This window comes from Lacrimispora sp. (genome assembly GCF_036758025.1).
Taxonomy (GTDB): domain Bacteria; phylum Bacillota; class Clostridia; order Lachnospirales; family Lachnospiraceae; genus Lacrimispora.
In genome coordinates this window covers 210809-268479 of sequence record NZ_DAIOXM010000002.1, presented here as the reverse complement: position 1 = coordinate 268479, position 57671 = coordinate 210809, and the positions used below count along the sequence as shown (strand labels likewise).

Sequence of the window (57671 nt, the reverse complement as noted above, 5' to 3'; positions counted from 1 at the left end):
TAAGTTATTGTAAAACATTAGTAAAGTGCATATAGTTATCTAAAAATTGACCGATATACACATTGAACTGCTGTAAATTACAACAGTATAGGCACAAACACGATATCGGAGGATAACGAAAAATGAAAAGGAAACGCAAGGGCATAAGAAAAGAACTGGTGACATTTACGATGGCGTGTATCATTTCTATTGTATTCGTACTGTCCGCAGGTTCCATTTACCTGACTTATGAAACTACAAGAAAGTCCCTGGAAAAGAGTTTAAAGGAGACTTCGGAGCTGGTATCAGAAAAGATAACCCAGCAGCTAAAGGAGTATTCCATCATATCTGAGTCCATCGCTCTTTATATGAAGGGAAATGTACAAAAAGATGGTAACATCAACATATTTTTAAGAATCTTATGCTCTCAGTATGGCCTGAAAAATATTGATATCATTTCCTCCGATGGACTGTCTATTGTAAATGGAAAATCTTACGAAGAAAGCAGCCCATATCTTCAGGCAAAAAGCGGAACCCCTTCTCTGTCAGATCCTTTGATTCACAAAGACTCCATAACCTTTGAATACGCATATCCCTATGACGAACTGGTCATTATGCTGGAGTTCCCTTATTCTGTTTTTGAAACCATGATTGCGGATACCAAGATCGGAGATACGGGAAGCACCTACATCCTGAACCGTGAAGGCATAAAAGTGGCTCATGAAGATTTTTCTCTGGTGTTGTCACAGCAAAATAACATAGAAGCTGCAAAGACCGATCAGGCTGCATATGGGGAAATTGCAAAGCTGGAGTCCGCCATGATTAGTGGTGAAACAGGCTTTGAATTTTACCAGTGGAAAGGGGAAAGCAAGTTCGGTTCCTATGCTCCTGTAAAAGATACCAATGGCTGGTCAGTAAATGTAACGGCTTCTGAATCAGAATTTATGACCGGTGTCAACCAGTCCATATTAAATGCCGTCATTTTAGGACTTGTTTCCATGACCCTTGCAGTTTTAGCCATGCTTCGGATCACCAACCGGATCACAAAGCCCATCGGTCAGGTAGTTGAGGCCATTGACAAGCTGTCTGCCGGAAATCTGGACATTGAGCTTAAAATGAAGCGCAGGGATGAAATAGGGGGAATCGGAGAAAAGGTCAATGAAATGGCAGGAAAATACAGGGATATCATTTATGACATTTCCTTCTTTTTGCAGGAGATATCCAGCGGTAATCTTACGGTTCAAAGCGATTGTGAATACCCCGGTGAATTTAACGGCATACGCAGTTCTATGGAAATGATTGCTTCCCGCCTAAATGATATCATTTTAAATATTCATTCCTCCGCCCAGGAGGTCAGCTACGGAGCAGGCCAGGTTTCCGGTGTTGCCCAGACTCTTGCCTCCGGCTCAGCCATGCAGGCGGAAACCGTAGACCGGTTAAATGGTTCCATTGAACGCGTTTCTGAAAAAGCCATGAAAAACACAGAGTATGTGAAGGTTGCTTCTAATTATGTAAATCAGTCCGTGGAAAGGGTCAGTGACGGCAATAAGCACATGGAAAGCCTGAATACAGCTATGAAGGAAGTGAGCCGGTTTTCTGAAAAGATATCAGGAATTACAAAAATCATCGAGGATATTGCATTTCAGACCAATATTCTTGCTTTAAATGCGGCGGTTGAGGCTGCCCGTGCCGGAGATGCAGGCCAGGGTTTTGCAGTGGTGGCCGGAGAAGTACGCAGTTTATCAGCCAAATCTGCCGAGGCAGCAAAAGAGACTGCCCTGCTTATCGGGCATACGGCAGAGGCGGTTTCAGAGGGGAGAAAGCAGACCGATGAGACGGCAGAAATCCTGAAAGAGATAGCTGAAAAGTCCATCCTTTTGGAGCAAGTGATCGGAGAAATCCAAGCCGCTTCCCTGGAGCAGGCTCAGGCAATGGAGCAGATCAGGGAAGGAGTGTCCCGGGTGTCGGATGTGGTTCAATCCAATGCCGCAACAGCCCAGGAAAGCTCATCCTCCAGCGAGGAACTATCCGCCCAGGCCCAGATATTAAATCAGGAAGTTTTAAAGTTTAAATTATTGGAAAACTACGATCAAATGGAAATGCAATCAACTGACAATTGAAACAACCCCACTGGAAAAAGTGAGTTCTGGATAGGATTTACAGATTATTAAAATAGAAAAAAGACCATCATATCAATAAAGCGCCAACGGAAGGAACAGACTTTCCGCTGGTGCTTTTTCTACCTCTGGCTATAAGTTGCTTTTATGACCAGTTGTATTTTTTATCTATTATACAAAAACCTATAGGAATGGTATGCTAATATACAGCAAAACGTTTTTCGCACAAGCAGGAGGAATAAAACATGATAAATTTAACTGGCTCATGGGTTGCTATGCCAACGCCATTTACAGAGGATAATAAGATTGATTACAAAGCATTTGAAACGTTGATTGAACGTCAGATCAAGTACGGAACCTCCCAGCTTTTCGTTCTCGGCTCTGCCGGTGAGGTGACTCTTTTATCACTGGAAGAGAAAAAAGAAATCGTTCATGAGGTCATAAAGATGACAAAGGGCAGAATTCCGGTATTTTTCTCTGCTTCCGCCCTGACAACCGAGGCCAGCGTGGACTTTGCAAAATACTGTCAGGCAGAGGGAGCAGACGGTGTCATTTTCACGGTACCGCCTTATGTACTGGTTCCCCAGTCAGCCGCCCTTGCCCACTTAGATGAATGTATGAGCGCTGTTGATATTCCCTGCGGAATTTATAATAACCCGTCAAGACTTGGAGTTTTAGTAACTCCTGAAACCATAAAAACCCTATCCGATAAACATCCTCACTTCGTAGTAGATAAAGAGGCCACCTCCAGCGTGGAACAATTGGTTCAGGTTCAAAGGCTTTGTGAAGGAAAAATAAAGATCATGTGCTGCGACTTCCCTAAATACTCCATTGTCATTCCAACTCTTGGAGTAGGAGGAACAGGAACCGCCAATATCGGAGGCAATATCATACCGGAAGAAGCGGCGCTTTACTCCAGACCATGGACTTCCTTCGATATTATAGAAGAAGGCAGAGCGGAATATTTTAAATGGTTCCCCCTTCTTCAGGCTCTTTACACATTTTCCAACCCCATTGTCATTAAGGCTGCATTAAACATCCTGGGGCTTCCGGGCGGCCATCTGCGCAAACCCTACCAGGATTTTGGCGGAAGCAAACTGCTGGAGCTGGAAAAGCTTATGGGAGAGCTGGGAGTTATTGACAAATACGGCGTAAAACGCTGAATCTACCTATGAAGGGCGACGATCCGATGATCATTCAATTTGAAAACGTAGAGAAAACCTTTAACAGCAAAAAAATGCAGGTACATGCCTGTAAGGACATAAACTTAGCCGTGGACAAAGGGGACATTTTCGGAGTAGTTGGCTACAGCGGCGCAGGAAAATCCACCCTGATCCGGATGGTGAACGCCCTGGAGCGGCCCACCTCCGGCCGGGTGACCGTAAACGGCGTTGTGATCAATGAATTAAAGGGAAAAAACCTGCGAAAAGCCAGAAAGGACATTTCCATGATCTTCCAGCAGTTCAATCTGCTGGAGGCCAAAACCGTCTTTGAAAATGTAGCAATGCCCCTGATCCTTAACCACACTCCAAAGGACGAAATCAAAAGACGGGTCAATGAAATCCTGAAATTCGTTGAACTGTCCGATAAGACAGATACATATCCCGGGAAGTTGTCGGGAGGCCAGAAGCAGAGAGTTGGCATTGCCAGGGCCTTAACCACAAATCCCAGCATTTTGCTCTGCGATGAGCCTACCAGCGCCCTGGACCCGAAGACAACGGATTCCATCTTAAACCTTTTGCAGAAGGTCAACCGGGAGCTGAATATTACCATTATGATCATTACCCACCAGATCAATATTGTACAGAAGATATGCAACAAGGTGGCGGTGATGGAAGACGGCTATGTGGTTGAAATGGGAAATGTAAAGGAGGTTTTTGCAAGACCGGTACAGCCCATTACAAAGGCATTTGTGGACACGGTTGTGGATCAGACCATTCCAGAATCCATTTTCGCGGCAGCGGCGGCAGAGAAGCAAAATTCCAGAATTTTCAGGGTCCGGTGCCTCAATGGAAATGTCTGTGATACCTTTACCCCTGACTTGAGAAAACGGTTTACGGCTGAAATCAACACCTTATTTATGTCAGTCAATGAAATGCAGGGCTCTGTGTTAACCATTATCGGGCTTCAGGTAAAGGGAAGCAAAGAGCAGATCAGAGAAGTGGAACAATACTTAAAAGAGAATTTTGAGTCTGAGGAGGTAGCAGTATGATTGAAAGTTATTTAAGAGTGCCGGGATCCACCCTAGCCCTTGCGGCTTCCCAGACCTTATATATGGTGGGCTGGTCTTTGGTGGCAGGAGCCCTTTTGGGAATGCTTCTTGCCATTGTCCTGGTCCTTACAAGACCTGACGGTCTGCTGGAAAACAATGCTGTATTTTTCATTACCAGCACAACCGTCAACATCGTGCGGAGCGTGCCTTTTATCATCATGATGGTTGCGATCATGCCTTTCACAAAGGCGGTGGTAGGCACCAGGGTGGGAACGGTGGCGGCTCTGATTCCATTAATCGTCCACGTAGCCCCTTATCTGGCCCGGCTTTTTGAAGGCTCCCTGTTAGAGGTGAACACGGGAATCATTGAGGCTGCCCAGACCATGGGAGCCAGCACAGTTCAGGTAATCTGGTATTTCTTGATACCAGAAGCAAGGGCCTCCCTGGTGCTGGCCCTGACAACAGGCACCATCGGACTTTTGGGAGCCACGGCAATGGCCGGAGCCATCGGCGCCGGAGGCGTGGGAAATCTGGCCCTTGTTTATGGTTATGAAAGGCTTAACATGCCCTTGATGGCGGTGACCGTCATTATTCTGGTGGTTCTGGTTCAGCTGATTCAGTCCCTGGGTAACGTTGCAGCCCGCAAATTGAGGCACATATAAATCTAAAATCAAGGTTCAAAATGAGGAGAAAACATATGAAAAGAATACAAAAAACAATACTTACTATTACCGCAGGAGCCATTTTTGCAGCTGCCTTAACCGGCTGCTCTGCTGACAGCGGAAAATCCACGGCCGCAGAAACCACCACAGCAGGAACTACAACAGCAGAAGGCACCACAGCAGCCCAGGCTGCTGAAACAGACGGTACCTCAGGGGCCACAAGCGGGGCCAAGGATCATCCGGAAATCAAATACAGACGCATGCCTACCGCCACCAGCGACCTTTTTGAAGCAGGAATTATCCCGATTCTGGAAAAGATAGGATATACCTTTACCCCTGTGGAGATTACAGACTCCATTCAGAGAGAAATAGCCTTAAGCGAGGATGAAATTGATATGCACATAGATTCCCACACCGCTTTTGTGGAAAGCTTTAACAAGGACCAGGGAACAGAGCTGGCTCCGGTGCTGGCTATTCCTACGGTGCCTACAGGTATTTACAGCGGCACAAAGGATTCTCTTGAAGCCGTTGCCGATGGAGACAAGATCGCTTTTCCAAATGATGCTTCTAATGAAGCCCGTTCATTACAGCTTTTAAGCGAGATTGGATTTATTGTCATGAATGAAGGTGTTGAACCCACCCAGTACACCACTGCTGATGTTAAGGAAAATCCCCACAACCTGGAGTTTGTGGAAATGAAGGGCGGAACTATCGCTGGTGTGAGAACAGACTTTGCTTACATTATATTAAGAGGTTCTGACGCTTACAATGCAGGAATTGATTTCGGAACAGCTCTGGCAGCAGAGTCCCAGGAAGATATCCTTCCTGACAACCGTATGCAGTTTGTGGTAAATGGTCCCCACAAAGATGAGACCTGGGTTCAGGATGTTATTGCAGCATATAAATCAGAAGAGTTCAGGGAATTTATGAAGGGTGAAAGCTCCTTCTGGATCCTGCCGGACTATTTACAATAAGAAACTTTAGTGAAGGGCGGATTCTTTATGAGTCCGCTTTTCTTGCACGTGAGGATAGGAAATGAATATAACAACATTAATATCAGAAATTGAAGAGTCCATTTATCAGGTGTATAAACAGATCCATGAAAACCCGGAACTGGGGATGGAGGAGCATGATACCAGCCGTCTCATCAGAGAAGAGCTTTTGAAACATTCTGATTGTGATGAGATCAAATCCATCGGAAGTACAGGGATGGTGGCAATTTTAAAAGGGGAAAAAGAGGGATCGGAGCATCATTTTTTGTTAAGAGGAGACATGGATGCACTTCCTGTTCAGGAAGACATTTTCCATGCTCCCAGAAGTAAAAAAGACGGAACCATGCACGCCTGCGGCCACGATGCCCACACGGCTGTTTTGCTGGGAGCATTGCGGGTTCTGAAGAATTATAAAAGGGATTTTTCCGGAAATCTCTACTTCTTTTTCCAGCCTGCTGAGGAAACTTTAGGCGGGGCAAAGCTGCTTTTAGAAACAAAAGAAATTGATCTGGAGAAGATTGAAGGGGTGGCGGCCTGCCATGTGATGCCTGACCTTTATGCCGGAGATATTGGCTTGAAATCAGGGGTTATGCTTGCCAGCGCCGACCAGTTTGAGGTTATTGTAACAGGTAAGGGAGGACATGGAGCCCATCCTTATACCACTGTAGATCCCATTGTCATTGCTTCGGACATTGTAGTCCAGCTTCAGAACCTGGTGTCAAGAGAGGTCAGCGCTTTGGATTCAGCAGTCATTTCCATATGCAGCATTCACAGTGACGGAGATGCCTTTAACGTGATCCCGAATAAAGTCCGTATGAAGGGAACTTTAAGGGCCTTGAAAAAAGAAACCAGGCAGTATTTGATCGGAAGGATCACCGATGTATGCAGCCATGTGGCACGGGCTGGAAGGGGAGAGGCTGAGGTGGCACTTCTGGAGGGACCGCCGCCATTTTATAATGATGAAGACTGGGTGGAGCGGACCAGAAATGTGATGGAAAAGCTCATAGGAGAAGAACACGTAAAAATGCTGGATATCGTCACCATGGGAGCAGAGGACTTTGCATTTATTAAGGACCGGTATCCGGGAGTGTTTGTGAGAATCGGATGCAGAACGCCTGGAAAGGAATTCACTCCCATTCACAGCAGCAGATTTACGGTGGACCGGAAAGCTCTGACTACAGGAATGCAGACCTTGTGTGGGATCGCTCTGGACTTTTTGGGAATCAAAGAGAATATATATGACTGAAAAGGTGAAAAGTGAGATGAAATATAATTTATTTGAGGTTACAGTGGGAAAAGGAGAAGATATCAAAACCGTTATTACAGACTTCATCCTGGACCACAATTGGAAAAACGTTTATATCATGGGGGCGGTAGGAAGCGTCATTGATATGGTGTTTACCACTCCCATTCAGAATCACCTTCCCCTGCGCTGCGGAAAGACTCCTGTCAGCGGGGCAGCTGAAATTCTCAGTATGACTGGGGAAGTTATGCCCATTGAAGATATGGATTCGGATTTGGAGGACATTTACCCGGATAAAGACAGTCCTCTTTTTGTGCACATCCACGCTTCCTGTGCAGTTGCAGGAGGTTACGTTTATGGAGGGGGACTCAGCAGCGGCAAAGCATTCAGGGCTTTGCGGGTGTTCATGATCCCCTTAGATGGTGATAAAAATGAATAGTGTGATTCAGTTATTAAAGGATCGGGTGTCCCTGCGGCGTTTCGATAAACGGGCCATCCGTGAAGAAGATATGGAAGTGATCTTAAATGCGGCCATAAGCTCTCCCACCGCATGCAACCAGATGCTTTATTCCATTTTGAAGGTTGAGGATCAGGAGAGAAAAGAACAGATTGCAGAATTGTGCAATCATCAGAAATTTATTGCCAGTGCTCCGGTGCTCCTGATTTTCCTGGCGGATCAGTACAAGTGGGATAAGTACAGCCGGTTAAATGGAGTGGAGCAGTATGCGGAGGCGGAAGGCATTGGTTTTCGCCAGCTTGATCTGGCAGACCTTTTGCTTGCATTTGAGGATACTATGATTGCAGCTCACAGTGCGGTCATCGCAGCGGAAAGCCTTGGAATCGGAAGCTGCTACATCGGCTCAACCCTGGTCAGTGACGGGGAACTTTCCAAGCTTCTCAATCTGCCGCCTCAGGTGGTGCCTCTGATGGTTCTTCCCATGGGCTATTATCCGGAAAATTTCAAACGGGTCCATACTCCCCGGTTTGAGAAACGTTTTGTAGTCTTTGAAGAAACGTATCACCCTCTTAACGATGAAGAACTGGAGGAGATGTTTCAAAGCAGGGCGGAACGGTATTACCATCCGTTGGAAAAGGAACGGGCTGAAAATTATGCCCAGCTTTTTTACAAGCAAAAAAGGGGAAGTTCTTTTATGAGACTGATGACCCAGTCCCTGGAAGAGATTCTTTCCAGATGGCATAAGAAGTGGCAATGACCTGGTCTTAAAAGCACTTTACATAAAAGTGAAACTGAGGGGAAGCTGCCAGGGCGAAAGAACCGGAAAAAAGGCGCTGGAATACGAAAAGCAGTTTTTTCAGAGGAACAGTGGGATGAAGACAGATTACGGGAAGAAAAAGAAAGATTTCTGAAAACATTAGGATTATCCGTTTTTAGTTCTGAATAAGTTGACAAATAAAAGAGTTCCATGTACAATGTTCCCTAAATTAGCCGTTTAGAGTGCTTGCTGCTGTATTTTAAGATTGCTGAACAATCAGAAAACTATAAAAGTGCTTGGCGGTAATGGCATTTTTATAGATATGGGGTGTTTGATGCAGTTGACGAAAAACGGTATTTAGTAGGAGGGGACGAATGGATCTTTTGCAGCAAATTAAAGATGCGGGTATCATAGGGGCCGGGGGAGCGGGGTTTCCTACACACGTAAAGCTTAAAGCCAAAGCGGAATACATAATTTTAAATGGAGCGGAATGTGAGCCATTACTGCGTGTGGATCAACAGATTATGGATGTGTACTCCACCGAAATAATCAAAGGCTTAGAAACTGCCGGACGGCTGGTCGGTGCTTCTAAAGCCTATCTTGGCGTTAAACTTAAGCATAAAGCATTAATTACAAAGTTGAAAGATACGATTATTCAACTGGGACTTTCAGACTATATGGAGTTAGCAGAGCTGAAGGATATGTATCCTGCAGGAGATGAGCAAGTGCTTGTCTGCGAAGTTACCGGACGTATAGTACCGGAGAGAGGTCTGCCATTAGATGTGGGATGTGTGGTTATCAATTCAGAAACCGCATTAAATATCTATAACTCTATAAGCGGAAAAGCAGTCACTGAGACCTATATTACCGTTGCAGGTGATGTGCCGGAACGGTTTACCTGTAAAGTACCTGTAGGGATATCTATTCGCCAGGTTCTTGAAAAAAGCGGTGTTGCTAATCTGGACGATTACGCAGTCATAGACGGCGGTCCTATGATGGGAAATGTGCTCTCAGATATCAATGGATATGTAACAAAAAAGAGCAAAGGATATGTGCTTTTAAAGAAAACCCATTCGCTGATAAAGAAGAAATCAGCAACTGAGGATCAGATGAGGCGGATTAACCAGGCAACTTGTGAACAGTGCAGAATGTGTACCGACTTATGCCCAAGATACCTTTTAGGCCACAGCATAAAACCTCATATGACAATGAGAGGCATGCTGTACAGATGCAGTGATGTAACTCTGCAGGAAACGGCACAGCTTTGCTGCCAGTGCGGGGTATGTGAATTATTTGCATGTCCGGTAGGCCTTTACCCTAAATCAGCCAATGTGTACTTTATGGGCAGGCTCAATGAGATCAAACACCGCTATGAGAGAAAAACTGATGTTTTTACGCCTCGCAAGGTAAGAGAGTTCAGAGCCGTACCCAGCAAAAGACTGATAAACAAATTAGGACTTCATGCTTTTGATCAAAGTGCTTCTTTGGTTGACATGGAATGGGCACCGGAATACGTTCGGATTTCCATGGTACAGCATGTGGGAGCCCCATCAAAACCTATCGTTGCTGTCAATGACAGTGTTTTGGCAGGGCAAATGATTGCAGCAATCCCTGAAGGAGCCCTGGGAGCCAATGTGCATTCAAGTATTGATGGAACAATCGAAGAGATAACCCCAAATTATATTGCGATCAGGAGGAAATAAAATGGCAAATGCAATTGGTATGATAGAGTTTACCAGTATAGCACGTGGTATGTATGTAGCGGATCAAATGGTAAAAGCCTCTTCAGTGGAAATCGTAACTGCCAGTTCTGCCTGTCCTGGTAAGTATATTGCAATCATCCATGGTGATGTTGATGCGGTTGAAAATTCAATTGGGATTGGCGTGGAATTAGCGGATGACTTTTATGTGGATTCCATTGTAATCCCCAATGTTCACCCAGGTATTTTTCCTGCCATAAGCGGTGCAACTATGCCTGAAAGAATTCAGGCAATAGGGATAATAGAATCATTTGCCGCACCTGCAATTATAATAGCTGCTGACGCAATTCTGAAAGAAGCGGTATTAGAAGCTATTGAAATAAGATTGGGGAATGGTATAGGCGGTAAAGCTTATTTTGTTTTCACCGGTGATGTATCGGCTGTAAAAGCAGGAATGGAGTCAGGACAGGCAATAACTGTTGAGAAAGGGTTACTGGTCAACAGCGAGGTGATACCTTCTCCGTCTGAACTGCTGATAGAACATTTATTGTAACAGGCCCTATGGGAAGAAAACATGAGAATTCCATAACGTTTTGTAAAATCAAAAGCAAAAAGATATTGACAAATATAACTGTAACTTTTATAATAACAGTAAGGTTGTTATGAGATATCTAGATTGTGATAAAACTATAAAAGACAGATATACGAAAAGTCAGATTCAGAAGGAGGAATACAATATGGCAGTATTAGCATTAACAGCAGAGACTTTTGAAAAAGAAATCAGCAGCGGCATTACTTTAGTGGACTTCTGGGCAGCCTGGTGCGGTCCTTGTAAGATGTTTGCCCCTGTACTGGATGAAATCGCAGAAGCGAATCTTCCTGATGTAAAGGTGTGCAAGGTGAATGTGGATGAACAGCCTGAACTGGCAAGCCGGTTTAGGGTCATGACCATTCCTACTGTTGTCATTTTCAAGGATGGGGAAGCTAAGACCACTTCTGTAGGTGTTAAACCTAAGAAAGAAGTTCTGGAAATGATTGAACGTGTAAGATAATAATTGCATCATAAATCACAGGTCCTTCCGCCTAAAGGGAGGGCCTGTTTTTTTAGAGATTCTCCTGGTTCCCGTCAGGGTATTTTTTGTTTACAATAGATTGCATAAATTAATCTTGACATTCCCCTATACGGTAAGGGTTATACTGAACATACTAACGGGGCAGTGAAAAAGTTCTCGTGATAAAAAGGGTATAGGGAGCCATTTGGACATGTAATGTATTGATAAGGGGTTATCATGGAAGGGAAAAAATATTCAATTGGAGAAGTCAGTAAAATCTGCAATATTTCAACGAAAGCATTGCGTTTTTATGACAAGATCGGGCTTATACCTCCCGATACGATTTGCGAAGAGAATAATTACAGGTATTATGATGAGAAGACGCTTCTGACGGTTCCCATCGTCAAGTATTACAAGCAGATGGGGTTTAAGCTGGAGGAAATGCAGGGGCTGGTGGATGGGAATGCGTATTACTATGTGGAACAGAGCTTCCTCAGTAAGATTGACCAGCTTCGCATTCAGGAACAGCAGATTCACAACAGCTATGTGTCTGTTAAGGAGTGGTACGAGCTGATACAGGAAGCCAAGATGGTCCTTGAAAACGAGGTAAATGAGGTTTCCGTAAAATACGTTCAGCCGGTCAATTATTGTGGTATGGAGCAGGATTTTTCTTATAATTACATGGAATCCATTGTCAACATCGAATGGACCAATCATCTGGAATCAGCTGAAAATGAGATCACCGGAGCGGTTATTTTGCGGTTTGATTCCTTTAAGGAAAAGATGGAGGGAAAGTGCAAACGGGCCAAAATCATACAAAAACCCATTCATCCCTGTAAGGACAGCTTAAGCCGTCAGGAGTACGGAGGGTTTATGGCGGCTTCCGTGTATCACATCGGAGAGCATGAAACCATTGACGAAGAGTATGAAAAGATACTGGACTGGGTGGAAAAGAGAGGGTACCGCTGCGGAGAGGAAAGCTTTGAGCGCTACGTGGTGGATTACTGGACTACCAAGAATCCGGCTAAGTTCGTAACAGAGGTAATCGTACCCATATACAGAGAATAACAGAGAGCAGGGAAGGAAAAAACTTCCCTGTTTTTTTTGTAATTTTAAGGAAAAATAAAAGTTTAAATATGTATTGACATTCCCTATAAGGGGAGGGGCTATACTAAATGCATAGAAAAGCGCAGGCATCAAAATAAATTTAGTCAGATTTAAACAGACTCTGCGTCTTCTAAACGTTTCAGCTGAACGTAGAGAAAAAAATTAAGAAGCAAAAAACCTGAATTTTGTGCAGTATTCAATTAAGGAGGAAACAAAACATGAAGTATGACGCATTGGGAATGATTGAGACAAAGGGCCTGATTGGTTCTATCGAAGCTGCAGATGCAATGGTAAAAGCGGCCAACGTTACCCTCTTGGGAAAAGAGCTGGTAGGCGGCGGCCTTGTTACCGTTATGGTAAGAGGTGACGTAGGTGCGGTGAAGGCAGCTACTGACGCAGGCGCTGCTGCAGCTCAGAGAGTGGGTGAACTGGTTTCCGTTCACGTAATCCCGCGTCCTCACGGTGAGGTAGAGACTATTCTTCCAAAAGAGAAAAAAGGAGAATAAAGAATGAGTGCTCAGACAAACACTGTATCCCCAGGTGCAAATGCAGCGCCTGTATCCGCAAGTGTAAAAATGGCGGCTGTCAATAAAAAATTTCGCAAAATAGGAATTGCAATGGGTATTATTTCCGGCTTTACATACGGAGTATTTACCGTGCTTGCCATGGTGGCAGGAGGATATGAACCGCTGGCAGGTGCTGCTTTTGGCGGCATGGCGGGCATTCTTATTGTTCCTTATATCTCAACAGGTTTAAACGATCTGATAGCAGGAATCTGGCTGACGATCTATAACGCCAAAGACGGACGTCTCCCTGAACTGGGACGAAGCCTGAATGTTTTCCCCGGAAAGATCATCGTTTTAGGCTCTCTTCTGGGAGGTCCTATTGCAAATGGTGCTTATCTGGTTGGAATTTCACTGGCAGGAGCTTATGCCATTCCGATTTCAGCTTTGACAGCATTATTTGCTGCTGTTTTCGGAAGGATTTTCCTGAAACAGAAAATTACCCCAAGAGTTATGGTCGGTATGCTGGTGTGCGTGGCGGGAGCCATTATCATCAATATAACCAAGCCGGAAGGCGCCCAGAACTTCACCCTCGGTGTTATTTTTGCTTTGATTGCAGCAGTATGCTGGGCTCTTGAAGGAGTAGCTTCTGCTTACGGCGGTGCCATGCTTGAATCTGAAGTAACCGTTAATCTGCGTCAGCTGATTTCCGGTGTGGTTTGTTTATTTGTAATCCTTCCTATCGTAGGCGGAATGGGATTACTGGGAGAAACTCTTACGGCAGTGACCCCTGTTATCTGGCTGGCACTTTCCGGTCTGGGAGCAGCAGTATCCTTCCTCACCTGGTACAAGGCCAATGCTATGGTAGGTGTTGCTATCGGTATGTCCTTAAACGTAACCTATGCATTCTGGGGCGTGCTCTTTGCTATTTTGTTCCTGGGACAGCCAATGACCCTTACAATCATTGTCGGCTCCATCATTATCGTGGCAGGTGCAATCCTGGTAACCATGAATCCAATGGATTTATTTAGGAAAGGGGAATAAGGCCATGTTGTTACCTGCAAGAACGGCAGTTTTAAATTACTTATACGGTGTTAAAAATGCAGACATCGCTCAGATCATGGAGGCATTGAAGCCAATATATGGCGGAGAGCGTCCTTTTAACAAGACCTGCTATCTGGACCATGTTATGTCACTGGAAGCAAACGGGCTGGTATCCTTATGCAAGTATGACCTGGACGAAAACGGGGAGCTTCGCATGTACTTCGAAATCAGCGAAGATGGAAAAGCTACCGTGGATAAATATGTGGATAAGAGATACCGCGCTTAGTAAAAAATAAGGAGGTTTGCAAAGGTGAGATATTACGGAGAAGAAGCTTTAGGCCTGGTGGAAACTGTCGGCCTGGTTCCTGCCTTAGAAGCTGCAGACAAGATGCTTAAGGCGGCAGATGTAGAATTGATTTCCTATGAAAACGTAGGCTCCACCCTGGTTACTATTATGGTCAAGGGTGATGTGGCGGCAGTCCGCTCCTCGGTGGAGGCGGGTGCAGCAGCAGCGGCAGCCATCGGCAAGCTGACTGCAAAGAATGTAATGCCAAGACCTATCAAGGAAGTGGGCGACATTGTATCCGTTCACGATATTGACGCATAAAGAGAGGAAAACCATATATGGAAAGATATGAAGCCATAGGCGCAATCGAAACCTTCGGCCTGGTATTTGTTCTGGAAGCTGCTGATGCTATGTGCAAGGCGGCAGATGTGCAACTGATCGGCTATGAAAACGTAGCTTCAGGCTATATTTCCGTTCTGGTACAGGGCGATGTAGGAGCCTGCAAGACTGCAGTGGAAGCGGGAGTTAAGGCGGTAAATGATATGGGAGCTGAGGTTTACAGTTCCGTTGTCATTCCAAGACCTCATCCGGATTTGGAGAAGATTGCCAGACGCTACGCTTTATCAACTGCACCGTAACAGGAGCGGTAAAATCCCGAATGGAGGGAAAATTGTAAATGAGTTTTGTAGACAAAGACCTGCTCTCCATACAGGAGGCCAGGATTTTAATGGAGGAGGCCCGGGAAGCCAGAGATACCATGCTTACATTTTCCCAGGAAAGGCTGGATTCCGTGGTGGACGCTCTTGCAGCCGCCGCAGCCGAAATGGCAGACGGGCTGGCAGCCTTATCTGCAGAAGAGACCGGATATGGAAGGCAGCAGGATAAGGCCATCAAGAACCGGTTTATCTGCAGCACTCTGCCTAAACGGTTAAGGTCCATGAAGTGTGTGGGAATCCTGCATGAAGATACTGTGGAAAAGACCATGGACATCGGTGTTCCGGTGGGCGTACTTGTGTCCCTGACTCCGGCCTACAGTCCGGTTTCTACCGCCATTTATCAGGTGCTGACTGCTGTAAAGTCGGGAAATCCTATTGTCATTGCCTCTCATGAGAGAGCCTCTAAGGTGACGGCCCGTCTCATTGACAGGCTGGCAGAAGCGGGAAGGGAATGCGGCCTTCCGGAAGGAGCCATAAGCTGCCTGAAAACAGTGACAAAGTCCGGAGTCCTGGAGCTGATCCGCCATCCGGCAGCAGCTATGGTCATTAACACAGGAGTTTCTGAATTGCATCGGGAAGGCGCAGAAAGCGGAAAGCCCTATATCTACGGAGGAACGGGAAACAGCCCGGTCTTTATTGAACGGACAGCTGATGTAAGGCAGGCAGTTCAGGACATCATCGCCAGCAGAACCTTTGACCACGGAGTTGTAGCTGCGGCAGAGCAGTATGTGGTAGCTGACGGCCTGATTGCAGAGGAAGTGAGAGCCGAGATGATAAGAAATGGTGCTTACTTCATGAACGAAGAGGAAGAGAAAAAACTGGTGAATTTCCTTTGCCCGGAAAAGGGAAAAGCGGACATGGAGGTCATGGGAAAATCAGCAATGCAGCTGGCTCATCAGGCGGGATTTGACATTCCTGATTCTGCCAGGGTATTGGTTTCCCAACAGAAATACATTTCTGACCAGAATCCCTTTGCAACAGAGTTCCTCTGCCCTGTTCTGGCCTATTACATAGAAAGTGACTGGCTCCATGCCTGTGAAAAATGCATGGATCTGCTGGTGAAAAGCCATGGACACACCCTTGTCATCCATTCCGGAGATGAAGAAGTAATCCGTCAGTTCGCATTGAAAAAACCTGTAGGAAGGGTTCTGGTAAACACTCCCGCCACTCTTGGAAGCATGGGAGCTACCACCAATCTCTTTCCTGCCATGACCTTGGGAAGTATTACGGCAGGAGCAGGAATTACAGCGGACAACGTATCTCCTATGAACTTCATTTACCTGAGAAAAGCAGGATACGGAGTTCGGGGAGCCGGAGAATTCTTAAGGACTCCGGGAGAAGCTCTCGTCAGGGAAGATGACCAGGATGTAAAAGACCTTTTGAAACAGATTTTAGAAACCTTGTCCAGGGGACTGGACTGAGAATCATTGAAAGAGAGGGAAACTATATTGGATATTCGTGAATTTTCAAATAAATTTGCAGAAGCGACCAAGAACATGACACCAGAAGAGAGATCTGCCCTGATGAAGATGTTTGAGACTGTTTCTGATGAGATCAACAAAAAGGATGCAGCACCCTCAGCCACAGCTGTATGCAGTGAAGGCGGCACAGAAATCCCGGAGGGAATCACTCCAAGACTTCAGAAGCTGAAAGAAAAATATCTGACACACCAGCCTTCCATCACGACTTACCGTGCACGTGCCATTACCAAGATTGCCAAAGAAAATCCTGGTATGCCAAAGATCCTGCTTCGTGCAAAATGCTTCCGTTACTGCTGCGAGACAGCTCCCCTTGTAATCCAGGACAATGAGCTGATTGTAGGTGCTCCCTGCGGCGCACCCCGTGCAGGCGCATTTTCTCCGGATATCGCATGGAGATGGATGGTAGATGAAATCGATACCATTGGAAGCCGCCCTCAGGATCCTTTCTATATTTCAGATGAAGATAAGAAGATCATGAAGGAAGAGCTGTTCCCATACTGGTATGGCAAGTCTATTGATGAATACTGCGAGGACCAGTACCGTGAAGCCGGCGTGTGGGAATTGTCCGGTGAATCCTTTGTATCAGACTGCTCTTACCACGCATTAAACGGCGGCGGTGACTCCAACCCTGGTTATGACGTGATTCTCATGAAGAAGGGTATGCTGGATATTCAGCAGGAAGCCAGAGAGCATCTGGAAGAGTTAAAATATGAAAATCCTGATGATATCGAAAAGATCTACTTCTATAAGTCCATCATCGATACCACAGAAGGCGTTATGATCTATGCCAAAAGAATGTCTGAGTACGCAAAGGAACTGGCTGATAAAGAAACCAATCCAAAGCGTAAGGCAGAGCTGTTAAAGATTTCTGAAGTAAATGCTTACGTTCCTGCCCATAAGCCAAGAACCTTCTGGGAGGCTATCCAGGCTGTATGGACCATTGAATCCCTTCTGGTAGTGGAAGAAAACCAGACAGGTATGTCCATCGGACGTGTGGATCAGTATATGTATTCTTTCTACAAAGATGACATTGAATCAGGCCGTATGAACGATTATCAGGCATTTGAACTGGCAGGCTGTATGCTGATCAAGATGTCTGAAATGATGTGGATCACCAGTGAAGGCGGTTCCAAGTTCTTCGCAGGCTACCAGCCTTTCGTCAACATGTGCGTGGGCGGTGTGACCAGAAAGGGTCAGGATGCCACCAATGAACTGACTTACTTATTAATGGATGCAGTCCGCCACGTGAAGATCTATCAGCCTTCCCTTGCCTGCCGTATCCACAATAAGTCTCCGAAGAAATATTTAAAGAAAATCGTAGACGTAGTGCGTTCCGGTATGGGATTCCCTGCCTGCCACTTTGACGATGCCCACATTAAGATGATGTTGGCAAAGGGCGTTTCCATTGAAGATGCCCGGGATTACTGCCTCATGGGCTGCGTAGAGCCTCAGAAATCAGGCCGTCTCTATCAGTGGACTTCCACTGCTTATACCCAGTGGCCCATCTGTATTGAGCTTGTGTTAAACCACGGCGTTCCTCTTTCTTATGGCAAGCAGGTTTGCCCGGATATGGGTGACTTAAGCAGTTTTAAGACGTATGAAGAGTTTGAAGCAGCAGTAAAGGCACAGATCCAGTACATTACCAAATGGACCAGCGTAGCTACTGTTATTTCTCAGAGAGTACATAGAGAACTGGCTCCAAAGCCATTAATGTCCATTATGTACGAAGGCTGTATGGAAAAAGGAAAAGACGTATCCTCAGGCGGAGCCATGTATAACTTCGGACCTGGAGTAATCTGGTCTGGTCTTGCAACCTATGCAGACTCTATGGCAGCTATTAAAAAAGTAGTATTTGATGATAAAAAATACACTCTGGAGCAGCTGAACCAGGCATTAAAGGCTGACTTTATCGGATATGAGCAGATCAGAACTGACTGCCTCAACGCTCCTAAGTACGGAAATGATGATGATTACGCAGATTTAATTGCTGCTGATCTGGTTGATTTCACAGAGACTGAGCACAGACAGTACAAGACTCTGTATTCTGTATTGAGCCACGGAACTCTGTCCATTTCCAACAATACCCCATTCGGACAGCTGACAGGTGCTTCTGCCAACGGCCGTAATGCATGGCAGCCCCTTTCCGACGGTATCAGCCCATCTCAGGGTGCTGACTTTAAGGGCCCGACAGCCATTATCAAGTCTGTATCCAAGATGTCCAATGACAGCATGAACATCGGTATGGTCCACAACTTTAAGATCATGGCGGGAATGCTGGATACACCGGAAGGCGAGGAAAGCCTTATTACCCTTCTTCGGACTGCGTGCATGTTCGGAAACGGAGAAATGCAGTTCAACTACTTAGACAACGACACTCTGATTGAAGCTCAGAAAAATCCGGAGCAGTACCGTGACTTGATTGTCCGCGTGGCTGGTTACAGTGCATTCTTCGTAGAATTGTGCAAGGATGTACAGGATGAGATCATCAGTAGAACCATGCTGACCCATTTCTAAAGGGAAAGGAAGAACAATCACAATGGACCATGGAAATACAGGAGAGATCCAGCGCAAGGCGTTTATCTTCAACTTGCAGAAATACAATATGTATGATGGGCCGGGAATCAGAACCATGGTGTTCTTTAAAGGCTGTCCTCTCCGGTGCAAGTGGTGCTCCAACCCGGAAGGGCTGGAGCGGAAGTTCCAGGTGATGTATAAGAAAAATTCCTGTGTGAACTGCGGGGCCTGCCAGGAGGTGTGCCCCGTGGGAATCCACGTGATGTCCCCTGAGGGAAAACACGAAATCAGACGGGATAAAGACTGCATCGGCTGTATGAAATGTCAGAACATCTGTCCCAACAGCGCCCTGGCCATTGCCGGAGAGTTAAAGACCATTTCAGAACTGCTGAAGTTTGTGGAAGAGGATGCCGGATTTTATGATATTTCAGGCGGAGGGGTGACCCTTGGAGGCGGAGAAGTGACTGCCCAGCCTGAGGCGGCTTTAAACCTTTTGATGGCCTGTAAGAAGGAAGGAATCAATACGGCCATTGAAACCTGCGGTTATACGAAGACGGAGACCATTTTAAAGATTGGAGAATATGTGGATCTGTTCCTTTTTGATATCAAGCACATGGACCCTGTCCGTCACAATGAGCTGACAGGCGTTAACAATGAACGGATTCTCACCAACTTAAGGGAACTGCTTCACCGCCGGTTTAACGTCAAGGTCCGCATGCCCATGTTAAAGGGAATCAACGACAGCAGGGAAGAGATCGACCAGGTAATCCAGTTCCTGATGCCTTTTAAGGATCAGAAGAACTTTAAAGGAATTGACCTCCTTCCTTATCACAAGATGGGAGTTAATAAATACAACCAGCTGGAGATGGATTATCCCTTAGAAGGGGATCCCAGTTTAAGTGTCGAGGATTTAGACCGAATCGAAGGCTGGATGAAAGAGTATCAATTTCCTGTTACTGTAGTGAAACACTAAGAAGGGGGAGAAATCATGATGGAAATGCAGCGCGTCATTGAGGAGTCGGTACCGGGAAAACAGGTGACCATCGCCCATGTGATCGCATCACCCATACCGGAAGTGTATGAGTGCCTTGGCATTGATGAGCTGGGGGCTATCGGGATTCTCACCCTTTCTCCCTATGAAACCTCCATCATTGCTGCGGATATTGCGGCAAAGGCGGCCGACGTGGAGGTGGGCTTTTTAGACCGGTTCACCGGTTCGGTCATCATTGCAGGAGATGTGGACAGTGTGGAAACGGCCTTAAAGGCTGTCTGCGATATTTTGGGCCAGGGGCTTGGATATATGGTCCCAACGGTAACAAGGACATGAGAAAAAAGAGAATCATGATTATCGGCCCTTCCGGCAGCGGCAAGACCTTACTGGCCAATGCCATCAACGGCAAAAGCGGCCCGGCAAGGAAGACCCAGAACATGGTATACGGGGAAAAGACCCTGGATATACCGGGAGTTTATCTGGAAAGTCCATGGATGCACAAGCATATCATTGCGGCTGCTCAGGACGCCTCCCATGTACTGATGGTGACAGACCGGACCTTAAACCGGGAAACCTACCCTCCAGGCTTTGCAAAGGCTTTCCGGGTTCCTGTTATTGGCGTGATCACAGGCGGAGAGGACAGTCAGGAGAGGGATAACTGGTGTATCCGCCAGTTGAGAAAGACCGGAATCGAGGAGCCTTATTATCACATTGACCCGGTGTCGGGAACCGGCATGGCTGAGCTGATCAAGGCCCTTAGAACAGAAGGAAAGGAGGGAAATGATAAGTGGAGCAATTTGTAATGAAAACCAAGATATATATGGGGGAATCCTGCCTGGACAGACTGAAGGAACTGCCGGCAAAAAGGGTGTTTCTCATCTGTGACCCCTTTATGGTTCAGTCGGGAAAAGCGGACTGGATTACAGAGCTTTTAAAAGAGACAGGAAGCAGCTGGGAAGTATTTTCCGATGTGGTGCCGGACCCTTCCATTGAAGTGGTTTCAAAAGCAATCGGACAGATGCAGAAATTTAATCCTGACGGGATCATCGCCCTGGGCGGCGGCTCTGCCATTGATACGGCAAAGGCTGCAAGCTTTATTTATACCAAACTGGGAAATAAGCGCCTGTATCTGGCGGCAGTTCCCACCACCAGCGGAACGGGAAGTGAAGTGACCAACTTTTCCGTCATCTCGGATCCGGCAGCCCAGGCAAAATATCCTATGCGTTCTGATGACATGCTGCCTGATGCGGCCTTTCTGGACCCCCGGTTTACGGTTTCGGTTCCGCCGGGCATCACGGCTGATACGGGAATGGATGTGCTGACTCATGCATTGGAAGCCTATGTGTCGGCAACGCCTTGTGATTTTACTGATGCCTGCGGAGAAAAGGCCATCAGACTGGTGTGGAAATATCTGGCAAAGACGGTGGAAGACGGAAATGACATGGAAGCCAGAGCTCATATGCACAATGCTTCTTGCCTGGCAGGCCTGGCTTTTAACGGAGCGGGCCTGGGACTTTGTCACAGCATGGCACACGCCCTGGGAGCCAGGTTTCACATTCCCCACGGAAGAAGCAATGCCATTTTGCTGCCTCACATCATCAGCTACAATGCAGGCTTGTTAGACTTGACCGAACAGGAAGCCTGCAGAAAGTATGGGGAAATAGCGGCCATGGCAGGTATTGCAGCGGGAACGGATAAAGCCACAGTACACGGGCTGGTCCGCCACATCAGAAACATGATGAACCGGATCAAAATACCTCAGTACATTACGGATTTAGGGATAGATAAAGACGAATATGAAAAGGCTGTCAGAGAGATGGCTGAAAAGGCTTTGGCCGATAACTGTACGGCGACTAATCCAAGGCAGCCGAAGCTGGAAGAAATTGAAGCGATCTATGGTCAGCTGTGCAAGGGAGGCTGCCCATGAAGTTTATCACAGAAGACGATTTAAGGATTATATTCCGCAAAGAGCCATTTGATTCTTTTGATATTTTAGAAGGAATACGGCTGACCCCTGGAGCAAGGCAGTTTCTGGTGGATAACAAAGTGGTGATTCATGACGGCAATGAGCCGAAAAAGAAAAGGCTGCGGAACACCCCGGAAAGTGAAGCTGGAACTGAACATGAAGGCTGCCGGGAAATTAATCTTTCTTTGCTGAAACGAAAAACTCTTCAGGCAGAATTTTTAGAGGCAGGCTTAAAGCTGATGGAACGGAATGTGCTGCTGGCAGAGCAGGTGTTTGACTTGGAAAGAAGGCTTTCTGAACCGGGAGTACCATTTCAGGGCTGCACCGGATTTGACCAGGAAGGTTTTGAAAGCCACTCAGAAGACTGCTTTGAGATCACAGGCTTTCACGCCCAGTCCCCAAAGGGAAAGGAAATTCTGATTCTTCACCGCCTGCGCTGTAAGACAAGAGAGCTTCAGGCAGAGTGTTCAGGGGAGAATTTAAACCCTGTTATTAACCGTTTGTCACAGATGATATGTCTGGAATATGGAGGAACTGTATGTCAAAAGAAGAAATAACCTTTAACGGCTGCAATGAGCTGGTAAGCCGTTTTGAAGCGGTAATCAAAAAGCCGGTGACAAAAAAATCCTCTGTTTATTATACAGGTGTGGATCTGGGAACAGCGTGCGTGGTACTGGCGGTGCTGGATGAAGATTACCAGCCGGTGGCAGGAGCCTACCGGTATGCGGACGTGGTTCGTGACGGAATGGTGGTAGACTACATCGGAGCTATCCGGATTGTCCGGGAGTTAAAGGAGGAACTGGAGGAAAAGCTGGGAACAGAGCTTATTTATGCCTCGGCAGCAATCCCTCCGGGAACGGATTCCTTAGACGGCGGAGCCATTAAAAATGTGGTTCAGGGAGCCGGATTTGAAATCACTGCTCTTCTGGATGAGCCTACGGCAGCCAACGCTGTTTTGAAAATAAAAAATGGTGCAGTTGTAGACATCGGCGGCGGAACCACAGGAATTTCCATTTTAAAGGATGGAAAAGTGGTGTATGTAGCTGATGAACCTACAGGCGGAACTCATTTTTCCCTGGTAGTTTCAGGGGCTTACCAGATGCCTTTTGCCGAAGCGGAAGCCTATAAGAGAAACGAGAAAAACCACAGGGAACTGCTTCCGGTCTTAAAACCGGTGGTGGAAAAGGTGGCTTCCATTATAAGCCGGCACATCAAGGATTACGATGTGGATGAAATCTATCTGGTAGGCGGAACCTGCTGTCTGGACGGAATTGAGAAGATCATTGAAAAGCAGACGGGCATCAGAACCAGAAAGCCCTTAAATCCCATGTTTGTAACCCCTCTTGGAATCGCATTTTCCTGTAATCAGGAAGAGATGGCATAAAGGAAGTGGACGTATGGAATACCGGATTATTAAATCACCGTCAAAAGGAACTCTGGATATTTTAAACCGAAGAAAGGGTTCCGGAACCTCTTCTCCTATTAAAGATGCTGATGCCATAGGGCTGATCCAGGGCAGGATCATTGAAATGGTCTGCGCTGCTGATGTGGCGGAAAAGGCTGTGGGAGTGACCGTGGAAGATATCAGGGGAAGCTGTCCCCAGAATATGATCATGCTGGCAATCTTCGGAGACACAGCGTCTGTGGAGGCGGCCATGGAAGAAATCAGGCGGAGAGAAAAGGAAGGAGCAAAGGAATGGTAGCGGCAAAACTGATTGACAATATCTGGGCAACCAGAAAAGCAGAATCCTTAAACGGATACAAATTCATGCTTGCCGAGATCATCGGAGGCACACGGGAAGGAGAGCGTTTGATCGTGGCAGACATTATCAGCGCTGGAATCGGAGACCGTGTGATCGTTTCTACCGGCTCTTCTGCCAGACGGATGCTGGGAAGTGATGAGGTTCCCGTAGATGCAGTTGTAATCGGAATCATTGATGAAGACTGTGAGTTTATATAGAAGGGAGTGATAGCATGAAGCAGTTGGTTTGTGCAAAGGATATAGAGGCGCTGAACGCAGAAGGCAAAAAAGTATTTTATATAGAAGACGGAAGTATTATTACACCGTCTGCCAAGGATGCCGCAGAAGCGCTTGGAGTCAAGTTCTGTAAAAAAGAAGAGGAAGTCCTTCCGGCTGTTCCGGCTTTTGATGGCATGGACAGCGAAAAGATCTATGCTGTGTTAAAGGTCTTAATGGAAAGGGGCCTGTTAAATGATATCTTAAAGCCCTATGAAGCGGAAAGCCATGAAAACGGCTTAAAGGTAGTGCGGGGAGATTCCGTGAAAATGGATGTATTTGAAACGGGAAATCCTTCCGCAAAAGCTTATTATCAGGAGCTGATCAGTAAGGATGAATCCCATATCAGTGCCGGATTCCTGGTCATCGACCATTCCAGCTTTGAGTGGGAATTGACTTATGAAGAAATTGACTATGTAATAGAGGGAACTCTTACCGTTTCTATTGACGGAAGAACCTACACAGCCAAGGCCGGAGATGTGGTCTTTGTGCCTTCAGGCTCCAAGGTGGTATGGGGTTCTCCGGACAAAGCCAGGCTTTTTTATGCAACCTATCCGGCAAACTGGGCTGATCTGGTTTAAGGAGGTAGAACATGCAGGCACTTGGCTTTATAGAGACAAAAGGCGTGGTAGCAGCCATTGAAGCGGCGGATGCCATGTTAAAGGCAGCAGAAGTATCTCTGGTGGAAAAGACAAAAGTAGGCGGAGGTCTGATCACTGTCACAGTGACCGGCGATGTGGCGGCAGTCAAGGCGGCAGTTGATGCGGGAGCAGCGGCAGCAGGAAGAATCCATGAAACGGCTCTGGTGAGCTGTCATGTGATTGCCAGACCTCATGAGGAACTGACTGCAGTGGTTGGCGGAGGTCCTGAGGGACCGGATAGCCCGGAAGCCTCTGAGAAATCAGAAGAGGAACAGGAAGCAGAAGCATCTTTGGAATCTCTTCCAACCTCGGAAACCGGAGACCCTGTAAAAAGAGAAACTCTGGATCTGCGGCTGGAGCAGGAATGCCTGGAGGAAATTCTGAAAGCGCTGGAAGAAATGAAGGTGACGGAGCTTCGGACCCTTGCCCGTGAGTATCCGGAATTTGCCATAGCCGGACGGGAAATTTCAAAGGCCAACAAGACCCTGCTGCTGGAGGAGTTTAAGAAATATTACGGCTCCAATGATTGATATTGTTAGAAAAGGAGAACCAGAACATGGAAAATTTTGATTATGATTTGCGATCCATCCAGGAAGCAAGGGATCTGGCCCGAAGAGGTGAAGCTGCCGCAAAGAAGATGGCAGGATATACGTCTGAGCAGATCGATGTCATTTTAAAGGCCATGGCAAAGGCAGGAGAAGAACACGCTCTTTGTCTGGCAGAAATGGCTGTAGAAGAGACCGGATTCGGAAAGGTCATGGATAAGGCATATAAGAATCATGCCGCCTCCACTCTCTTATATGAAGAAATAAAAGATATGAAGACCAGAGGAATTCTTGATGAAGATCCAGTCAGCAGGACCATTGATGTGGCAGAGCCGGTAGGTCTGGTAATGGGAATCATCCCATCCACCAACCCCACCTCCACCGTATTTTTCAAGTCCATGATTGCTCTTAAATCAGGAAATGCCATTGTATTTTCCCCCCATCCTTCTGCTGCAAAATGCACCTTAACAGCAGCTGAAGTAATGCTGAATGCTGCAGTTGCAGCAGGAGCACCTGAGGGAGTGATCGGCTGTGTATCCATGCCTTCCATGGGCTCTACCAATGAGCTGATGAAGTGCAGGGAGGTTTCCGTTATCATTGCAACCGGAGGCCCGGGAATGGTAAAAGCCGCTTACAGCGCTGGAAAACCGGCCATCGGAGTAGGAGCAGGAAACTCCCCGGCTTACATAGAAAAGACAGCTGATGTGAAACAGGCAGTAAAGACCATTCTTGCCAGCAAGACTTTTGACTACGGAACCATCTGCGCTTCTGAGCAGGCTATTATCTGCGAGGAAAGCAATCACGCAGAGGTAGTGGCAGAGTTCAAGAGCCAGGGCGGATACTTTATGACAAAGGAAGAGACTGATAAGGTCTGCGCCCTGTTATTTAAGAACGGCCATAACATGAATGCCAAATTTGTAGGCCGTTCTCCGCAGATCATTGCCCAGGCAGCAGGAATCCAGATTCCTGAGGGAACAAAAGTCCTCATTGGAAAGCAGGAAGGCGTAGGGGAGGGTTATCCTCTGTCCTTTGAAAAACTGACAACTGTTCTCGGCTTTTACACTGTAAAAGACTGGGAGGAAGCCTGCGGCTTAAGTATTCGTCTGCTTCAGAACGGAATCGGCCACACCATGAGCATTCATACCCAGGACCGGGATAAGGTTGTTAAGTTCGCTGCAAAGCCTGCTTCCAGAATCCTTGTAAACACAGGAGGAAGCCAGGGAGGAACAGGAATCAGCACAGGTCTTCCCATTTCCTTTACACTGGGATGCGGAACCTGCGGCGGAAGCTCTGTTTCTGAAAATGTAAGTCCTAAGCACCTTCTCAACATTAAAAAGGTTGCTTTTGGAATAAAAGACTGTGCCACTCTTGCAGAAAACGACGATTCTTTCATCTGGAAAGAAAAATCAGGAAAAACCCCTTCTTTATCTTTCAGTCCGGCAGACCTTGTAGCCTCCTTTGATAAAAAGGTGTGCACTACTCCGGCTTCTTCCTGCCAGGAATGCAGCAGTGACAGCGATAATCTGGCTGCTCTTGTAAAGGAAATCGTGCTGGCAATGAAAGGCCAGTAAGTACAGGCGGAAAGGAGAAAGGAAATGGATAAATATGAAGCGGTCATGAAGCTTTTTCTGGAGATGGTCAATACAGAGCCTCAAAAGGAAGAGCAGAGAGTGCCAGTGGGCGTTTCCAACCGCCATGTGCATTTATCCCGGGAGGATTTAGAATCCCTTTTTGGAAAGGGATATGAACTTACCAGGATGAAGGACTTATCCCAGCCAGGCCAGTACGCATGCAAGGAAACGGTTACCTTATGCGGCCCTAAGGGAGCTATCGAAAAGGTCCGTATTCTGGGACCAGTCAGAAGCCAGACCCAGGTTGAGATCCTGGCGGCAGACTGTTTTAAGCTGGGAGCCAAGGCAGAGCCGAAAATGTCCGGAGAACTGTCCGGAACCCCTGGAATCACTTTGGTAGGGCCTAAGGGATCTGTTCAGACAAAAGAGGGCCTTATTATAGCTCAGAGACATATCCACATGACTCCGGCAGACGCCGGGAGATTCGGGGTATGTGACGGTCAGACCGTAAGCATTCAGGCAGATGGAATCAGAGGCGGAGTTTTTGGCCATGTGGCTATCCGCGTGACGGAAACCTCAGGTCTGGAATGCCATATTGACACAGAAGAAGCCAATGCTATGGGAATTACCTGTTCCTCATCTGTTGTCATTGTAAAATAAGTGAACTAATAAAAATTAATATATAATCAGGAGGATTAGAAAATGAAATATGATGCATTAGGAATGATTGAAACAAAAGGTTTAATTGGATCCATCGAAGCAGCAGACGCTATGGTAAAAGCAGCAAACGTTACCCTGGTAGGGAAAGAATTCGTAGGCGGAGGTCTTGTTACTGTTATGGTAAGAGGAGACGTAGGCGCTGTTAAGGCTGCTACAGATGCAGGTGCAGCAGCAGCTCAGAGAGTGGGCGAGCTGGTATCCGTTCATGTGATCCCACGTCCACATGCAGAGGTAGAGACCATTCTTCCGGCAACAAAGGCTTAATCCAACATCATGAATGGGGGCTGTCGCACTAGTTAAAATATCAGCTAGTTGATAGCCCTCTTTTAGCATTTTATTGAGTTTCTTCAGCTCAAAATAAGGGGAATTGCGATGAAAGTAAAAGAATTTTTTGAGGAATTGGATCGTAAATATATGTTGGGAAATCCTGAAGAGGTTCAGGAATTTTTAAAGCATACCATAGAAGAACACCAGATATATGGCGGCGGATATAATGAAATCTTACTGGCAGCAATTAATGAACTGGGGAGTTTTTACAGAGGAGCGGGCAAATACAAAGAGTCAAAAGATGCTTTCCAGGTCTCCGGCATTATGATCAAAGAGTTTATAGGAGAGGATACTGTGGAATATGCCACTAACAGGTCCAATCTGGCTGGAACTCTAAGACTGATGGGAGAATACGAACAGGCTTTGGAAATGTTTGGCAGGGCAAGGGAAGTATATGAAAAAAGTGTAGGACGTGTTCATTTTTACACAGCATCTACTCTTAATAATGAAGCTCTTATTTATATAGAAACAGGGGAAAAAGAAAAGGCGGAAAAATGTTTAAGGGAAGCCCTGTCCATTATTCAGACCCTGGGAGGACAGCCGGAGGTGGAGGCCATTACATTGGTCAATTTAGCCGCTGTTACAAAAGAAAAAGATTTTTTGATCCAGGCCCTTGATATTTATAAGGGACTTTCTCACAAGGGGGTCCACTATGGATCTGCTTTAAATATGCTTGGAACCTTCTATTATGAAGCGGAAGATTTTGATTCTGCTCAAAAGCTGTTTCAGCAGGCAAAGGAAGAAGTGGGGAAGGTCTACGGAGAGAGCAGGGAATATCACCAGGCATGCCGGAATCTAAATATGGTCATGGAGGCAAGGAATAAAGAAAGGAGGCTGAATGGGCTTACATTGTCCAGGCTGTATTATGAAGAATATGGAATTCCTATGATCCGCCGCCATTTTGCGGACTATGAGACCAGGATTGCCGCTGGTCTGGCTGGAGAGGGCTCAGAATGCCTGGGGTTTGACGATGATTTATCCAGGGATCACGACTGGGGGCCTTCTTTCTGCATGTGGCTGACTGATGAAGATTATGAAGAAATCGGGGGCCGCCTGCAGAAAATGTATGATCAGCTTCCAAAAGAGTACCGGGGCTTCCCCGCCAGATGGGAAACTGCTGGAGGGGCAGGAAGGACCGGGGTCATGAGGATTTCCGATTTTTATAGGAAGTATACGGGCCTGAGTCATGGTCCCAATACATTAAAAGAATGGGAGACTGTACCGGAAACGTTTCTTGCAACGGCTGTAAGCGGGGAAGTATTTCGTGATGACCTGAAAATTTTCTCACGTATCCGTGAAACATTAAACAGATTTTACCCGGAGGATGTCCGTATTAAGAAGATTGCAGCACGGGCCTCAACAATGGCCCAAAGCGGTCAGTATAACTATTCCAGATGTTTAAAGCGGGGAGAACAGGTGGCCGCAGCAATGGCTCTTAGTGAGTTTACGGAAGCTGTATGCTCCATGGTATATCTTTTGAACCGGAAGTATATGCCATTTTACAAATGGGCACACTATGGAATCCAATATCTTCCTATTCTTTCGTCTGTCCATTCCCAGCTTAATTCTCTTTATGCTGCCAGTGATTCGGATGAAAAGCAGGGTCTGATTGAAGATATCTGCAGTGCTGTCATAAAGGAATTAAAAAGTCAGGGTTTGACCCGGCAGGACAGCAGCTTTTTATTGGATCACTGCCAGGATGTGATCAGCTGCATAGAGGATAAAACTATTGGCATTGAAAATATTATGACGAAGAGGACTGCAATGGCAGAGCATTTTATAGACCAGATTATTGATATAGAATGGGGCATGTTTTCTAATGTAAATAATGAAGGCGGCCGTGCTTCCTGTCAGGAAGACAGGAAAACATTTGCAATTATGAGGCGCAGTCAGTTTAAATCCTGGAACCAGGAGACTTTGGGCAGTTATCTTGATGATTTAAAGGCTGCTTTGGATGAAGGCCGTAACCTGATGACTGAAAAGTATGCCAGAATGATGAAATATACAGCTCCTGTTGAGTATAATAAAATAAAAGGTGCATTGCCGGGCATCAGCCAGGAAAAGAAAGAAATTATTTCTCAGATCATGGGATATCATAAGGCGTGGATGAAGGAACTGGCAGAAAAATATCCCAATGTTATGAAACATGGACGTATGATGGAAAAGGAGGATGAGTCAGGAGGAAATACTTCTATTGAAACGTATTTGCTGGGAGAATTGTCTACCTATTCTGAAAAAACCTTAAAACTTTATCTTGATCATGCCGTATCACAAAGCAAAATGGGGATTAATCCGGATAGGGAAATTCTGGAATTTACAGTTAAATCTTACGGATATGAGTCTTTAGAGCGAGTTTAAAAGAAAAAAATCTGTTATATAAGGTTTAGTTACAAGAATTTTGTATACATGATACATAATGTTAAAAAAATATCTCTATTTAATGGACAAAGTCACAATTATTCGTTATAATGTCTTTCAGAAGGCAGGTGTTAAAAATACGTTACAAAAAAAGTGTAATGCGAAGTTTTATGATGGTGACCCAACTGGGGTTGAATGTCATGGTACCTGTGTTCGTCTGTATTTTTGCCGGTTACTACATTGATCGGTATGCAGGGACGAAACTGATCCTTCTCTTTCTGATTCTGGGATTTCTGGCAGGAGGCTTAAATGCCTACAGAATGGCGAAGGCCACAATTGCCATGAACGAGAAGGAGGAGAGAGAGGAGGAGGAGAGGGTGCGCATGGAGAGGCAGAAGAACGGCCAGGCAAACGTGCATAAACCAAAACAGCCCAGCCGTGTGAAACGAGATGACGACGGAAAAATTTTGTAGACAGGAGGATTTGTAGCATGGGGAAGGAAACAAAGAATCTACTGCTGGAGGTTTCCGCCGGTATCGCCGTCTTCACGGCTGCTGCTATGGCTGCGGCGTTTTTTATTTACCCGAAGGGGTCCGTTTTTGCAGGATTGCTTCTGGGAATGGTTCTGGCTCTTGTCATGTTTTTATCCATGGCTCTGGTGCTGGAAAACTCCATGGAAACCGAAGATCCAAAGACAGTTCAAAAGTGGACCATGATAAGTACGGTGGTCCGTTACCTGCTGCTCATTGCCACTATGGTGATTATTATTTCCCGGTTTTCGGGTCATATTAACCCTGTGGCCGTAGTAATCGGAGTCCTTGGACTCAAGGCTGGGGCATTTCTCCAGCCTGTTATACACAAAATCGCAGGCATTTGGAAAAAAGAAGCATAGCAATCCCTGCGGTTGTGTGAATTGCTTAAGAAAGGAGGCTTACCCATATGGTCGTTGCAAGTGCCAATAATGTAGACTTTATGATCAAGGGTGTTACAAAATTCCATGCCTTTGGACAGGAGTTATGGGTGACAACTACTAGTATAGGTCTTAGTATTGTGACCGTTGTCATTCTGCTCCTTGCAGTTGTTACCAGCCGGAAGATGAAGGCGGCCAGGGAAGTGCCCGGCACATTCCAGAACATTATGGAGTTTACGGTGGAATCACTGGACAACATGGTAAAAGGAACCATGAGTCACAATGCAGCAAAGTTTGTTAATTACATCGGGACTATATTTATTTTCATATTGTTCTGCAATATTGGCGGTTTATTTGGTCTTAAGACGCCGACGGCGGATTTTGGCGTAACGTTTATGCTCGGTGTTTTCACTTTTTGCATTGTGCAGTACCAGGGCATCAAGAATCACGGAATCGGTCATTTTACAGGTATGTTCAAGCCGTTTCCCGTTCTGTTTCCCATCAATCTGATCGGTGAGATAACAAACCCCTTATCCCAGGCGCTTCGTTTATTCGGCAATATTATGTCGGGCGGCGTCATTCTGGGCTTGTGGTATGGGATGATGCCGATTTTTGTAAAGATTGGTATTCCGGCATTTTTACATGTGTACTGTGATGTGTTTTCCGGTGCAATACAGACATATGTGTTCTGTATGCTGACCATGGTATACGTCAGTGACAAATTGGATTAGTTATAGTTTTATTTTAATAATATCAAATTCAGGAGGAAATTTTCTATGAACGGATTTTCAGGACAGGATTTTATTTTAGGCTGCTCCGCAATCGGTGCAGGTCTGGCAATGATCGCAGGTATTGGACCTGGTATTGGACAGGGTATTGCTGCAGGTCACGCTGCTGCTGCAGTTGGACGTAATCCAGGTGCAAGAGCTGACATCACTTCTACCATGCTTTTGGGTCAGGCCGTTGCAGAGACAACAGGTCTTTATGGTTTCGCTGTTGCCGCTATCCTCATGTTCTTAAAGCCATTCAGCTAAAGAATATACCGCAGGAGGCAAAGGCCGCCTGCAGAATGGGAAAGAATAAAGAGGAGAGGAGGCGAAATCTTGGAACGACTATTGGGATTTGATGCACAGCTGCTTTTCGATTCATTTGTGACAGCCATTAACGTCTTCATCCTGTTTTTTGGATTATCCTACATGCTGTTTAACCCGGTGCGTGAAGTTCTGGAAAAGAGAAAACAGAAGATCGCAGGAGAATTAAAAAACGCTGCTGATGATAAGCAAGCCGCACATGCCATGAAGGAAGAGTATGAGACAAGGCTCCGTGAAGTGAAGCTGGAGGCGGAGGCTATCCTGGAGGAAGCCAGAAAACAGGCGAGACAGAGGGAAGCAGAAATTCTTGCACAGGCCAAAGAGGAAGCGGACCGTATCGTTAAGAGAGGGAACCGGGAAGTAGAACTGGAGAGGAAGAAGGCTCTTGATGATATGAAAGAACAGATCATCTCCATTGCTTCTGCCATGGCCGGTAAGGTGGTGGCATCCTCTATAGATTTAACGGTACAGGATGCCCTGATTGATGAAACTTTAAGGGAAATGGGTGAGAGCACATGGCAAAGCTGATATCAAAAGTATATAGCGATGCATTGTTTGAGGAAGCCCTGGAAAAGCAGGAAATGGACGCTTTGTTCGAGGAAGTGAAGGCCCTTAAAGAGGTCTGGAATCAGAATCCGGCCTTAGGCCAGCTTCTCGATAATCCGAAGATCGGAAAAGAAGAGAAAACCGGCATGATCAGGAACATTTTCCAGGGACGTACATCAGAAGATCTGATGGGCTTTCTGGCAGTCATTGTGGACAAGGGCAGGCAGAAGGAGATTCCGGCAATCTGTGAATACTTCGTAAATGCTGTCAAGGAATATAAAAATATCGGCGTAGCTCATGTGACCAGTGCAGTGGAATTAAAAGAGGAGCAGAAGACTCAGCTTGTAAAAAAACTGCTGGATACTACAGGGTACGTGGATGTTGAGATGGATTATCAGGTAGATCCGGCGCTGATCGGCGGCATGGTAATCCGTATCAAGGACCGGGTGGTGGATTCCAGCATCCGGACACAGCTTCATGAACTGCGGCGTGATTTGTCAAAGCTGCAGTTGACACTATAACTTTAGAAAGAAGGTGCAAACCTTAATGAATTTAAGACCAGAAGAGATCAGTTCTGTCATCAGGGAACAGATTCAAAGATATTCCGTGAAATTAGAAGTCTCTGATGTCGGTACAGTCATTCAGGTAGCGGACGGAATCGCCCGTATTCACGGCCTCGAAAATGCTATGCAGGGTGAGCTTTTGGAGTTCCCAGGAGAAGTCTACGGCATGGTACTTAACCTGGAAGAGGATAACGTGGGTGCGGTTTTGCTGGGAACAGGTGTTATCAGCGAAGGCGATACTGTAAAAACCACCGGAAGGGTGGTGGAGGTACCTGTAGGCGATGCTCTAACAGGACGGGTCGTCAATGCCCTGGGCCAGCCGATTGATGGAAAAGGCCCTATCCAGACAGAAAAATTCCGCAAGATTGAACGAGTGGCTCACGGCGTTATTGACAGAAAATCAGTAGATACCCCTCTCCAGACAGGACTCAAGGCCATTGATGCCATGATCCCCATTGGAAGAGGACAGCGTGAATTAATCATCGGTGACCGGCAGACCGGTAAGACCGCCATTGCTCTGGACACCATCATTAACCAGAAGGGTCAGGGAGTTCACTGTATTTATGTAGCCATTGGACAGAAGGCTTCCACCGTTGCAAACATTGTAAAGACCCTGGAAGGGTATGGCGCAATGGATTACACCACCATTGTGGTATCAACAGCTTCTGACCTGGCTCCCCTCCAGTATATCGCACCTTATTCCGGCTGCGCTATGGGAGAGGAATGGATGGAGGAAGGAAAGGATGTACTGGTTGTTTACGACGATTTAAGTAAGCATGCCGCCGCATACCGTACCCTGTCCCTGCTGCTGAAGAGGCCCCCGGGCCGTGAGGCATATCCGGGAGACGTTTTCTATCTTCATTCCAGACTGCTGGAGAGAGCGTCAAGGCTTTCCGATGAGCTGGGAGGAGGCTCTTTAACCGCTCTTCCTATTATTGAGACACAGGCAGGGGACGTATCCGCTTATATTCCCACCAATGTCATTTCCATTACAGACGGACAGATTTATCTGGAAACAGAGATGTTTAACGCAGGCTTCCGTCCGGCTATTAATGCCGGTCTTTCCGTATCCCGTGTAGGCGGTTCCGCTCAGATCAAGGCCATGAAAAAGATTGCTGCCCCTATCCGTGTGGAATTGGCTCAGTACCGGGAGCTGGCAAGCTTTGCCCAGTTTGGTTCTGAGCTGGATTCTGCTACTGCAGAGCAGCTTGCCCAGGGTGAGAGAATCAGGGAGGTATTAAAGCAGGGGCAGTATCAGCCTATGGCAGTTGAATACCAGATTATCATTCTCTTTGCTGCTACGAGAAAGCTGCTTTTAGATATTCCTACAGAGAAGATCCTGGATTTTGAAAAGGCCCTGTTCCGTTTCATTGACAGCAAGTATAACCAGATTCCTGCAAGCATCCGTGAAACAAAGCAGATTACGCCTGAAACAGAGGAACTGTTGGAAAAGGCCATCAGCGAGTGCAAAGCAGGCGTCTTTTAAAGGCAGGTGAACAATCATGGCATCCATCAGGGATATCAAACGAAGAAGAGACAGTATTTCCAGTACTGAACAGATAACAAAAGCCATGAAGCTCATATCAACTGTGAAGCTGCAAAAATCCAAGGCAAAGGCAGAAGAATCAAAGCCTTATTACACCATGATGTATGATACCATAGGTTCCATGCTGAGTAAGTCGGAGGGAATTGACCACAAGTATTTACGGACAGCAACTTCCGGACGGAAGGCAGTCATTGCCATCACCTCAAACCGGGGACTGGCAGGAGGCTATAACAATAACATTGCCAGAATGATCTGCGCAGACGAAAGGCTTACTCAGGAATCAACGGTTGTTTATGCGATCGGCCGTAAGGGAAAAGATGCGCTGACCAGAAGAGGATATCAGATTGCAGCGGATTATTCTGAAGTAATCAATGAGCCTCTGTACCGGGATGCCTCTGACATCACCATGGAGCTTTTGGACGCATTTGGAAGAGAGCAGATCAGCGAAATCTATCTGGCCTATACATCTTTTAAGAACACCGTAACCCAGATCCCGACCCTTAAGAAGCTTCTTCCCGTAGAAATAGAAGGGGGAAAGGAAAAGGACGGCCAGGCTCTTATGAATTACGAGCCCAATGAGGATCACGTTCTCGATTCCATTATCCCCAAGTATATGAGCAGCCTGATCTATGGCGCACTTCTGGAGGCCGTTGCCAGTGAAAACGGAGCCAGAATGACGGCCATGGACGCTGCGACCAACAATGCGGAAGAGATGATAGAAGAACTGGGACTGGCCTATAACCGTGCAAGACAAGGGGCCATCACTCAGGAGCTTACGGAGATCATATCCGGTGCCAATGCGATTTCATAAGTATTTACAGCTGTTCGATGAGCTGACGGGCAAATCGGATTTCATTTAACTAATAAAGAAGGAGAAACAAGATGGCAGAACAAAATATTGGTAAGATCACCCAGATCATCGGTGCCGTACTGGATATCAAGTTCAGCCAGGGCAAGCTGCCGGATATCAATGAAGCTATTGATATCACGACTAGAGATGGCGGCAAACTGGTTGTAGAGGTATCCCAGCATCTTGGCGATGATACCGTAAGATGTATCGCCATGGGCAGTACCGATGGACTGGTGCGTGGTATGGAGGCTGCAGCGACAGGCGCTCCTATCACTGTGCCGGTTGGAGAAGAAACTCTGGGACGTATTTTTAATGTTCTGGGTGATCCAATCGATAAAAAACCTGCTCCGGAGGTAAAAGAACATTTTCCGATCCACAGACCGGCTCCCAGCTTTGAGGAGCAGTCTACGGAAACGGATATTCTGGAAACCGGAATCAAGGTCGTTGACCTTCTCTGCCCATACCAGAAGGGCGGCAAGATCGGCCTTTTCGGCGGTGCAGGAGTAGGTAAAACCGTATTAATCCAGGAGCTGATCCGTAACATCGCCACAGAGCACGGCGGATATTCCGTATTCACCGGCGTTGGAGAGCGTACCCGTGAGGGAAATGACCTTTATCACGAGATGCAGGAATCAGGCGTTATTAATAAAACCACCATGGTGTTCGGACAGATGAACGAACCGCCGGGCGCCCGTATGAGAGTGGGCCTTACCGGACTTACCATGGCGGAGTATTTCAGAGATCAGGGCGGAAAGGATGTTCTACTGTTCATTGACAACATCTTCCGTTTCACCCAGGCAGGTTCTGAGGTTTCGGCTCTTCTTGGCCGTATGCCTTCCGCAGTAGGCTACCAGCCTACCCTGCAGACCGAGATGGGTGCTCTTCAGGAGAGAATCACTTCTACCAAGAATGGTTCCATCACTTCGGTTCAGGCTGTTTACGTACCTGCCGATGACTTAACAGATCCGGCTCCGGCCAACACCTTTGCCCATCTGGATGCCACCACGGTTCTTGACCGTTCCATTGTGGAACTGGGTATTTATCCGGCAGTTGATCCTCTTGGCTCTACGTCAAGAATCCTTGATCCCCTTATTGTAGGTGAGGAACACTACCGTGTTGCCCGCGGGGTTCAGGAGGTGCTTCAGAAGTATAAGGAGCTTCAGGATATCATTGCCATGCTGGGTATGGACGAGCTTTCCGAAGAGGATAAGCTGACTGTAGCCCGTGCGAGAAAGATTCAGAGATTCCTGTCCCAGCCATTCTTCGTGGCAGGCCAGTTTACCGGTCTGGAGGGACGTTATGTGCCTCTGGCTGATACCATTCAGGGCTTTAGTGAGATTCTGGAAGGAAAGCATGATGACATACCGGAAAGTTATTTCCTGAATGCAGGCAGTATTGAGGACGTTCTTGCCCGTGTGAAAAAATAGGGGGTGGGAATATGGCTGATTTATTTAAACTGCAGATCATCACTCCGGAGAGGAAGTTCTACCAGGGAGAGGCTTCCATGGTGGAGCTGACCACTACGGAAGGAAACATCGGTGTCTATAAGCACCACATTCCTTTAACCGCTATCGTGGCACCGGGAATCCTTAAGATTCACGAAGAAGGTGAGGTTAAGGAAGCTGCCCTGATGTCCGGCTTCATCGAGATTCTGCCGGAAAGCATTGTGATTATGGCAGAAGTGGTGGAATGGCCTGATGAGATTGACTCAAACCGTGCGGAAGAAGCTAAGATCCGTGCGGAACGCCGCTTAAAGGGGCAGAGTGAGGTTGATGTTGTCAGGGCGGAGGCAGCCCTTAAGAGGGCTATGGTAAGGCTTTCGCTTACAAAATAAAGGAAAAGGATTTGAGCCTTGTAAAAAAGGCTTAAGTCCTTTTTTGCTGTGTGGATTCTCCCGCCAATTAATATACAAAAATGGGAAAGCATGTTATAATACCCCAAAAAGGCAAACAATACAGTAAAAACGGAGGAAAATTAACATGCTGGTTACACTAAAGGATTCCCAAACAGAGGCTGTCATTGATTCCATGGGAGCCCAGCTCATTTCATTAAAGGATTTGGCCGGAACAGAATACATCTGGCAGAGAGATCCCCTGTTCTGGAAAAACTGCTCTCCCCTTCTCTTCCCCATTGTGGGCAACTGCCGGAATAATCAGGTGCGTATAGAGGGTCAGGTATGGGAGATTCCAAAGCACGGCTTCTGTAGGGAAATGGACTTTGCCGTTACAGAGCAGACGGAAAAATCAGCAGTATTTGAAATTACGGATACAGAGAATACGAAAAAGATGTATCCTTATTCCTTCCGGTTAAGCCTTTCTTACCGCCTTGAAGACGGGAACTTATTTATGGAGTATCGGGTTGTCAATACCGGTGACCGTACCATGCATTACTGCCTGGGCGCTCATCCCGGCTTTAACTGTCCCGTAGAAGAGGGAGCGGTATTTGAAGATTATGATTTGGTATTTGAAAAAGAAGAGACCATCTCCAGCATGGCCTATGACCAGGAGCGTCTGGAATTTAATCCTGAAAACAGGACTCTGCGGCTCAGCCAGAGCCGGGTTCTTCCCTTAAATTATGAGCTGTTTAAGGCAGATGCCTTCTATTTTGATGAGCTGGAATCCAGAAAGGTTTCCATTGTAAACCGGAATACAGAACGGGGAGTGGAGGTTTCCTTTCCTGGCTTTGAGACCGTGGCCTTCTGGACCCCTTATCCGGAAAACCCGCCCTTTGTCTGCATAGAGCCCTGGAATGGTTCTGCAGTTTATACGACTGAGGATGATGAGTTTGCCCATAAAAATCATGTGCAGATGCTGGAACCGGGAAAAGAAAAAAGCCATGATCTTTCCATCCGGCTTCTTCAGAAGTAAGAACCGGCTGTATCGATGATATGGAGTTATAAAATAGAAGGAGAACCGGCTTGATTAGGGAAAACAGAATTACGGAAGGTGTAATTTGGAAAGAAATTCTTTATTTCTTCTTTCCTATTGTAGTAAGCGCCTTCTTTCAGCACTTTTATACCATTGTGGATGCCATTATTGTAGGGCAAAATTTAGGAGACGCGGCATTTTCCGCTGTAGGCGGCTCTGCGTCAAAGATCAGTGTGATGCTGATTAACTTTTTCGTTGGTGTATCCAGCGGCATTACCTCCTATACTTCAAGGTTTTATGGTGAGAGGAATATGAATGCCGTGAAACAGGTGGTTTATAACGGAAGTATTTTTTTCGTTGTTTTTGGCGTTGTGCTGGCAGCTCTAGGTTTTATCTTTTCTGAAGGGCTATTAACAGCGATGAATACACCTGCAGAAACAATGGGCTATGCCAATACCTATCTTCGCACTTTTTTGTGCGGTCTTGTATTTTGCATCATGTATAACGCTCTTTCAGGAGTGTTAAGGGCAATGGGAGACTCTAAGACTCCTTTGTATGTGCTTATTTTCTGCAGTGCTGCCAATATTATTCTTGATCTTTTGTTTGTAGTTACTTTTAAATGGGGAGTATTCGGTGCTGCTTTTGCCACACTTCTTGCTCAGGCAGCAAGCGTAATCGTATTAGGAAGGCTGCTGTATAAGCGGCTGCCCGCTGGAAAGCATAAATTGCACATAGAGGGAAAGGTCATAGGAGATATATGCAGAATAGGCATCCCTGCGGGACTGCAAAGCATTATGTACAGCCTTTCCAACATTTTCATAATGAGCACCATTAACGGCTTTGGATATTTGGCAGTGACAGCCTGGGTAGCTTATACGAAGATTGACAGTATTGTTGAAATCTTTGTCTCTTCTCTGGCAAACACAGTCATTACTTTTGTTGGACAGAATCTGGGTGCCGGTAAATTTGACAGAGTGAAACAGTCCGTGAAACAGATTATTTTGATAAGCTATGTTATTACATCGGTTCTGGTTCTTGTGTTTATGCTATTTCGAATATCCCTTCTTGAGTTGTTTACAGATACTGCAGAGGTCACTCATTTGGGAGCAAGTTTCATATTTATTATTATGCCTATGTATCTGCTGGGAATTCCCCATCAAATGTTTGCACAGGCGCTGAGAGGTCTCGGGAAATCCATTGCTCCCATGATCATTACATTGGTGGGAATTGTGGGAATCCGTATTATCTGGGTTTACTTTATTTTTCCTCTTAATCCTTCCATTCACTTTTTGGCAGTTTGCTACCCTATAAGCTCTCTTATTATGACAGTAATATTCAGCTTTTATTACATACACGAAATAAGAAAGTATAAGTGAGAGGCCGGAAGCCGGGATTATACGGCTATGGATTAAACATGTCATTTGTGCTATACTGATACAAGATGCATTCCTATTACCGGATAGCCGGAAATTTTCATAAGCTATCCTATAAACAGATAAAACAGACAGGGAGAAAGGTGCTATGCGAGAGACATCATTAGTGATTATGGCAGCGGGAATCGGCAGCAGGTTTGGCGGGGGGATTAAGCAGTTAGAGGCCGTAGGGCCGGGAGGCGAGATCATCATGGATTATTCCATCTATGACGCCCTGGCAGCAGGCTTTGACAAAGTTGTGTTCATTATCAGAAGAGACTTGGAGCAGGACTTTAAAGAAATCATAGGAAAGAGAATTGAAAAAGTTGCCAAGGTGGAATACGCCTATCAGGAACTTGATGACCTTCCAAAAGGCTATGAAAAACCGGCTGAACGGACAAAGCCGTGGGGAACGGGCCAGGCAATTCTCAGTGCCAAGGATTTGATTCATGAGCCGTTTCTGGTCATTAACGCAGATGATTATTACGGAAAAGAAGGCTTTGTAAAGCTTCATGAATATCTGGTAAATGAGATGGACCTTACAGCCAGACCTTATGATATCTGCATGGGAGGTTTTATCCTGGGAAATACCTTAAGCGAAAACGGCGGAGTTACCCGTGGAGTGTGCTGGGTGGATGAGTCCGGAATATTAGAAAATGTGACAGAGACTTATGAGCTTAAAAAAGAGGGCGATATGGCTAAAGGGCGTGATGACGCCGGAAATGAAGTGGCAATCCCCCTGACCCAGAATGTGTCCATGAACATGTGGGGCTTATCCCCTGCCTTTTTGGAAGAGCTGGAACGGGGATTTCCGAAGTTTTTGGACAGTGTAAAGGAAGGGGATTTAAAAGCAGAATACCTTCTTCCCAGAATCATCGACCAGCAGGTTCATTCCCAGAAAGCACAGGTCAAGGTGCTGGAGACAAAAGATAAATGGTTCGGCGTTACCTACAGGGAGGATAAGCCGGCTGTGGCTTCCGCCATCCGAAAGCTGGTGGCAGAAGGTCTGTATCCGGAAAAATTGTTTCCTTAAGGGAAAATGAAAGAAAGACCTGCACTCTTTCCCCCCTCCTCTGCATAAGATAGTTGTGTATAAGCAGAAGCAGGGAGTGATGAGAACGGTGCCAGGTAACAAAGACTATACTTATGGAGACAGGTTTCGGAAACTGGAGCCATACATGCTTTACGGTGACAGAAACGCTGCAAATAATCCCAGAGAAAAAGAAGAAATCATTGCAGCAGATTTGGAATATTTGCAGGGGATGTATCCGGGACATATAAAACGCCTGCAGGAATATGTAATTTCTGCCTGTGACCATCTGGATTACAAAAACAGTCCCATGTATGATGAATTTCCTGACCGTGTTTTAATTAACCAGGTATGTGATTCCATATGCAGACAAATACATGAAGACGGCCTCCTGACAGATGAGACTGTAACGGAAGCTGAAAATATGATTCAGGCAGCCATGGAGAAGAGGCCTTCTCCTGATGATTGGGAACTGGATGAGGCGGATGCAGAGGCTAAGGCAGAAAATGATATTCTGTCTCAGCAGCAGTCTTCCAGCTACAGGCCGCCCCAGAACAGACCTCCTCAGAACAGACCGCCCCATGGAGGTCCGCCGCCTGGACCACGCCCCCCTCATGGAGGCTCGCCGCCTTGGGGTCCGCCTCCGGGGCCCAGACCTCCCCACGGAGGCCCGCCACCTTGGGGTCCGCCTCCAGGGCCCAGACCGCCTCACGGAGGCCCGCCGCCTTGGGGCCCGCCTCCAGGGCCCAGACCGCCTCACGGAGGCCCGCCGCCTTGGGGTCCGCCTCCAGGGCACAGACCACCCCCCAATGATAACTGGCTAAACGGCATCATCTCTGTACTTCTTCTCAATGAAATGCACCGCAGGCGGTGCCGTAGCGGACGATGCAGGTAAGAACGGAAAATTTTACGGAAAGAAGCAGCCATCCAATCCCGGATGGCTGTTTTTTCATTGAAAAAGTGAAAAATCCCCTATATAGGACATTAACGAATGTTTAAGAAAGTTTTCATTGTAGTTTTGACCATTATTGTATAAAATAAGAAAGAAAACGTGTGAAAATAGAGGAAATCCGGTATGAATCGAATGATGAAAAAAGTTGGGATATTATCTGCGGTTTTTATTACGGCAATCGCAGTTTATTTTATGTGGGAACAAAAGAGCGAAGAGAAAAGCGATACCATGGTATACACTTCCATGGAGGAAGCGTCTCTTCCTATAGTATATACAGAGATGTTCGGAAAAAAGATGAACCTTCTTCACGGCTATACCCAGGACATGAAACAGGCTGTTTCCAGGGAGGCCCTTACTGTGCTTTCAGAGGACGGCTCCATGGACATCAGCGTATCCGGTTACGGCAGCAGCCTTCAGGGCATTGAATATGAGGTCAGAAGCCTGGATTTAAGCCGTCTGGTGGAACGTACTTCCGTAGGTGAGTGGAAACAGGAAGAGGGTGAGATCAGTGCCAGACTCCCTATCCAGAATCTTCTGAAAAAGGACAAGGAATATCTTCTCATTTTGACCCTGGACACCTCTGACAAGGGAAAGCTGTTTTACTACACCCGGATCATGTGGACCGATAATGCCAATGCAAAAGAAATGATTGATTTTGCATTGAATTTTACCACCAAAACCTTTGATTATGAACAGGCCAGGGAATTGACCACGTATCTGGAAACCAACGCTTCAGAGGACAACAGCTCCCTGGGATACGTATCTATCCGTTCCAGCTTCTCCCAGCTCACCTGGGCGGGGCTTGATATGAAGCCTGAAGGAGAGATCAGAGCCACCTTAAAGGATTTAAACGGCATCATGTGCACTGTTCAACTGAAATATAATGTATCCAGGGTCCTTGAAGACGGGTCTTCGGAGCTTTATGAAGCTGAGGACAATTTCACTATGAAGTGGGATAGCCGCCGTATTTATCTCATGGACTTTGAACGGAACACCAATCAGGTATTTTCCGGTCAGAAGGAGCTGTTTTCCGGAAAAAGGATCATGCTGGGCATAGCAGGTAATGATCAGATACGGATGGTAAAAAGCCCTTCAGGCAACAATCTGGCCTATGTGGTGAACCGGGATTTATGGACCTTTGACCAGAACAGCGGCCACGGAATCAAGGTGTTTTCCTTCCGCAGCGGAGAAGATGACGGACTTCGCAGCAATTATGACCAGCATGACATTAAGGTATTGTCGGTCAGCGACAGCGGAGATGTGGATTTTCTGGTCTACGGATATATGAACCGGGGCATCCATGAGGGAAGCATGGGAATTGCCATGTATCAGTATAAAAATGAAAACAATGCCATTGAAGAACGCTTTTTCAGCCCCGTGACCCTGCCCTTTGAGATGTTAAAGGAGGATATCAGCACTCTTGCCCATTTGGGAACCAACGGAATGCTGTATCTGATGGCCGACCAGGCTGTTTACGGAATCGATTTAAACAGCAATGAATATATGGTTCTGGCGGATTCCCTCATAGAAGGAGGCTATGCCGTCAGCAGCACAGAGCGCCACTTTGCGTGGCAGGAGGGCAGGGGCCTTTACGGCTCCGGAGCCATTCACTTCATGGACCTGGACACGGGAGTGAAACGGGATATCAGCGGAGGCGAAGGCAACCTTTACCGGCCTCTTGGATTTGTGGAAGATGATTTTATTTACGGAATCGCCCGGGAAGGGGATATGTGGGTTCAGAACAAAAGGCCAAAAGATGCCCCCATGTACCGGATCGAAATCGTGGATCAGGCAGGGAAGCTGGTCAAGGAATATGAGCAGGAAAATGTGTACATTGCAGATGTATCCGTAGAAGAAGGCCGAATCCATCTGACACAGGTGGTAAAGACCGGAGAACAGTCCTATATGCCCTCCAGGCCGGATACCATTGTCAGCACCCAGGAGCTTTCAGATGGAAACTTAGAAGGCATCGGCTGGTATGCCGACCAGGACAGGAGAAAGCTGTATTTTGTTCAGTTGGAAAAAGACATTGCAGGCCATGGTGCGAAAATTACGGTTCCTAAAAAGGTATCCTATGAGACCACCGGTATTGTGGAGTTAAAGGCCGGGGACAGAACCCAGGAAGGCAGGTTTTTTGCCTACGGAGGAGGCCACTATCTGGGAAGCAGCCGGGACTTTACGGACGCTCTGGAACTGGCTTATGAAAAAATGGGAGTCGTTACGGATCACACCCGGGAGGTGGTGTGGAACCGGGTAAACCGTCCGCCTTCCCGCAATATAAAAGACCCTTTAAAAGCTGCAGCCCCATTTGTAAACAGTCTGGAAGGTTTTTCGGGAAACAGGTCTTACGGGGAAGGCATCCTTTTGATGGATGCCAGAGGCTGTACATTGAACCAGATTTTGTACTTTATCGGCCGTGGCTGCCCGGTGGCTGCCTATACCGGTCAGGGTGGTTACGTGCTGATATCGGGCTATGACCAGTACAATGTAACCATTTACAATCCAGAAACGGGAGACAGCCAGAAAATGGGCTTAAATGACGCCGCTGCTCACTTTGCAGGCATTGGAAATGACTTCGTCTGCGGTGTGTTTATGGAATAAGAAAATGCGTTCTCTTTACAAATTCACAGGATATGTTATAATCATTAAAGACTAACGATTAAAACTTAAGAAAATTGTAATAGATAACAGAGTGATCAGAGGTGTGAAATGGAGCAGTATATTATGAAAGGCGGCAATCCCCTGGTAGGTGAAGTTACCATCGGAGGAGCCAAAAATGCGGCTTTGGGAATCCTGGCAGCAGCCATCATGACAGACGAAGATGTCCTGATTGATAACCTGCCGGATGTGAGAGATATAAATGTATTGTTGGAAGCCATTGAGGAAATCGGCGCAGAAGTGGAACGGATCGACAGACATACGGTACGGATCAACGGAAAGACCATACGGGAGGTTGCAGTGGATGACGAATATATCCGCAAAATAAGAGCTTCCTACTATTTCATCGGAGCCATGCTTGGCAAATATAAAAGCGCCCAGGTTCCTCTTCCCGGCGGCTGCAACATCGGCAGCAGGCCCATTGACCAGCATTTAAAGGGCTTTCGTGCCCTCGGCGCTGACGTAAAGATCGAGCGGGGAGCAGTGATCGCCCATGCCATTGATCTGGTAGCCAGCCATATTTATCTGGATGTAGTCAGCGTAGGAGCCACCATCAACGTTATGATGGCAGCAACCCTTGCTGAAGGCCAGACCATTTTGGAAAACGTAGCAAAAGAACCTCATGTCGTTGACGTAGCCAACTTTTTAAACAGCATGGGTGCCAATATTAAAGGAGCCGGTACAGATACCATCAGGATTAAGGGAGTCAGAAAGCTTCATGGAACGGAATATTCCATTATTCCGGACCAGATCGAAGCAGGCACCTTTATGTGTGCCGCTGCCATCACCAGAGGCGATGTGATGGTTAAGAATGTCATCCCCAAGCACTTGGAGGCTATTTCTGCCAAGCTTTTGGAGATGGGATGTGAAGTAGCTGAATTTGACGACGCAGTCCGGGTGGTGGGAAAATCTGCTCAAAGACACACCGACATCAAAACCCTTCCCTACCCTGGATTTCCTACAGATATGCAGCCTCAGATGGCTGTGACCCTGGCTCTCGCAAACGGAACCAGTGTGGTCACAGAGAGTATTTTTGAAAACCGCTTCCGCTATGTGGATGAACTGTCCCGCATGGGAGCCAATGTAAAAGTAGAAGGAAACGTAGCTGTTATTGACGGTGTAAGAGGCCTGACCGGAGCTTCCGTCAATGCCCCTGACCTTCGGGCCGGTGCAGCTTTGGTCATTGCCGGTCTGGCTGCAGACGGGTATACAGTTGTAGATGAAATCGGATACATACAGCGAGGCTATGAATGCTTTGAAGAAAAGCTTCAGGGCCTTGGAGCCATGATCGAAAAAGTGGACTCAGAAAAGGACGCAAAAAAATTTAAATTAAAAGTCGGATAGGCGGGAGATTCCTGCCTTTTCCTATTTGAAAAATCAGGGCTCATCCGGCTATTTTTCTGACAAAGACCGGATGGAGACGGCATATTCTGACGGTGTCATCCCGGTCAGCTTTTTAAACTGCCTGGAGAAGTAATGGACGGAGTTGTAGCCTAACCGGTCTGCAATTTCAGTGAAATTAAGCTGGTTGTTACGGATCAGCTGCTTGGCTGCGTCTATTTTCATGCGGGTAAAGAAATCAATGACCCCGCAGCCGTGGGCATTGCGGAATATTTTCTGAAGCTGGGACCGCCCGGTTAAGTTATCCCTGCATATGGTTTCAATGGTGAGCTGCTCTCCAAGGTGCTCCTCCATATACCGGACGATGCGGTTGTAGGCGTCTCCGTGTTTGGAACTGTCTGTAACCCGTCCTGTGGGAATCTGCTCAGGGCCTGAAAAATATCTGCGGTAAAGGTGGATGATCAGCTCTTCTAAATAATTTCCGATCAACTGTTCCGCCCCAAAGGCTTGAGAAGGCTGCTTCCGGATCAGTTCCTCCTGGTAGGGATCGTCCAGCCTCCCGGAAAATGCATTCCGGGCTTCTATGATAATCTGGGCCAGCAGGGCCGTTTCCGTCTCTTGAACGGACAGGACTTCCCCTTCAAATGCCCGCATAAAGGGAGAATTGCATTCAAAGCTCACCACCACCAGATTCGGGGCAACAGTCCCGTTGGTCAGTATGGTGTGAAACTCTCCCGGCTTGTGGAAGATGATATTTCCCCGTTTTAAAGGAATTTTCTTGTCTCCTGCCATCACATCAATGACTCCCTTGTCTACGCAGACAAATTCCCAGAAGTCATGGCTTTCCCCCGGAAAGGAAAAGTCACTCATGTATTCAAAATAGTGGATGGTCACGATTTTTTTAATAACAGTGGAAGAACGGAGTAAAGTACTTTTATAGGCCATGGAAATCTCCTTTCGGTGACAGTATATCATATTCTTTGAAAAAATGGGAAGAAGAATACGATAGTACAAATTAAATAATAGATAGTGCAAATATCTTTTTGCCTACATTCACTATACTGAGGATAGTTAAAAACAGGAGGTAACAGCAATGAACAAGAAGCCGGTTCTGGTAATTATGGCAGCAGGCATGGGAAGCCGCTACGGAGGCTTAAAGCAGATTGACCCTGTGGATGCTTATGGAAATAAGATCATTGATTTTTCTGTCTTCGATGCAGTCCGGGCAGGATTTGAAAAGATTGTCTTTATTATTAAAAAGAGCATTGAAAAGGAATTTAAAGAGCAAATCGGATATCGCCTGGCAGACTATGTCCAGGTGGAGTATGTGTATCAGGAGCTTGATGAGCTTCCGGAAGGATACAAGGTTCCTGAAGGAAGGGAAAAGCCATGGGGAACAGGCCATGCTATCTTATGCTGCAAGGATATGATAGACGGACCCTTTGCTGTGATCAATGCAGATGATTATTACGGCAGAAGTGCCTTTTCTTCTATATATAACCAGTTAAACAGCGTTTCCGACGGGGAAAAATACCAGTACACCATGGTAGGTTACCAGCTTTACAACACCCTGACGGAAAACGGCCATGTGGCGAGAGGCGTGTGCACTACAGACGATGCCGGAAAGCTTGTGGACATTCATGAGCGGACCAGAATAGAAAAACACGGAGATCAGGCAGAGTATACGGAAGACGGCGGAAAAACCTGGATTGGCCTGGGAGATGGCACCATTGTATCCATGAATATGTGGGGCTTTACAGGCAGCATTTTAAAAGAGCTTGAGGAACGGTTTGCCGCATTTTTAGACAGGGAACTTCCTAAGAATCCCATGAAGTGCGAATACTTCCTTCCATTTGTGGTGGATGAGCTGTTAAAGGAAGACAAGGCAGAGGTTTCCGTGTTAAAAAGCGTGGACCGCTGGTACGGAGTCACCTATAAGGAAGATAAAGATACAGTAGTAAATGCCATCCAGAAACTGAAAGATGACGGTCTGTATCCGGAAAGGCTATGGGAGGAAATGTAATGGGAGACGCACAGTGCACAAAGATCAGAGAGGCCATTGGACTTCTGGCCTTTGAAGGAGAGCCGGTTTCCTGGGAGCGCTATGGAAGCGGCCATATTAACGATACCTTCCGCCTGATCTGCAGGACAGAAGAAAAGGAAAAACACTATATTTTACAGAGAATCAATCACGAGGTATTTAAGGACCCGGTGTCTCTTATGGGAAATATTGAAGGAGTCACTTCATTTTTAAGGGAGCGGATAGAAGCCCAAGGCGGCGACCCGGAGCGGGAAACCTTAAATGTGATCAAGGCAAAAGACGGAAAGGGTTACTGCCGGGACAGTGAGGGAAATTACTGGAGAGGCTATATATTTATAGACAAGGCCACCACCTATGACAAGGTGAGAGATCCCCAGGACTTTTACCAAAGCGGAAAGGCATTTGGACGGTTTAAGGGGTTACTGGCGGAATATCCGGCAGATGAGCTGGCAGAAACCATCCCTAATTTCCATAACACCCCTGTTCGCTTAGAGACTTTTAAGGAAGCTGTAAAAGCTGATGTCTGCGGACGTGCCCATCTGGTTGAGAAGGAAATAAAGTTTATTCTCGACCGGGAGAAAGAAGCGTCTGTTGTCATGGACATGTTAAAAGATGGAAGGCTTTCTCTCTGCGTTACCCACAATGACACCAAGCTCAATAACATCATGATTGACGATGCAACAGGAGAAGCTTTGTGCGTGGTTGATTTAGATACCATTATGCCGGGACTGTCCATCTTTGATTTCGGGGATTCCATCCGCTTCGGAGCCAATACGGCAGATGAAGATGAGCCTGATGTGAGCAAGGTATCCTTATCCCTTCCTTTGTTTGAAATATACACCAAAGGATATATAGAAGGCTGCCGGGGAAGTCTGACGCCGGAGGAAAAAAGGATGCTTCCCATGGGAGCAAAGCTGATGACCTTTGAGTGCGGTACCCGCTTTTTAACGGATTTCCTTCAGGGAGATACTTATTTCCATATCAGCAGGGAAAACCACAATCTGGACCGTGCCAGAACCCAGCTTGCGCTTGTGGCTGACATGGAAAAGAAGTGGAAAGAGATGGAAGAAATCGTTCTTAAATGTGATAAAGAAGCCGGGTTCGCTTAACTGCCTGCCATACGGCTGATTGATAAAATTCATGTTGCACCTGGGTTTGACTCAAGGAAATGAAGGATACCTGGGAGAGAGGAGAATATATGAGAATATTAGTAACCGGAGGTGCCGGATATATCGGCAGCCACACATGCATTGAACTTTTGGAGCAGGGCCATGAGGTTGTGGTGGTAGATAATCTTTGCAATTCTTCTAAGGTTTCCTTAGAGAGAGTGGAAGCTATTACCGGAAAGACTGTAACTTTCTATGAGGCGGACCTTCTGGATAAAGCTGCGCTGGATAAGATATTCGGATGCGAAGAGATTGACGCTGTCATTCATTTTGCCGGATTAAAAGCTGTGGGAGAATCTGTTTCCAAGCCCCTGGAATATTATCACAACAATATTACCGGAACCTTGATTCTGTGCGATGTCATGAGAGATCACGGGGTGAAAAACATCATATTCAGTTCCTCCGCCACCGTATACGGAGATCCTGCTTTTGTACCCATTACAGAGGAATGCCCCAAGGGAGTCATTACCAATCCTTACGGACAGACAAAAAGCATGCTGGAGCAGATTCTTACAGACCTTCATACTGCAGATTCTGAGTGGAATGTGACCATTCTCCGCTACTTCAATCCGGTAGGAGCTCATAAGAGCGGCCTTATCGGAGAAGATCCTGCCGGAATTCCCAATAACCTGACTCCTTACATCACTCAGGTTGCAGTGGGCAAGTTAAAGGAAGTGGGAGTATTTGGAGACGATTACGATACTCCTGACGGAACCGGTGTCCGGGACTATATTCATGTGGTGGACTTAGCCGTCGGCCATGTAAAGGCTCTTGAAAAAATGACATCCTCAGAGTCTCTGGTCCGGGTTTACAACCTGGGAACAGGACAGGGATTCAGCGTGCTTCAGATGATCGAAGCTTTTTCAAAAGCATGCGGAAAGCCCATCCCCTACTCCATCAAACCCCGCCGTCCCGGCGATATTGCAGAGTGCTATGCAGATGCGGCTCTGGCAAAAAAAGAGCTTGGCTGGGAAGCAGAGCACGGCATTGATGAAATGTGCCAGGATTCCTGGAGATGGCAGTCTAAAAATCCAAACGGATACAAATAAAGAAGCCTGAGGGAGACAGAAGCTGACCTCAGGCTTCTGTTTCCCTTAGTAAGTTTTTATCAGACAGCTTTTTAATGGAGGTGGCATACTCCGAAGGAGTCATCCCTGTCAAATGTTTGAATTGTCTGGAAAAATAGTGAACCGAAGTGTATCCCAAATGATTGGCAATCTGAGTGAAATTAAGCTGCCGGTTCCGAATGAGCTGCTTGGCCGCATCTATTTTCATGCTGTTAAAGTATTCAATGACCCCGGTGCCTGCTTTCTCGCAGAAAAGCTTTTTCAACTGGGAGGTACTGATTAAATTATCCCGGCTGATCTGGTCAATGGTCAGCTGAACACAAATATTCTTTTCAAAATAATAGAGAATGGTTTCATAAACATCTTCTGCGGAAGGCGTTTTCTTATAAACAAGAGGCGCCTGCCGGGCGGGAAGGGAACGGCGATACATTTGTATCAGGAACTGCTCCAGATAAATTTTTATCATCTGTTCCGCCCCAAAAGGCCCATGGTCCTTACGTACCAGAACCTCCTGATAAGGATTGTCAAGCCTTCCGTTAAAGCCCAACCGGGCTTCTGCAATGATCCGGGCCAGAAGCTCCTGTTCCTCAAGCCCCACCTTCAGAACCTTTTCCTTAAAAGATGCCATGTGGGGTGACTGGCATTCAAACCCAATGACCACCAGATTGGGTGCGATGACCCCATTAGCCAGAACCCGGTGAAACTCATTTGGCTGATGAAAAATAACCTCCCCTTTTTGAAGGGTCATCCGATCATGATCGGCAACAACATCCACTTCTCCTTTATCCACACAGAGTAATTCCCAAAAGTTATGAGATTCTCCTGCAAAGGTGAAATCGCTCATATATTCAAAATAATGGATGCTGACAATCCGGTGTATGGTCAGCTCTTCTGTCAATTCTATATACTTATACTTCATATATTCCCCCTGGTCTTTCCAATTCAATCCTTTTCCAATTATAAAATGATATTGTGCATGTAGTATAAGATTTGTTTATATTTTAACTTCTTATTATGAAAAAAGCGAATGATAAAAGCCTAAAATGTAAAAAAGGATGACCTTTTGTACAAAGCATTTTACCCAAAAGTGTAATAATATAGATTTAACAAGACATCTGGCAGAAAAGCCGGATAACAACAGGGAGGTAGAAATATGAAAAAACGTTTTTGGGGTGTTGCGCTGAGTGCAGTAATGGTGGGCAGTCTTTTGGCGGGCTGCTCAGGAGGGGCTTCCGCACCGGCTACAACAGCTTCTTCTGACGGAGGAAAGGAAACATCAGCGGCTGCAGGAGGCGGAGAAGGACTTGTTTACTGGTCCATGTGGGAGTCAACAGAGCCTCAGGGCCAGGCAATCCAGATGGCAATTGAAAAATTTACAGCAGATACAGGAGTTAAGGTTGACGTTCAGTTTAAGGGACGTACGGGAATCCGGGAAGGCCTACAGCCTGCTTTGGACGCCGGAACCAACATCGACTTGTTTGATGAGGATATTGACCGCGTAAATACAACGTGGGGCCAGTACTTAATGGATTTAGAGGAAATGGCAAAGGCTTCCGGATATGAGGCCAACGCCAATGCAGGGCTGATGTCAGCCTGCCGGGAAGTGGGAGGGGGAACCTTAAAGTCCATTCCTTACCAGCCCAATGTATTTGCATTTTTCTATAACCAGACCATTTTTGACGAGGCAGGAATTACGGAAGTGCCAAAGACCTGGGAAGAGCTGGACGCAGCATGCCAGAAGATCAAAGATGCAGGCTATACACCTATTACCTGCGACGATGCTTACATTGTTTCCATGTTCGGTTACCACATGTCCAGGCTGATTGGTGAGCCGGAGACAGAAGTTGTTGTAAAAGAAGGTAAATGGGATGACCCCGCAGTCCTTAAGACTGCCCAGGCTTATGAAAGCTTTGCACAAAAAGGATATTTTTCAGAAACAATCGCTTCCAATGTATGGCCCTCAGGTCAGAATCAGGAGCTTGCAATGGGAACAGCGGCTATGTACTTAAATGGTTCCTGGCTTCCCAATGAAGTAAAGGATATGGCCGGAGAAGACTTTAAATGGGGCTGCTTCAGCTATCCCGCAGTGGAAGGCGGAAAAGACGGAACCAATGCTGCCAACTACGGCGCCCAGGTTCTTGCAATCAATAAGAATTCCAAAAACGGTAAAAACGCATTTAAGCTGATTGAGTATATTACCCAGGGTGAATTTGACAAGAAGATGTCTGAATTGTCAATGGGCATTCCGGCAGATTCCAGAAATGCAGAATGGCCGGCACAGCTTGCCAGCGTAAAACCTGTTATGGACAGCTTAAGCGTACGGTATCCATGGGCAGCCGGAGCAGAGGCCAATGCAGATTTGACCCCCATCATCAAAGAGAACTTTATGAAGCTTTGCGGCGGCTCCATGACTGCAGCAGAATTCGTAGACGCTCTTACAGCAGCGGGCAAATAATCCGGATCAATAAGATTCTATATGGTGGCACCGTTTTGACGGTGCCACCATGCAATTAAGGAAAGCCGGGGAGGTATTTTAACGTGAAGAAGAATAAGACCATGATTGCCGTATTTCTGACACCGGCAGTCCTAATGTTTGTCCTTGTATTCCTTTATCCCATTCTCAGGACAATTTTAATGAGCTTTTTCAAAATCGAGGGAATTACGGATTCTATGGCAAAGTGGCAATTCACCGGACTTGCCAATTACCAGAAGCTGGCTGAAACCAGCTTATTCCGCATATCTATGTGGAATCTGTTCCGCATCTGGCTCATAGGCGGTTTGGGTGTCATGTCTCTGGCTCTTTTGTTTGCGGTCATCATTACCAGCGGAATACGCTTTAAAAGCTTTTTCAGGGCGATGATCTACCTTCCCAACGTAGTCAGTGCGGTTGCTCTTGCGACCATGTGGCTTCAGTATGTGTACAGTCCCAAGTTCGGGCTTTTAAAGGATGTGTTTACTGCCCTGGGGCTTAAGCATTTAGCCAAGGTCCAATGGCTTGATAATGACCATAAGTTCATGGCCCTTCTCATTGCTTACTGCTTCGGTATGGTGGGATACCATATGCTGATATTTGCCAGCGGAATTGAGAGGATCGGTGAGGATTATTATGAGGCGGCTACTCTCGATGGGGCAAATAAGCTGAATCAGTTCCGTTATATCACATTTCCCCTTTTAAAAGGTGTGTTTAAAACCAATATCACCATGTGGAGCGTCACCTCTGTGGGATTCTTTGTCTGGTCCCAGTTATTTTCAACGGTTACGGCGGATACCCAGACCATTACTCCCATGGTTTATATGTATATGATGATTTTTGGGGCGGGCAACAGCATGACGGAACGAAATGCAGGTTTGGGGGCGGCCATTGGCGTGCTCTTAAGCATCTGTGTTGTGGCCGTCTTTATGATATGCAATAAGCTGATAAAAGACGATGATCTGGAATTCTAAGGAGGGGAAATTGATAGCTAAAAAGAGAGCGTTTGCGGAGCCGTTTAACTGGAAAAAAGAGCTTAGACTTTTTCCGGGATATCTGCTCCTTAGTATTTGGATTTTATTTACGGTTGTATTGCTGGGCTGGGTTGTGGCTGCCAGTTTTTCCACGACAAAGGCGATTTTTTCAGGTAATATTCTTTCCCAGGGGATTCATTTTGATAATTATATAAAGGCGTGGACCAATTCCAATGTATCCTCTATTTTCTTCAACTCCCTGATGTATTCGGTTATTTCCTGTACATTGCTCATTTTGATCTGTGCGCCTGCCGCATACGTTTTGTCCCGTTTTAATTTTATGGGCAATAAAATGATCCAGACCAGCCTTGTATCCGCCATGGGAGTTCCGGTGGTCATGATTGTGCTTCCCCTGTTCAGCCTGATTGCAGGCATGAGTGTGCTGAATCATTACATTGCCAATAAGGCGGTGCTGATATTCCTCTATGTTGGGATCAATGTTCCTTATACCACTATTTTTCTTCTGACGTTTTTTGCTAACATTTCCAGGGCATATGAGGAAGCGGCGGCTATTGACGGCTGTCCTCCTATGAGGGCTTTCTGGCTGATCATGTTTCCTATGGCTCAGTCGGGAATTATAACGGTTACTATTTTTAACTTTATCAATATATGGAATGAGTATTTCATTTCCCTGATTTTTGCCAACTCTGACAGGGTGCGGCCCGTTGCGGTGGGACTTTACTCCATGATCAATTCCATGAAGTATACGGGAGACTGGTCAGGTATGTTTGCGTCTGTTATCATTGTATTTTTACCTACCTTTATTCTTTATATATTCTTATCGGAGAAGATCATTGCAGGTATTACCGGAGGCGGAGTGAAAGGGTGAATTATGAAAAGGGCATAGCCGGTGGCTATGCCCTTTTGAAATTTGTGCCTCTGACGGAGCTGGGCTTCTATGTTTACTATAATAATGAAGGTAAACCGATCAGTATGCCCGGAAACCGCCGCCTCAACCATGGAGACATTGTTTGCAGCACTTTTATTTTATTGGTATCAATTAATATTAACGCCGCCGCTGGCATAGCCTGTAAGCGTGTTGACCAGGGCAAGACCACTGGCAGTGACAGTAAATACCATCAAAAGCCTTGTTCCGGTTGATACCGGAATATTTAAGCCAGAGAGTGTGCCAGTGGCAATATCTCCAATACTGATGACTCCGCCTAAACTAGGTGAGAGGGTTACATTGGTCCCGGCGATGGGTGAAAATATATTGTTAGGTGTGGTTGATTGATAAAGCTGAGCATGAACAGTTAAGTCTGTGCCGAGTAAGCTCAGTCCGACCACCACACTGAAATATGCTGTAATGCTTGTAATGGTTCCGTTTCTAGGCATAGAGAAGGACATGTTTATCAGCAACCCGGATGCACCGGTTAAGTCAATGGTAGCCCCCAGAAGATTTGTCAATACAGTGCTGTTGCCAAAGGCTACAACTGCAGGCAGGCCTGCAAGGCCAAGTGCGATTGTTGTTGGAGCAACAGGGGTACCGGAAGCAAACGGAATAATTGCTCCATTGCCAGCAGGACCGGTAGGTCCGGTAGGTCCGGTAGGCCCTTCGTCGCCAGCGGGTCCGGTAGGCCCGATAAGTCCCTGTGGTCCAGTAGGCCCGGTAGGTCCTCCGTCGCCAGCGGGCCCGGTAGGTCCGGTAGGCCCGATAAGTCCCTGTGGTCCAGTAGGTCCGGTAGGACCTTCATCGCCAGCGGGTCCAGTAGGCCCAGTAGGCCCGATAAGTCCCTGCGGTCCAGTAGGTCCGGTAGGTCCTTCGTCGCCAGCGGGTCCGGTAGGCCCGGTAGGTCCGATAAGTCCCAGTGGTCCAGTAGGTCCGGTAGGTCCTTCGTCACCAGCGGGTCCAGTAGGTCCAGCGGGTCCAGTAGGTCCAGTAGGTCCGATAAGTCCCAGTGGTCCAGTAGGTCCTGTAGGCCCTTCGTCACCAGCGGGTCCGGTAGGCCCTGTAGGCCCGATAAGTCCCTGTGGTCCAGTAGGTCCGGTAGGCCCTTCGTCGCCAGCGGGTCCGGTAGGTCCTGTAGGCCCGATAAGTCCCTGAGGTCCAGTAGGTCCAGTAGGCCCGATAAGTCCCTGAGGTCCAGTAGGTCCGGTAGGCCCTTCGTCGCCAGTAGGTCCGGTAGGCCCGGTAGGCCCAGCTACACCCTGAGCACCAGCGGGCCCAGTAGGTCCGACCACACCTTGAGCTCCAGCGGGTCCGGTAGGCCCGGTAGGCCCAGCTACACCCTGAGCGCCAGCAGGTCCGGTAGGTCCAGTAGGTCCAGTAGGTCCAGCTACACCCTGAGCGCCAGCAGGTCCGGTAGGTCCAGTAGGTCCGGCCACACCTTGAGCGCCAGCGGGTCCGGTAGGTCCAGTAGGCCCAGCTACACCCTGAGCGCCAGCGGGTCCAGTAGGTCCGGTAGGCCCAGCTACACCCTGAGCACCAGCAGGTCCGGTGGGTCCAGTAGGTCCGGCTACACCTTGAGCACCAGCGGGTCCAGTGGGTCCAGTAGGTCCGGCTACACCCTGAGCACCAGCAGGTCCGGTGGGCCCAGTAGGTCCGGCTACACCTTGAGCACCAGCGGGTCCAGTAGGTCCGGTAGGCCCAGCTACACCCTGAGCGCCAGCGGGTCCGGTAGGCCCAGTAGGCCCGGCCACACCCTGAGTACCAGCGGGTCCAGTAGGCCCAGTAGGTCCGGTGGGTCCAGCAGGTCCAGTGGGTCCAGTAGGCCCCATGCAACGGCAACAGTGACATGTGCAGGACTTACGAGTTGTATCTTGATTGGAGCATTTATTACATGAACATTTTTTTGTATCACTACAATCGCATATATTCATTTCTTGAGGTTTCTTGAAATGCATAAAGCTTCCTCCTATACATTATTTAATAGCGTTAATTTAGCGCCTAATGTATTATATTCGAAAAGAATTAAACTGACTTTTTCCGTTGCAGAAGTATACATTCTTATGAATATAATTGGTTGGTTGGATGTTCTTCTATTTAGCTGTTATATGACTTATGAGAAGATACTCTCAATATAATTTTAAGAATGGAATATGCTAGAAAAATTAAGAAATAAATGTATGATTACATGCTGTACATACAATAGAAATAAGATTATTGAAAAGTTTATTATTTCAAAGTATGGTGACGATGTTTTATAAAAAGAAGAGTTATTTATCAATGATAAATTCATTACGGTATTTTTATTATAGAGATTTAAAGAACTTACTTTATTGTGACTGAACTGCTGAATGTAAAAGAGGTTAACGGTAAAACGGCATAGCCAACATTGCTATGCCGTTTGTGTTGAAAAAATAGTGCTTTATTAGGGCCGGCTTTAAAGGTAAGCCCTTTATAATATGGGTTGAGTAAAGTGCTTTACTATTAAGGTATCACCTATACCATCCAGTGACACAATGGAAGTGTCACTGGGTGGTATTTGGTGCGTTCAGAATATCGGCTGAAACAGCAAATCCAGATGGTCCGATAGGTCATTGAATGCCGTCAGGTTCAACGGGTCAGTGGTAATATTTATAATAGGAAACTACAATATAGGACCATCATTATTAACATTGAAAATTCTTTAGTTACTTAATTGAACAATTGTTAATGAGCGATTCATATAACCTAAAATAGGGAAGTCTGAAATAATACTTACTCCTACTTCATCTCCTGCTGTTAAGGCAGCTTGAACCACATACGTTGAACTACTTCTGTTAGATATCTTAAAGAAAGTACTGGTATCACCAAAAATCGGTACGCCATTAACAGTAATAATAGCATTTAGATATGGCTGATCTGGATCTGGGTCAACAGTGGCTTCAGCGTTGATAGATATCGTTATTTGATAAATTCCGCTTTCTCCTACAACTAATTCATTGCCCGATGTGCTAACGGTGATAGTGCTTGATAAAGGTCCAGTCACACTAAAGGGTACAGGTGTGAATGTTGCTCCAGGTACCTCTACACTAGCTCCTCTTAAAGATCCATAAGCCAAAACGACTTCTCCGGTAGGACCAGTAGGTCCGGTGGGTCCGATAGGTCCTTCGATACCAGCAGGTCCGGTGGGTCCGGTAGGTCCCTGAGCACCATCAGGTCCGGTAGGCCCGATAGGTCCTTGAGGTCCAGTAGGTCCTTCGATACCAGCAGGTCCGGTGGGTCCGGTAGGTCCCTGAGCACCATC

59 protein-coding genes and 1 pseudogene are annotated in these 57671 nt (G+C 46.6%); 55 read left to right on the top strand and 5 right to left on the bottom strand.

What is annotated here, in order from left to right; translation table 11 throughout:
- Nucleotides 1-122: 122 nt before the first annotated feature.
- The 49 genes from V7M78_RS03585 to V7M78_RS03345 all read left to right on the top strand — a co-directional run bounded on the left by V7M78_RS03585 (nucleotide 123) and on the right by V7M78_RS03345 (nucleotide 45727).
- Nucleotides 123-2099, top strand: a complete 1977-nt coding sequence (locus tag V7M78_RS03585) for a methyl-accepting chemotaxis protein (protein ID WP_333646507.1) — start codon at nucleotides 123-125, stop codon at nucleotides 2097-2099.
- 242 nt (nucleotides 2100-2341) lie between these two features.
- The gene (locus V7M78_RS03580) at nucleotides 2342-3259 is read left to right on the top strand and encodes a dihydrodipicolinate synthase family protein (RefSeq protein ID WP_333646505.1); all 918 of its coding nucleotides are present in this window, start codon (nucleotides 2342-2344) and stop codon (nucleotides 3257-3259) included.
- Nucleotides 3260-3285: 26 nt separating this feature from the next.
- Complete coding sequence (locus V7M78_RS03575) at nucleotides 3286-4308, top strand: methionine ABC transporter ATP-binding protein (protein WP_333646503.1); 1023 nt, start codon at nucleotides 3286-3288, stop codon at nucleotides 4306-4308.
- Nucleotides 4305-4970: a methionine ABC transporter permease gene (locus tag V7M78_RS03570; RefSeq protein WP_333646501.1), complete on the top strand. Its 666-nt coding sequence runs from the start codon at nucleotides 4305-4307 to the stop codon at nucleotides 4968-4970. Before V7M78_RS03575 ends, V7M78_RS03570 begins: the two co-directional genes overlap by 4 nt.
- A 35-nt stretch (nucleotides 4971-5005) precedes the next feature.
- Complete coding sequence (locus tag V7M78_RS03565; RefSeq protein WP_333646499.1) at nucleotides 5006-5944, top strand: MetQ/NlpA family ABC transporter substrate-binding protein; 939 nt, start codon at nucleotides 5006-5008, stop codon at nucleotides 5942-5944.
- Nucleotides 5945-6005: 61 nt separating this feature from the next.
- A complete protein-coding gene (locus tag V7M78_RS03560; RefSeq protein WP_333646498.1) occupies nucleotides 6006-7208 on the top strand; it encodes a M20 metallopeptidase family protein in 1203 nt (400 codons plus the stop codon).
- A gap of 16 nt (nucleotides 7209-7224) precedes the next feature.
- Nucleotides 7225-7644: a PCC domain-containing protein gene (locus V7M78_RS03555; RefSeq protein ID WP_333646496.1), complete on the top strand. Its 420-nt coding sequence runs from the start codon at nucleotides 7225-7227 to the stop codon at nucleotides 7642-7644.
- Nucleotides 7637-8419: a nitroreductase family protein gene (locus V7M78_RS03550; RefSeq protein WP_333646494.1), complete on the top strand. Its 783-nt coding sequence runs from the start codon at nucleotides 7637-7639 to the stop codon at nucleotides 8417-8419. The genes V7M78_RS03555 and V7M78_RS03550 overlap by 8 nt, the downstream gene beginning before the upstream one ends.
- A gap of 374 nt (nucleotides 8420-8793) precedes the next feature.
- A complete protein-coding gene (locus V7M78_RS03545; protein ID WP_333646492.1) occupies nucleotides 8794-10122 on the top strand; it encodes a 4Fe-4S dicluster domain-containing protein in 1329 nt (442 codons plus the stop codon).
- Nucleotide 10123: 1 nt separating this feature from the next.
- A complete protein-coding gene (locus tag V7M78_RS03540; protein ID WP_333646490.1) occupies nucleotides 10124-10672 on the top strand; it encodes a BMC domain-containing protein in 549 nt (182 codons plus the stop codon).
- Nucleotides 10673-10781: 109 nt separating this feature from the next.
- Entirely contained in the window at nucleotides 10782-11171 is a 390-nt protein-coding gene (gene trxA, locus V7M78_RS03535; protein ID WP_333646488.1) for a thioredoxin, read from the top strand.
- A gap of 237 nt (nucleotides 11172-11408) precedes the next feature.
- Nucleotides 11409-12239: a MerR family transcriptional regulator gene (locus V7M78_RS03530; protein ID WP_333646486.1), complete on the top strand. Its 831-nt coding sequence runs from the start codon at nucleotides 11409-11411 to the stop codon at nucleotides 12237-12239.
- A gap of 257 nt (nucleotides 12240-12496) precedes the next feature.
- Nucleotides 12497-12784: an ethanolamine utilization microcompartment protein EutM gene (eutM, locus tag V7M78_RS03525; RefSeq protein ID WP_333646484.1), complete on the top strand. Its 288-nt coding sequence runs from the start codon at nucleotides 12497-12499 to the stop codon at nucleotides 12782-12784.
- A 3-nt stretch (nucleotides 12785-12787) separates the two neighbouring features.
- Entirely contained in the window at nucleotides 12788-13825 is a 1038-nt protein-coding gene (locus V7M78_RS03520; RefSeq protein WP_333646482.1) for a DMT family transporter, read from the top strand.
- Nucleotides 13826-13829: 4 nt separating this feature from the next.
- Complete coding sequence (locus tag V7M78_RS03515) at nucleotides 13830-14111, top strand: hypothetical protein (protein WP_333646480.1); 282 nt, start codon at nucleotides 13830-13832, stop codon at nucleotides 14109-14111.
- A 24-nt stretch (nucleotides 14112-14135) separates the two neighbouring features.
- Nucleotides 14136-14432, top strand: coding sequence for a BMC domain-containing protein (locus tag V7M78_RS03510; RefSeq protein ID WP_333646478.1), 297 nt, complete (start codon nucleotides 14136-14138; stop codon nucleotides 14430-14432).
- Nucleotides 14433-14449: 17 nt separating this feature from the next.
- Complete coding sequence (locus V7M78_RS03505; protein ID WP_333646476.1) at nucleotides 14450-14749, top strand: BMC domain-containing protein; 300 nt, start codon at nucleotides 14450-14452, stop codon at nucleotides 14747-14749.
- 38 nt (nucleotides 14750-14787) lie between these two features.
- Nucleotides 14788-16248, top strand: a complete 1461-nt coding sequence (locus tag V7M78_RS03500) for an aldehyde dehydrogenase family protein (RefSeq protein WP_333646474.1) — start codon at nucleotides 14788-14790, stop codon at nucleotides 16246-16248.
- Between the two features lie 27 nt (nucleotides 16249-16275).
- A complete protein-coding gene (gene cutC, locus V7M78_RS03495; RefSeq protein ID WP_333646472.1) occupies nucleotides 16276-18822 on the top strand; it encodes a choline trimethylamine-lyase in 2547 nt (848 codons plus the stop codon).
- Between the two features lie 22 nt (nucleotides 18823-18844).
- Nucleotides 18845-19795 (top strand): choline TMA-lyase-activating enzyme, encoded by a 951-nt coding sequence (cutD, locus tag V7M78_RS03490; RefSeq protein WP_333646470.1) that lies wholly within the window; start codon nucleotides 18845-18847, stop codon nucleotides 19793-19795.
- Nucleotides 19796-19810: 15 nt separating this feature from the next.
- Nucleotides 19811-20149: a BMC domain-containing protein gene (locus V7M78_RS03485; protein WP_333646468.1), complete on the top strand. Its 339-nt coding sequence runs from the start codon at nucleotides 19811-19813 to the stop codon at nucleotides 20147-20149.
- Nucleotides 20146-20616: a EutP/PduV family microcompartment system protein gene (locus tag V7M78_RS03480; RefSeq protein WP_333646466.1), complete on the top strand. Its 471-nt coding sequence runs from the start codon at nucleotides 20146-20148 to the stop codon at nucleotides 20614-20616. Before V7M78_RS03485 ends, V7M78_RS03480 begins: the two co-directional genes overlap by 4 nt.
- Nucleotides 20601-21740, top strand: a complete 1140-nt coding sequence (locus V7M78_RS03475; RefSeq protein ID WP_333646464.1) for a 1-propanol dehydrogenase PduQ — start codon at nucleotides 20601-20603, stop codon at nucleotides 21738-21740. The genes V7M78_RS03480 and V7M78_RS03475 overlap by 16 nt, the downstream gene beginning before the upstream one ends.
- Nucleotides 21737-22336 carry a hypothetical protein gene (locus V7M78_RS03470; protein WP_333646462.1) on the top strand — a complete coding sequence of 200 codons (600 nt, stop codon included), beginning with the start codon at nucleotides 21737-21739 and terminating at the stop codon, nucleotides 22334-22336. Before V7M78_RS03475 ends, V7M78_RS03470 begins: the two co-directional genes overlap by 4 nt.
- Nucleotides 22318-23163, top strand: a complete 846-nt coding sequence (gene eutJ / locus V7M78_RS03465; RefSeq protein ID WP_333646460.1) for an ethanolamine utilization protein EutJ — start codon at nucleotides 22318-22320, stop codon at nucleotides 23161-23163. Before V7M78_RS03470 ends, eutJ begins: the two co-directional genes overlap by 19 nt.
- Before the next feature lie 13 nt (nucleotides 23164-23176).
- A complete protein-coding gene (locus V7M78_RS03460) occupies nucleotides 23177-23482 on the top strand; it encodes a BMC domain-containing protein (protein ID WP_333646458.1) in 306 nt (101 codons plus the stop codon).
- Nucleotides 23476-23739 carry a EutN/CcmL family microcompartment protein gene (locus V7M78_RS03455; protein ID WP_333646456.1) on the top strand — a complete coding sequence of 88 codons (264 nt, stop codon included), beginning with the start codon at nucleotides 23476-23478 and terminating at the stop codon, nucleotides 23737-23739. The genes V7M78_RS03460 and V7M78_RS03455 overlap by 7 nt, the downstream gene beginning before the upstream one ends.
- Before the next feature lie 14 nt (nucleotides 23740-23753).
- A complete protein-coding gene (locus V7M78_RS03450) occupies nucleotides 23754-24377 on the top strand; it encodes a cupin domain-containing protein (protein WP_333646454.1) in 624 nt (207 codons plus the stop codon).
- Nucleotides 24378-24388: 11 nt separating this feature from the next.
- Nucleotides 24389-24967 (top strand): BMC domain-containing protein, encoded by a 579-nt coding sequence (locus V7M78_RS03445; RefSeq protein WP_333646452.1) that lies wholly within the window; start codon nucleotides 24389-24391, stop codon nucleotides 24965-24967.
- A gap of 26 nt (nucleotides 24968-24993) precedes the next feature.
- A complete protein-coding gene (locus V7M78_RS03440; protein WP_333646450.1) occupies nucleotides 24994-26553 on the top strand; it encodes an acetaldehyde dehydrogenase (acetylating) in 1560 nt (519 codons plus the stop codon).
- Nucleotides 26554-26577: 24 nt separating this feature from the next.
- Nucleotides 26578-27213, top strand: coding sequence for a phosphate propanoyltransferase (locus V7M78_RS03435; protein ID WP_333646448.1), 636 nt, complete (start codon nucleotides 26578-26580; stop codon nucleotides 27211-27213).
- A gap of 42 nt (nucleotides 27214-27255) precedes the next feature.
- Nucleotides 27256-27537, top strand: coding sequence for an ethanolamine utilization microcompartment protein EutM (gene eutM / locus V7M78_RS03430; protein ID WP_333646446.1), 282 nt, complete (start codon nucleotides 27256-27258; stop codon nucleotides 27535-27537).
- 108 nt (nucleotides 27538-27645) lie between these two features.
- Nucleotides 27646-29958 carry a DUF4125 family protein gene (locus V7M78_RS03425; protein ID WP_333646444.1) on the top strand — a complete coding sequence of 771 codons (2313 nt, stop codon included), beginning with the start codon at nucleotides 27646-27648 and terminating at the stop codon, nucleotides 29956-29958.
- 170 nt (nucleotides 29959-30128) lie between these two features.
- Complete coding sequence (locus V7M78_RS03420; protein WP_333646442.1) at nucleotides 30129-30431, top strand: AtpZ/AtpI family protein; 303 nt, start codon at nucleotides 30129-30131, stop codon at nucleotides 30429-30431.
- A 17-nt stretch (nucleotides 30432-30448) separates the two neighbouring features.
- Nucleotides 30449-30850, top strand: coding sequence for an ATP synthase subunit I (locus V7M78_RS03415; RefSeq protein WP_333646440.1), 402 nt, complete (start codon nucleotides 30449-30451; stop codon nucleotides 30848-30850).
- Between the two features lie 47 nt (nucleotides 30851-30897).
- A complete protein-coding gene (atpB, locus tag V7M78_RS03410) occupies nucleotides 30898-31599 on the top strand; it encodes a F0F1 ATP synthase subunit A (protein ID WP_333646439.1) in 702 nt (233 codons plus the stop codon).
- 45 nt (nucleotides 31600-31644) lie between these two features.
- On the top strand, nucleotides 31645-31902 hold the full coding sequence (gene atpE, locus V7M78_RS03405; protein WP_333646437.1) for an ATP synthase F0 subunit C: 258 nt from the start codon (nucleotides 31645-31647) through the stop codon (nucleotides 31900-31902).
- A 69-nt stretch (nucleotides 31903-31971) separates the two neighbouring features.
- Entirely contained in the window at nucleotides 31972-32487 is a 516-nt protein-coding gene (atpF, locus tag V7M78_RS03400; RefSeq protein WP_333646435.1) for a F0F1 ATP synthase subunit B, read from the top strand.
- The gene (gene atpH / locus V7M78_RS03395; RefSeq protein ID WP_333646433.1) at nucleotides 32475-33026 is read left to right on the top strand and encodes an ATP synthase F1 subunit delta; all 552 of its coding nucleotides are present in this window, start codon (nucleotides 32475-32477) and stop codon (nucleotides 33024-33026) included. The genes atpF and atpH overlap by 13 nt, the downstream gene beginning before the upstream one ends.
- A 25-nt stretch (nucleotides 33027-33051) precedes the next feature.
- Nucleotides 33052-34554, top strand: a complete 1503-nt coding sequence (gene atpA / locus V7M78_RS03390) for a F0F1 ATP synthase subunit alpha (RefSeq protein ID WP_333646431.1) — start codon at nucleotides 33052-33054, stop codon at nucleotides 34552-34554.
- Between the two features lie 16 nt (nucleotides 34555-34570).
- A complete protein-coding gene (gene atpG / locus V7M78_RS03385; protein WP_333646429.1) occupies nucleotides 34571-35425 on the top strand; it encodes an ATP synthase F1 subunit gamma in 855 nt (284 codons plus the stop codon).
- Between the two features lie 71 nt (nucleotides 35426-35496).
- Nucleotides 35497-36891, top strand: a complete 1395-nt coding sequence (gene atpD / locus V7M78_RS03380) for a F0F1 ATP synthase subunit beta (protein WP_333646427.1) — start codon at nucleotides 35497-35499, stop codon at nucleotides 36889-36891.
- An 11-nt stretch (nucleotides 36892-36902) separates the two neighbouring features.
- Complete coding sequence (gene atpC, locus V7M78_RS03375) at nucleotides 36903-37298, top strand: ATP synthase F1 subunit epsilon (protein ID WP_333646425.1); 396 nt, start codon at nucleotides 36903-36905, stop codon at nucleotides 37296-37298.
- A 145-nt stretch (nucleotides 37299-37443) separates the two neighbouring features.
- Nucleotides 37444-38331, top strand: a complete 888-nt coding sequence (locus V7M78_RS03370; protein WP_333646423.1) for an aldose 1-epimerase family protein — start codon at nucleotides 37444-37446, stop codon at nucleotides 38329-38331.
- A gap of 50 nt (nucleotides 38332-38381) precedes the next feature.
- The gene (locus V7M78_RS03365) at nucleotides 38382-39707 is read left to right on the top strand and encodes an MATE family efflux transporter (protein ID WP_333646422.1); all 1326 of its coding nucleotides are present in this window, start codon (nucleotides 38382-38384) and stop codon (nucleotides 39705-39707) included.
- Between the two features lie 145 nt (nucleotides 39708-39852).
- Entirely contained in the window at nucleotides 39853-40776 is a 924-nt protein-coding gene (locus tag V7M78_RS03360) for a nucleotidyltransferase family protein (protein ID WP_333646420.1), read from the top strand.
- A gap of 79 nt (nucleotides 40777-40855) precedes the next feature.
- Nucleotides 40856-41668 carry a hypothetical protein gene (locus tag V7M78_RS03355; protein WP_333646418.1) on the top strand — a complete coding sequence of 271 codons (813 nt, stop codon included), beginning with the start codon at nucleotides 40856-40858 and terminating at the stop codon, nucleotides 41666-41668.
- A gap of 180 nt (nucleotides 41669-41848) precedes the next feature.
- Nucleotides 41849-44326, top strand: a complete 2478-nt coding sequence (locus V7M78_RS03350) for a hypothetical protein (RefSeq protein WP_333646416.1) — start codon at nucleotides 41849-41851, stop codon at nucleotides 44324-44326.
- A 108-nt stretch (nucleotides 44327-44434) separates the two neighbouring features.
- On the top strand, nucleotides 44435-45727 hold the full coding sequence (locus tag V7M78_RS03345) for a UDP-N-acetylglucosamine 1-carboxyvinyltransferase (RefSeq protein WP_333646414.1): 1293 nt from the start codon (nucleotides 44435-44437) through the stop codon (nucleotides 45725-45727).
- Between the two features lie 48 nt (nucleotides 45728-45775).
- Here V7M78_RS03345 and V7M78_RS03340 read toward each other — a convergent pair whose 3' ends face one another.
- A complete protein-coding gene (locus tag V7M78_RS03340) occupies nucleotides 45776-46669 on the bottom strand; it encodes an AraC family transcriptional regulator (RefSeq protein WP_333646412.1) in 894 nt (297 codons plus the stop codon).
- A 148-nt stretch (nucleotides 46670-46817) separates the two neighbouring features.
- Here V7M78_RS03340 and V7M78_RS03335 point away from each other — a divergent pair, with 148 nt between their 5' ends.
- The 3 genes from V7M78_RS03335 to galE all read left to right on the top strand — a co-directional run bounded on the left by V7M78_RS03335 (nucleotide 46818) and on the right by galE (nucleotide 49980).
- The gene (locus tag V7M78_RS03335) at nucleotides 46818-47747 is read left to right on the top strand and encodes a sugar phosphate nucleotidyltransferase (RefSeq protein WP_333646411.1); all 930 of its coding nucleotides are present in this window, start codon (nucleotides 46818-46820) and stop codon (nucleotides 47745-47747) included.
- Complete coding sequence (locus tag V7M78_RS03330; protein WP_333646409.1) at nucleotides 47747-48874, top strand: phosphotransferase enzyme family protein; 1128 nt, start codon at nucleotides 47747-47749, stop codon at nucleotides 48872-48874. The genes V7M78_RS03335 and V7M78_RS03330 overlap by 1 nt, the downstream gene beginning before the upstream one ends.
- A gap of 89 nt (nucleotides 48875-48963) precedes the next feature.
- Nucleotides 48964-49980, top strand: coding sequence for a UDP-glucose 4-epimerase GalE (galE, locus tag V7M78_RS03325; protein WP_333646408.1), 1017 nt, complete (start codon nucleotides 48964-48966; stop codon nucleotides 49978-49980).
- A gap of 28 nt (nucleotides 49981-50008) precedes the next feature.
- On the opposite strand, the gene V7M78_RS03320 is transcribed toward galE, so the two are convergent.
- Nucleotides 50009-50917, bottom strand: coding sequence for a helix-turn-helix domain-containing protein (locus V7M78_RS03320; protein WP_333646406.1), 909 nt, complete (start codon nucleotides 50915-50917; stop codon nucleotides 50009-50011).
- Between the two features lie 234 nt (nucleotides 50918-51151).
- On the opposite strand from V7M78_RS03320, the gene V7M78_RS03315 reads away from it, so the two are divergent.
- The 3 genes from V7M78_RS03315 to V7M78_RS03305 all read left to right on the top strand — a co-directional run bounded on the left by V7M78_RS03315 (nucleotide 51152) and on the right by V7M78_RS03305 (nucleotide 54331).
- Nucleotides 51152-52453: an ABC transporter substrate-binding protein gene (locus V7M78_RS03315; RefSeq protein ID WP_333646404.1), complete on the top strand. Its 1302-nt coding sequence runs from the start codon at nucleotides 51152-51154 to the stop codon at nucleotides 52451-52453.
- Between the two features lie 83 nt (nucleotides 52454-52536).
- A complete protein-coding gene (locus V7M78_RS03310; protein ID WP_333646402.1) occupies nucleotides 52537-53442 on the top strand; it encodes a carbohydrate ABC transporter permease in 906 nt (301 codons plus the stop codon).
- Nucleotides 53426-54331 carry a carbohydrate ABC transporter permease gene (locus V7M78_RS03305; RefSeq protein WP_333646401.1) on the top strand — a complete coding sequence of 302 codons (906 nt, stop codon included), beginning with the start codon at nucleotides 53426-53428 and terminating at the stop codon, nucleotides 54329-54331. Before V7M78_RS03310 ends, V7M78_RS03305 begins: the two co-directional genes overlap by 17 nt.
- A gap of 167 nt (nucleotides 54332-54498) precedes the next feature.
- On the opposite strand, the gene V7M78_RS03300 is transcribed toward V7M78_RS03305, so the two are convergent.
- The 3 genes and pseudogenes from V7M78_RS03300 to V7M78_RS03290 form a co-directional block, all read right to left on the bottom strand.
- On the bottom strand, nucleotides 54499-56220 hold the full coding sequence (locus V7M78_RS03300; protein WP_333646399.1) for an exosporium glycoprotein BclB-related protein: 1722 nt from the start codon (nucleotides 56218-56220) through the stop codon (nucleotides 54499-54501).
- Nucleotides 56221-57071: 851 nt separating this feature from the next.
- A complete protein-coding gene (locus V7M78_RS03295; RefSeq protein ID WP_333646398.1) occupies nucleotides 57072-57485 on the bottom strand; it encodes a hypothetical protein in 414 nt (137 codons plus the stop codon).
- A pseudogene (locus V7M78_RS03290) lies at nucleotides 57467-57671 on the bottom strand (hypothetical protein); the annotation flags it as partial. The gene V7M78_RS03295 and the pseudogene V7M78_RS03290, both read right to left, overlap by 19 nt.

Excerpts from the sequence above, each read along its gene's own strand:
- V7M78_RS03585 (WP_333646507.1), top strand. The coding sequence starts at position 123 with ATGAAAAGGAAACGCAAGGGCATAAGAAAAGAACTGGTGACATTTACG.
- V7M78_RS03580 (WP_333646505.1), top strand. The coding sequence starts at position 2,342 with ATGATAAATTTAACTGGCTCATGGGTTGCTATGCCAACGCCATTTACA.
- V7M78_RS03575 (WP_333646503.1), top strand. The coding sequence starts at position 3,286 with ATGATCATTCAATTTGAAAACGTAGAGAAAACCTTTAACAGCAAAAAA.
- V7M78_RS03570 (WP_333646501.1), top strand. The coding sequence starts at position 4,305 with ATGATTGAAAGTTATTTAAGAGTGCCGGGATCCACCCTAGCCCTTGCG.
- V7M78_RS03565 (WP_333646499.1), top strand. The coding sequence starts at position 5,006 with ATGAAAAGAATACAAAAAACAATACTTACTATTACCGCAGGAGCCATT.
- V7M78_RS03560 (WP_333646498.1), top strand. The coding sequence starts at position 6,006 with ATGAATATAACAACATTAATATCAGAAATTGAAGAGTCCATTTATCAG.
- V7M78_RS03555 (WP_333646496.1), top strand. The coding sequence starts at position 7,225 with ATGAAATATAATTTATTTGAGGTTACAGTGGGAAAAGGAGAAGATATC.
- V7M78_RS03550 (WP_333646494.1), top strand. The coding sequence starts at position 7,637 with ATGAATAGTGTGATTCAGTTATTAAAGGATCGGGTGTCCCTGCGGCGT.
- V7M78_RS03545 (WP_333646492.1), top strand. The coding sequence starts at position 8,794 with ATGGATCTTTTGCAGCAAATTAAAGATGCGGGTATCATAGGGGCCGGG.
- V7M78_RS03540 (WP_333646490.1), top strand. The coding sequence starts at position 10,124 with ATGGCAAATGCAATTGGTATGATAGAGTTTACCAGTATAGCACGTGGT.
- trxA (WP_333646488.1), top strand. The coding sequence starts at position 10,782 with ATGAGATATCTAGATTGTGATAAAACTATAAAAGACAGATATACGAAA.
- V7M78_RS03530 (WP_333646486.1), top strand. The coding sequence starts at position 11,409 with ATGGAAGGGAAAAAATATTCAATTGGAGAAGTCAGTAAAATCTGCAAT.
- eutM (WP_333646484.1), top strand. The coding sequence starts at position 12,497 with ATGAAGTATGACGCATTGGGAATGATTGAGACAAAGGGCCTGATTGGT.
- V7M78_RS03520 (WP_333646482.1), top strand. The coding sequence starts at position 12,788 with ATGAGTGCTCAGACAAACACTGTATCCCCAGGTGCAAATGCAGCGCCT.
- V7M78_RS03515 (WP_333646480.1), top strand. The coding sequence starts at position 13,830 with ATGTTGTTACCTGCAAGAACGGCAGTTTTAAATTACTTATACGGTGTT.
- V7M78_RS03505 (WP_333646476.1), top strand. The coding sequence starts at position 14,450 with ATGGAAAGATATGAAGCCATAGGCGCAATCGAAACCTTCGGCCTGGTA.
- V7M78_RS03500 (WP_333646474.1), top strand. The coding sequence starts at position 14,788 with ATGAGTTTTGTAGACAAAGACCTGCTCTCCATACAGGAGGCCAGGATT.
- cutD (WP_333646470.1), top strand. The coding sequence starts at position 18,845 with ATGGACCATGGAAATACAGGAGAGATCCAGCGCAAGGCGTTTATCTTC.
- V7M78_RS03485 (WP_333646468.1), top strand. The coding sequence starts at position 19,811 with ATGATGGAAATGCAGCGCGTCATTGAGGAGTCGGTACCGGGAAAACAG.
- V7M78_RS03480 (WP_333646466.1), top strand. The coding sequence starts at position 20,146 with ATGAGAAAAAAGAGAATCATGATTATCGGCCCTTCCGGCAGCGGCAAG.
- V7M78_RS03470 (WP_333646462.1), top strand. The coding sequence starts at position 21,737 with ATGAAGTTTATCACAGAAGACGATTTAAGGATTATATTCCGCAAAGAG.
- eutJ (WP_333646460.1), top strand. The coding sequence starts at position 22,318 with ATGTCAAAAGAAGAAATAACCTTTAACGGCTGCAATGAGCTGGTAAGC.
- V7M78_RS03460 (WP_333646458.1), top strand. The coding sequence starts at position 23,177 with ATGGAATACCGGATTATTAAATCACCGTCAAAAGGAACTCTGGATATT.
- V7M78_RS03455 (WP_333646456.1), top strand. The coding sequence starts at position 23,476 with ATGGTAGCGGCAAAACTGATTGACAATATCTGGGCAACCAGAAAAGCA.
- V7M78_RS03450 (WP_333646454.1), top strand. The coding sequence starts at position 23,754 with ATGAAGCAGTTGGTTTGTGCAAAGGATATAGAGGCGCTGAACGCAGAA.
- V7M78_RS03445 (WP_333646452.1), top strand. The coding sequence starts at position 24,389 with ATGCAGGCACTTGGCTTTATAGAGACAAAAGGCGTGGTAGCAGCCATT.
- V7M78_RS03440 (WP_333646450.1), top strand. The coding sequence starts at position 24,994 with ATGGAAAATTTTGATTATGATTTGCGATCCATCCAGGAAGCAAGGGAT.
- V7M78_RS03435 (WP_333646448.1), top strand. The coding sequence starts at position 26,578 with ATGGATAAATATGAAGCGGTCATGAAGCTTTTTCTGGAGATGGTCAAT.
- eutM (WP_333646446.1), top strand. The coding sequence starts at position 27,256 with ATGAAATATGATGCATTAGGAATGATTGAAACAAAAGGTTTAATTGGA.
- V7M78_RS03425 (WP_333646444.1), top strand. The coding sequence starts at position 27,646 with ATGAAAGTAAAAGAATTTTTTGAGGAATTGGATCGTAAATATATGTTG.
- V7M78_RS03420 (WP_333646442.1), top strand. The coding sequence starts at position 30,129 with ATGATGGTGACCCAACTGGGGTTGAATGTCATGGTACCTGTGTTCGTC.
- V7M78_RS03415 (WP_333646440.1), top strand. The coding sequence starts at position 30,449 with ATGGGGAAGGAAACAAAGAATCTACTGCTGGAGGTTTCCGCCGGTATC.
- atpB (WP_333646439.1), top strand. The coding sequence starts at position 30,898 with ATGGTCGTTGCAAGTGCCAATAATGTAGACTTTATGATCAAGGGTGTT.
- atpE (WP_333646437.1), top strand. The coding sequence starts at position 31,645 with ATGAACGGATTTTCAGGACAGGATTTTATTTTAGGCTGCTCCGCAATC.
- atpH (WP_333646433.1), top strand. The coding sequence starts at position 32,475 with ATGGCAAAGCTGATATCAAAAGTATATAGCGATGCATTGTTTGAGGAA.
- atpA (WP_333646431.1), top strand. The coding sequence starts at position 33,052 with ATGAATTTAAGACCAGAAGAGATCAGTTCTGTCATCAGGGAACAGATT.
- atpG (WP_333646429.1), top strand. The coding sequence starts at position 34,571 with ATGGCATCCATCAGGGATATCAAACGAAGAAGAGACAGTATTTCCAGT.
- atpD (WP_333646427.1), top strand. The coding sequence starts at position 35,497 with ATGGCAGAACAAAATATTGGTAAGATCACCCAGATCATCGGTGCCGTA.
- atpC (WP_333646425.1), top strand. The coding sequence starts at position 36,903 with ATGGCTGATTTATTTAAACTGCAGATCATCACTCCGGAGAGGAAGTTC.
- V7M78_RS03370 (WP_333646423.1), top strand. The coding sequence starts at position 37,444 with ATGCTGGTTACACTAAAGGATTCCCAAACAGAGGCTGTCATTGATTCC.
- V7M78_RS03360 (WP_333646420.1), top strand. The coding sequence starts at position 39,853 with ATGCGAGAGACATCATTAGTGATTATGGCAGCGGGAATCGGCAGCAGG.
- V7M78_RS03355 (WP_333646418.1), top strand. The coding sequence starts at position 40,856 with ATGAGAACGGTGCCAGGTAACAAAGACTATACTTATGGAGACAGGTTT.
- V7M78_RS03350 (WP_333646416.1), top strand. The coding sequence starts at position 41,849 with ATGAATCGAATGATGAAAAAAGTTGGGATATTATCTGCGGTTTTTATT.
- V7M78_RS03345 (WP_333646414.1), top strand. The coding sequence starts at position 44,435 with ATGGAGCAGTATATTATGAAAGGCGGCAATCCCCTGGTAGGTGAAGTT.
- V7M78_RS03340 (WP_333646412.1), bottom strand. The coding sequence starts at position 46,669 with ATGGCCTATAAAAGTACTTTACTCCGTTCTTCCACTGTTATTAAAAAA.
- V7M78_RS03335 (WP_333646411.1), top strand. The coding sequence starts at position 46,818 with ATGAACAAGAAGCCGGTTCTGGTAATTATGGCAGCAGGCATGGGAAGC.
- V7M78_RS03330 (WP_333646409.1), top strand. The coding sequence starts at position 47,747 with ATGGGAGACGCACAGTGCACAAAGATCAGAGAGGCCATTGGACTTCTG.
- galE (WP_333646408.1), top strand. The coding sequence starts at position 48,964 with ATGAGAATATTAGTAACCGGAGGTGCCGGATATATCGGCAGCCACACA.
- V7M78_RS03320 (WP_333646406.1), bottom strand. The coding sequence starts at position 50,917 with ATGAAGTATAAGTATATAGAATTGACAGAAGAGCTGACCATACACCGG.
- V7M78_RS03315 (WP_333646404.1), top strand. The coding sequence starts at position 51,152 with ATGAAAAAACGTTTTTGGGGTGTTGCGCTGAGTGCAGTAATGGTGGGC.
- V7M78_RS03305 (WP_333646401.1), top strand. The coding sequence starts at position 53,426 with ATGATCTGGAATTCTAAGGAGGGGAAATTGATAGCTAAAAAGAGAGCG.
- V7M78_RS03300 (WP_333646399.1), bottom strand. The coding sequence starts at position 56,220 with ATGGGGCCTACTGGACCCACTGGACCTGCTGGACCCACCGGACCTACT.